The sequence below is a fragment of the Pseudomonas fluorescens group sp. genome, from assembly GCF_020093335.1.
GTDB lineage: Bacteria > Pseudomonadota > Gammaproteobacteria > Pseudomonadales > Pseudomonadaceae > Aquipseudomonas > Aquipseudomonas petroselini.
Window position 1 is genome coordinate 1 of the sequence record NZ_JAIOKW010000022.1, and the last position, 56085, is coordinate 56085.

Here is a 56085-nt window from a genome sequence, read left to right on the forward strand (position 1 = left end):
CAATGACCAGAGTGGAGAGGTGAGTGACAGCATGGGCTCCCACACGTGCTTTAAGCACTTCGGGCATTCAGCTTGTCACTCACCGCTCTCACCTTCAGTTTAAGTCTGGTTCAAGACACAAGCGGGCTTGCTCGCGAAGAGGCCATCAGCAACGCCGAATAACCTACAAGCTCAACGGCCGGTTCGACGCCTTGATAAATTCTTTCTTCAACGCCTCAAACGTATGCACCGCCGGAAACTGCGGGAATTCACGAATCACATTCTCCGGTGCATGGAACAGGATCCCCCGATCGGCTTCGCCCAGCATGGTGGTGTCGTTGTAGGAGTCGCCGGCGGCGATCACGCGGTAGTACAGCGTCTTGAAGGCCAGTACCGATTGACGCTTGGGGTCTTTCTGGCGCAACTGGTAGCTCACCACGCGGTCATTTTCGTCGGTGATGAGACGGTGGCAGAGCAAGGTCGGGAAGCCCAGCTGGCGCATCAGCGGCTGGGAGAATTCGTAGAAGGTGTCTGACAGGATCACCACCTGGAAGCGCTCGCGCAGCCAGTTGACGAACTCGATGGCGCCGTCCAGCGGCTTGAGGGTGGCGATCACTTCCTGGATGTCGGCGAGCTTGAGGCCGTGTTCATCGAGGATGCGCAGGCGTTGCTTCATCAATACGTCGTAGTCGGGAATGTCCCGGGTAGTAGCCCGCAGGGATTCAATACCGGTTTTTTCGGCGAAGGCGATCCAGATTTCCGGAACCAGCACCCCTTCCAGGTCGAGACAGGCAATTTCCACAAGACACTCCATTTTGATGTTGTTGATTGAGCGAGCAAAAGGACTGCCGAACTCTAGCGATTCAAGCTCGTCGCCGCAACGCAGAGCGTATTTTGATACCATCGCTTCCCTATAGAGCGCTCAGCGCCACTGACCTGTAGGAACCGTCCTGATGAACCAAACCTTCGACGTCGCTGAACTCGCCGCGACTTACGCCAACAAATCCGCCCAGGACATTCTCAAACTGGCGTTCAGCCAGTTCGGTGATGACCTGTGGATTTCCTTCAGCGGCGCCGAGGACGTGGTGCTGGTCGACATGGCCTGGAAGCTGAACAAGAACGTCAAGGTGTTCAGCCTCGACACCGGCCGCCTGCACCCGGAAACCTACCGGTTTATCGAGCAGGTGCGCGACTTCTACAAGATCGACATCGAGCTGATTTCGCCGGACCAGAGCAAGCTGGAACCCTTTGTCAAAGAGAAAGGCCTGTTCAGCTTCTACAAGGACGGCCATGGCGAATGCTGCGGCGTGCGCAAGATCGAGCCGCTGCGCCGTAAACTCGCAGGCGTGAATGCCTGGGCCACCGGCCAGCGTCGCGACCAGAGCCCCGGCACCCGCAGCCAGGTGGCAGCGCTTGAAATCGACACGGCCTTCTCCACGCCGGAACGTACCCTGTACAAATTCAACCCACTGGCGCAGATGACCAGTGAGGAAGTCTGGGGTTACATCCGCATGTTGGAGTTGCCGTACAACAGCCTGCATGAGCGCGGTTTTATCAGCATCGGCTGTGAGCCCTGCACCCGTCCGGTGTTGCCGAACCAGCATGAGCGTGAAGGCCGCTGGTGGTGGGAGGAAGCCACGCAGAAGGAATGCGGGCTGCACGCGGGGAATATCATCAGCAAGGCGTAAGCACTGGCGCGGCAAGAAAATGTGGGAGGGGGCTTGCCCCCTCCCACATCTTGTTTGTGTTTGCCACCAAAGATGTACACACAGATGTAACCATCGGTGCCATTTATGTGTGCAATCCACCTAAACCCGCACCGTTATGTAACACCTTCCCCCACGCATTTTTTGCGCTCATCAATGTTCCTTTTCGATAGAAAAATAAATAGCTGTTCAAGCGGTCAATTTATATCGCTTTCAATTCAGTAAGTTATTTTCACTGACTGCAAAAACGAAATGACCCGCAGTTTTCATAGATCGAAAACTGGCACGCATGTGGCTTAAGGTGAAATGCGCTTTGTATACAATAAATACAAAACCTACATACACTTTGCCATCCGCGGCCCGGCTGCCGATGTGCTGGAGCCTGCCGGAATGCGTACAAGCCTCTCAAACACTATCGCACTGGATCTGCCCTCCTCTTCCCTGAACCCCGAAGCCATGGTTCCCGGTCCGTTGGTACTGAGCCCGCGCCTGCACAACAAGGACCTGGCGCCGACCAAGGTCGAAGGCCGGCGATGGGGGCGTTACAGCATCTTCGCGCTGTGGACCAATGATGTGCACAACATCGCCAACTACTCGTTCGCCATCGGCTTGTATGCGTTGGGCCTGGGCGGCTGGCAGATCTTGCTGTCACTGGGGATCGGGGCGGCGCTGGTGTACTTCTTCATGAACCTGTCGGGCTACATGGGGCAGAAGACCGGCGTGCCGTTTCCGGTGATCAGCCGTATCAGCTTCGGCATCCATGGCGCGCAGATACCGGCGCTGATCCGCGCAGTGATTGCGATCGCCTGGTTCGGTATCCAGACCTACCTGGCTTCGGTGGTGTTGCGCGTGTTGCTGAGCGCCATTCACCCGGGCTTCGCCGATTACGACCACAACTCGATCCTGGGCTTATCAACCCTGGGCTGGGTGTGTTTTGTGGCGATCTGGTTTGTTCAATTGGTGATCCTGGCCTACGGCATGGAAATGGTGCGCCGCTATGAAGGCTTCGCCGGGCCGGTGATCCTGCTGACCGTGGCCGCGCTGGCCGGCTGGATGTACTTCCAGGCCGGCGGCCATATTGCCTGGTCGGTCCGCGAGCAGCTGACCGGTGGTGAGATGTGGCGCAATATCTTCGCCGGTGGCGCGCTGTGGCTGGCGATCTACGGCACGTTGATCCTCAACTTCTGCGACTTCGCGCGCTCCTCCCCGTGCCGCAAGACCATCAAAGTCGGCAATTTCTGGGGCCTGCCGGTGAATATCCTGGTGTTCGCCGCAATTACCGTGTTGCTGTGCGGTGGCCAATTCCAACTCAATGGCCGGGTGATCGAAAGCCCCACCGAAATCATCGCCGCCATCCCCAATACGTTCTTCCTTGTGCTGGGCTGCCTGGCCTTCCTGATTGTCACCGTGGCAGTGAACATCATGGCCAACTTCGTCGCGCCGGCCTTCGTGCTGAGCAACCTGGCGCCCAAGTACCTGAACTTCCGGCGTGCCGGGCTGATCAGCGCCACCGTGGCGGTGCTGATCCTGCCGTGGAATCTCTATAACAGCCCGCTGGTGATCGTGTATTTCCTCTCCGGCCTGGGCGCACTGCTGGGGCCGTTGTACGGGGTGATCATGGTCGATTACTGGCTGATCCGTAAAAGCCAGGTCGACGTACCGCAGCTGTATAGCGAAGACCCGAACGGCGTTTATTACTACAGCCGTGGCGTCAATCTGCGGGCGGTGGCGGCGTTCATTCCCGCAGCCGTGATCGCCATTCTCCTGGCCCTGCTGCCCGGTTTCGCCAGCGTCTCACCGTTTTCCTGGATGTTTGGCGCCGGTATTGCAGGGCTGCTGTACTTGCTGATTGCCAAGCGCCAGCCGTTCTACGCCGATGTCAGCGGCGAAAGCATTGCAGTCGATAACGTCAGTCATTAATAAGGACCTTCCATGCGCATCCTCGTGGTCAACGTCAACACCACCGACTCCATTACTGAAACCATCGCCCAGCAGGCACGGGCGGTGGCTGCGCCGGGCACCGAGATTGTCGGGCTCACGCCTTACTTCGGCGCGGAGTCAGTGGAGGGCAATTTTGAAAGCTACCTGGCGGCCATTGCGGTGATGGACCGGGTCATGGCTTACGACCAACCGTTCGACGCGGTGATCCAGGCCGGCTACGGTGAACATGGCCGCGAAGGCCTGCAGGAGTTGTTGAACGTGCCGGTGGTCGACATCACCGAAGCGGCCGCCAGCACGGCAATGTTCCTGGGGCACGCCTATTCGGTGGTGACCACCCTGGACCGCACCGTGCCACTGATCGAAGACCGCTTGAGATTGGCCGGCCTGTACCAACGCTGCGCCTCGGTGCGTGCCAGTGGGATGGCCGTGCTGGCGCTGGAACAAGACCCACTGGCCGCGATGGAAGCCATCGTGCGCCAGGCGGAACTGGCCATCAGCGAAGACAAGGCCGAGGTGATCTGCCTGGGCTGCGGCGGCATGGCCGGGCTGGATGAGCAGATTCGCCAGCGCACCGGCGTCCCGGTGGTGGACGGTGTAACCGCAGCGGTGACCATTGCCGAATCGTTGGTGCGGTTGGGGTTGTCGACGTCGAAGATCAGGACTTACGCGACGCCAAGGGCAAAGAAAGTGGTTGGCTGGCCGGGTAAGTTCGGTCGCTGAAGGTCAACTGTGGGAAGGGGCTGGCTCCCTCCCACATTTAGATCGCGCTGAACCTTTGGCCCAGCTTCGCTTCGGCAAACTGCTCGATGATGAAATCCACAAACGCCCGGGTCTTGCCGGGCAGCAGTTTGTGTTCGGCGTAATAAATGGAGATGTTGCCGTCGTCGACGTACCAGTCGGGCAACACCCGCACCACCGCGCCACTGTCGAGGAACGGCACCGCCATGGGCATGCTCACCAACGCGATGCCCAGACCCTGGGCGCTGGCACAGCAGGCGGCTTCGGAGTCACTCATGGTCATGCTCGGTTTGAGCACCAGCGGCCGGTGTTCACGCTCGATACTGGTCAATTGCCAGGAACGTATGCGGCCGGTTTGGGGAGAGCGAATCAGAATACCCGCGCACCGTGCCAGATCTTCGGGGGTCAGTACCGGCGCGCGCTGCACCAGGTAGTCCTTTGAGGCAACCAACACCCGATGCGCCGGCGTCAACTTACGCGCCACCACGCCCTGAGGCAGCTCGAAGCCACCGCCAATGGCCGCGTCAAAGCCCTGGCCGATCAGGTCGACCTGGCGGTTATCGAAATGCCAGTCCGGGCTGATATCCGGAAAGCGCTGCATGAACGCCCCCAACAGTGGCACCACATACCGATTACCGAACACCGTGCCCATGCTGACCTTGAGCGTACCCACCGGCCGCCCTTCGGCGCTGGCCAGGTTGGCGACGGCGTTCTGGATGGTGGTAAGGCTGCCGCTGACTTCGTCGAGAAACAGTTTGCCGGCTTCGGTAAGGGCCAGTCGTCGGGTGCTGCGCTGGAACAGGCGCACACCCAGGCGCGCTTCCAGCTTGGCGACACTTTTGCCGACGGCTGCCGGTGTGAGACTCAGGTGCCGGGCGGCCTCGGCAAAGCTGCCACCTTCGGCGCTGCGCACGAAGCATTCGATACTGCCAAAGCTTTCCATGTCACCCACTCTCAACTTTTGGTTTACACAGACTATAGCAATCACGGTCTACCGGTAGGCACTGCCCAGGTCGATACTCGGCTCCATCAGCAAGGCATCCCGCCTTGAACAGTTAGGAGATCGACATGACCACACAGAACCTCAGCGGCAAAGTCGCCTTGATTCAAGGCGGTTCGCGCGGCATCGGTGCCGCCATCGTCAAGCGCCTCGCAGCACAAGGCGCAGCGGTTGCCTTTACCTATGTGAGCTCCGCCGCCAAGGCCGACGCATTGCAGAACAGCGTGATCAGCGAAGGCGGCAAAGCCTTGGCGATTCAGGCCGACAGCGCTGATGCGGCCGCGATTCGCAATGCGGTCAACGCCACCGTTGAAGCCTTTGGACGCATCGATATCTTGGTCAACAACGCAGGGGTGCTGGCCATCGCCCCGCTGGAAGATTTCAAGCTGGAAGACTTTGACCAGACCTTGGCGATCAACGTACGCAGTGTGTTTATCGCGACCCAGGAAGCGGCCAAGCACATGGGTGAAGGTGGCCGCGTGATCAACATCGGCAGCACCAACGCCGAACGCATGCCGTTTGGCGGCGGCGGCCCGTATGCGATGAGCAAGGCAGCGCTGGTCGGGTTGACCAAGGGGTTGGCGCGGGATTTGGGGCCTCGCGGAATCACCATCAATAACGTGCAGCCTGGGCCGGTGGATACCGACATGAACCCGGCGAACAGTGATTTTGCCGAGAGCCTGATCGGGTTGATGGCCGTGGGTCGGTATGGACACGTGGAAGAGATTGCCAGCTTCGTGGCTTACCTGGCTGGGCCGGAAGCCGGTTACATCACCGGTGCAAGCCTGACCATTGATGGTGGCTTCAGCGCCTAGGCTTTCCGCAACACTGCAAAATCAAAGGTGGGAGGGGGCTTGCCCCCTCCCACCTTTTTGAGCGTGTTTTATTCAGGGGAAAGGTGGCAGGCCGTAAGCCGCCAAATCAAAATCCGCGAGCTTGCGGATGATCTGGTCAGCGTGCTGGTACTTGCTGTCGGCCATGGCCTCATCCGGCACGGCGATGGCGGTCATGTGGGCTGCTTTCGCGGCGGTGACCCCAAACGGGGAGTCTTCGAACACCAGGCAATCCTCGGGTGCAACGCCCAGGCGGCGGGCGGCGGTGAGGAAGATGTCCGGCGCAGGTTTGGCAGCACCGACTTCCGGGTCGTCGGCGGTGACGATGGTCCCGAACAGTCCAAACCATTCACGGTGCAACGTGGTCTTGTGGCCAAACGAATTGCGCGACGAACTGGTACCCACGGCGATCGGAATATTGTGCGCCTTCAAGTGCCGCACCAATGCTTCGGCGCCGGGCATGCCCAAGGCCTTGGGGAAGCGCTCGCTCATCAGTGGTTCACGGATCTCCAGGAACTCGGCCGGTGTAATCGGCAGATCCAGCGCCTTCACGACGTAGTCCGCCAGGTCCTGGGCGCCGCGCCCGATGATGTGCTGCTTGATACCCCAGTCATAGGTACGGCCGTAGCGTTCGGCGATGATCTGCGTGACTTCGGTGTAGATGCCTTCGGTATCCAGCAACAACCCGTCCATATCGAAAATCACGGCCTTGATCGGACCGACTGCGGTACGCGGTGCATTCATCGCAACAGAACCTTGGGGGGAGACTAAAAGGATTCAGCACAATAACGGCCACGCTTGCACGCAAGCAACCCTTTAGACTATGGACCTCCCCTTTTGAAGTGTGCGTAATGCTCTACCGTCTAGCTGCCGACAGCCTGGTGCTGTTTCACCTCACGTTCATCCTGTTTGTGCTGTTTGGAGGCCTGCTTGCCCTCAAGTGGCGGCCTGTCGTCTGGCTGCACCTGCCCGCTGTGGCCTGGGGGATTGCCGTTGAAGTGTTCCACCTGCCCTGCCCGCTCACTCGATGGGAAAACCTGTTTCGCCATCTTGCCGGGCAAGACGGCTATGGCGGCGGGTTTATCGAGCACTACCTCCTGACCCTGATCTACCCCGCAGGGCTGACCCCGCAGATCCAGTTGGGCTTGGGCGCATTGGTGCTGGCGATCAACATTCTGGTGTATGGGCGGTTGATCCGGCGTTACGGACAGGCTTGAGACAGCTTCACTGGTGAAGAATCAGAGTCCCTCAGTCCCTTCACAGACGCCCCCATGTCCGAAGCCTTCGAAGTCCCCAGCCCCCACGAAAAACACATCGAACACACCACCGAACATGCACACGGCCGTGGCGACAATTTCGCCAGCCGCATCGCCGTGATGACCGCCCTGATGGCCACCCTCGGCGCGATGCTCAGCTACCAGGCCGGCTCTACCGAAAGCGAGGCGGCGATGGACAAAAACAACGCCGCCATCATCAAGACCGAAGCCGCCAACCAGTGGAATTACTACCAGGCCAAATCCAGCCGGCAGAATCTTGCGGAACTGGCCACCCATATTCCCGGTGTGGACGCGGCGCATTACAAGGATGAGATCGAGCGTTACAAGAGCCAGAAGGAAGACGTGCGCAAGCAGGCCGAAAAACTTGAAGCCACGTCGAAGGAATGGGATGAGAAGTCGGAGCAGGCGTTGCACCAGCATCATCGCTGGGCCCAGGCGATGACGGCGATCCAGATCGCAATTTCATTGGCGGCGATTACGTTGTTGACCCGGCGGGAATGGTTGAAGCGGATGTCGTATGCGGCGGCGGGTGTGGCGGTGGTGTTGGGTAGTTTGGCCTGGCTGCATATCTGACCCCATCAGTTACGGGCAACCGATGTACCCGTGGCGAGGGAGCAAGCCCCCTCGCCACAGTCTATGCAGGGTGTGGCATCGAATCAGGCCTGATCCACCGCACGGCTGTGGTGGAAGTACAGATAAGCCAGCCCAATAGGCGCAATGAAAACCGCCATGGTCCAGCAGATCGCCATGGTGAACACCTTGACGGTCAGCATCAGAATCGCGTTCACGAAGAACACGTTGTTGCCAAAAATGTAATCCATGATGCTTTCGTAAACGAAACGCGCGTAGGGGTAGAGCACGCTGTTGACGACGCAATAGGCCAACGCGCCGAGTGTGAACACACCGGTTTTCGAATGGGTCAGCGCGGTGTAGATCAGTACGGGGAAAATCAGCCCGAACAGAAAATTGCGAATGTAGTACTGGGCAGAAAGCCCGCCGAATGTCTTGCGAAGTACCGGGTGCATTTAGATCCCTCTGAATGGCGTATTGGAAAGGCGGCGACCTTAGCAAGTCCTGGAATTCACCACCAGCGTTTATGAGCCCTTTGCCATTACTTTCCATTCTGGGATTGCGGGTATTGGAGTGGCTATACCGCCAAGATTTCGGGTGATGTGATCAAGCTGAAAACCGCGCAGTAAATCCCACGGGATTTAACCTGAGCAAGCGACGTATCATGGGCTGAACACTCGAGGACGGCCCATGAACCTTAGCATTCTGTATGCCCTCGCGGCCGCCGCCCTGTTCGGCGCCAGCATCCCGCTCGCCAAAAGTTTCGGGCTGGGTCTCTCGCCCGTACTGCTCGCCGGCCTGCTCTATCTGGGCAGCGGCATCGGTCTCGCCGGCGTGCGCCTTATCCGCGATCGCGGCTGGAAACCCACCGGTCTGACCCCATCCGAATGGCCCTGGCTGATCGGCGCCATCACCTTTGGCGGCATCCTCGGGCCCGTGGCCTTGATGTTCGGCCTGACCCTCACCGCCGGCGCAACCGCCTCGCTGATGCTTAACCTTGAATCGGTGTTGACCGCCGTTATCGCCTGGGTGGTGTTTAGAGAAAACGCAGACCGCCGCCTAATCCTCGGGATGATCGCGATAGTCATGGGCGGTTTAGTGTTGTCATGGTCCGACGGCGGCGGCGCCACCCACGACTGGACCGGCCCGTTTGCAGTGGCCGTGGCATGCTTGTGCTGGGGGATTGATAACAACCTGACGCGCAAGGTTTCAGCGTCGGACGCGTTGTTTATCGCAGGGGCCAAAGGGCTGATTGCCGGGGTGGTGAATTGCAGCCTGGCGCTTTATCTAGGCGCGCAGATACCGGCTGTGGCGCAGTTGGCGCCTATCTTGTTGGTGGGGTTTCTGGGGTATGGCATCAGCCTGGTCATGTTTGTGCTGGCGCTGCGTGGGCTGGGCAGTGCGCGCACCGGTGCCTACTTCTCCACGGCGCCGTTCCTGGGCGCCGTAGTAGCCCTGCTGGCGTTCGGGGAGTCGGTGACCGTCGCGTTCTGGATTGCGTCGGCGCTGATGGCCGTGGGGGTTTGGCTGCACCTGACGGAGCGGCATGCCCATGAACATCTGCATGAGGCGACGGAGCACGGGCACCGACATGTGCATGATGAACACCATCAGCATGAGCATCACTTTGAATGGGATCCGGCGGAGCCGCATAGTCATGTGCATGTGCATAGCGCGATGAGGCATAGCCATGCGCATTTTCCGGATGTGCATCATCGGCATAGGCATTGAGGGCGACAGAGAGTCGCCCGTATTGGCAACTGGATACATATGGCTCCCTCAGCGAGCCTCCAACTGCGGATTTTCGATAAAAAAAGCCGCTTCACTGAAGCGGCTTTTCTTTACTTGGAGATGTTTGCTAATACTGCTGCTTTCGCGTCTTTACCGTCGACGGTAGTCACACCAGCCAGCCAGCTATCCAGAGTCTCAGGATGAGCGGCCAGCCATTTTTTTGCTGCACTCAAAGCGGGCTCCTTTTTGTCGAGGGCGTTCATGATGCTGCTCTCCATGTCGACCGTGAATTTCAGATTGCTGTACAACTTGCCAACGTTACCGCAGCGCTCGGCATAGCCTTTGGATGTGATGGTTTTGACCGTTGCTGCGCCGAAATCGGGACCGAAGGAATCATCACCACCCGTTAGATACACGATGTCCATGTTCACGTTCATTGGGTGAGGCGCCCACGCCAGGAACACAATGGGCTTCTTGCGTTGAATCGAGCGACCTACCTCTTGGATCATGCCTGCTTCACCAGACTCGACCAGTTTGAAATCCTTCAAACCATACGAGTTGTCCTTGATGATCTTCTGCACCAACGTGTTTCCGCCGCTACCAGGCTGGATGCCGTAAATGCGGCCTCCGAGCTGAACTTTAAATTTCTCGATGTCCTTGAAATCCTTCAACCCCTCATCGGCCAGAAATTTTGGAACTGCGAGTGTGTATTTTGCACCTGTGAGGTTAGGGGCCGGGAGAACGGACAAAGCGTCCTTTAGGGGGGTAATCAGAGGATCCTGAGATGGCGACCAGTAGTTAATGAACGTATCCAGCTTGCCATCGCTAAGAGACTTCAGAACGATTGGAAGTGAAAGCATGCTGTCGTCAAATTTATAGCCCAGGCCTTCGGCAACCACCTGAGTCAATGCGTTTGTCGATATACCATCGAGCCATCCCACGTTCGCCGTCTTGATGACTTGGCAACTGCTGGGTTCTTGAGCTATAACCAACACGCTTTGAGATGCCAAGGTTAATGCGATCACGGTTTTGTAAAACTTGTTCATCCGACTCCCCTCTAGAGTTGTACTAACTCTGTTTGACGTATCTGGATGGCAGACTCAAATTTGCACGTGGCTGACGCTTATGAATTGCGCCTTTCCCGCTTCGATTATCGGCCAATCGCCAGTACGGCATAACCGCGTTTCTATTATGAGGAGCATGCGGTTTTCTTATGGATCAGTAGGGAGGGGGTCCACCTGGATATGCACTTAATAGCGGCAGCACGCTGCCGCTATTACGCAAATTTGAACCGTAAGTAAAATGCCTAGGCCACAGGTTGGTCGAGCGCGCTGCGGCCCATAGTCTGGTCACCAACGTACTTTTGATCGAATGCTGGCCGAGTGAAAATCCTCCGGAGCATAGGCTCGAAGTGCTCCAAAGGGCGAGTCGGGTAATCGGGGTCAAAGGACGATTGGTCCCATTCCTCACAGAAGCGCACACAGCTCTCGTAGTAAGGGTGATCCTTGTACAGATCCCGCTCATTCCGATCACCGCCGAAGAAGTGAACGTAGTAGTAGTTCTGGAAAAGGCCGTGATAATTGATGACCCAGGTCACCTCTGGACGAACATAAGGGCGAAGGATGGATGCTGCATACTGGGAGTGGTTGTAGGGGGCGAGCTCGTCGCCTAGGTCATGGATCAGCGCTGCAACCACCATTTCCTCATCTGCACCAGCGTCCTCAGCTCTACATGCGGTCTGAAGCGAATGAGCGAGCCTGCTCACCTTATAACCGCTTAGAGAGTGTTCCAGATCCCGCAGGCATTTGAGGAGCCGGTCAGGAAGCTCCTTTGCGAAATCAGTTTCCAGCTGGGTCAGCATTTCATATTCGGCTTTGGTGCCGTCTTTCATCTGGGTAAAAGCTACGGTTTCCATCATCAGTCCTCAGGCTTTCGAATCTTATTGAGCTTTCAAGCTTCTTTTCATGGCTTTGTAGATGCCTTTGGGGCCATCCATATCCATGTAGCAACCTTGCAGATGACGGCGACCTTCATTGGTATCAAAGCTCGTCCGGCCATGGAGGACACGTGTGTTATTGAACATTTGCAGCTCGCCCTTCTCCAGCTTGAAACGTCGCTCAAATGCCGGATCCACAAAGAGCTCGCCCATGCGACGACGTGCACGGTGGAATACGGCCATGTCGTGTTCATTCAGCAACGGTAGATAGTCGAGGCGTGGGCTATAGCTGACACCTGTCATTCGGCCCAGCGCGTCGGTCATGATGATTGGCCGCCGCTCAATCAGCTCAACGTCGTTATCGACGTGGCGGTAACGCACAGGCACGTTGGCCAGCAGTTCGAAGCCTTCGGGATCTTCCAATTTAAGCTGCTCTGCGACCGCGAGACTGTCAACGAGTGTAGAGAGCCCCCCCGATGTTTCGTTGATCAGGCAGTGCAAAAGCTGGATGCCAGGCATCGGATCGCGATAAGGGTTATCGGTATGAGGATCGAGGTGAATTGAGCGATAAGCCAGGTCATTGGAGTTCGGCCGGGAGTACACCTCGAAGTACTTGCCGAAATTGGTTTCGCGCACCTGGCCAAAGATTCTGCCTACATCCAGAACTGACTCGGCTTCGGTAGGCACGTTCTGGATAACGACAACCCCATAGGTCAAAAACTTGCTGAATGCCTCCAATCGATAATCGAAGTCGGTCAGTCGGTTGAAGTCGATGTAGATGAGTTGGGTGTCAATGTTGCTCTTCCAACTGATGGGCGTTGGCAGGCCATCCAACGGATCGAAGTCGGCACGAAACTCCGTGAGGTCATACAGCCCCGCATAACCATCACTGAATGACAGCCATGCCTGATCTACGCCTTTGGCTTCTGCTTCAACCAGAGTGATGCCGTCAGGAAGGTTATGCGGGTTAAACAGTCTTTGCTGAGTAGTGACATCAAGACTGACAGCGTCCTGGCAGCGCTCCCGCAACCACAGAGGCGCTAGCACAATGGTTTCCCCTGGCAACTGTGCGATCACGGATGCCGGTTGTTGCTTGATTTCAAAAGTGACCTGTACCATGAGAACCTCCAAATAGGTGGTCTCAGTATCCTTACGTGCTCAGGGGATAAACACCCGCAATCCCCTTATTAGAGGTATGCATAAACGTTATGGAGCCGAGCGAACAGGACCTCCCGCCACTTAAATCTTTGGTCGCCTTTGAGGCCACAATCCGCTTGGGTTCGATGACGGCCGCAGCTGTTGAATTGGGCACTACTCAACCGGCGATTTCTCAGCGGATTCGCACCTTGGAGGAGTCGCTTGGGTGTGTACTCTTCGAACGTAACGGTAAGCTGTTGCGACCCACCTATGAGGGTCAGCAGATTTATTCAGGCCTAGCATCCCCGGTGAGTGAAATTAAGGCCGCGGTCAAGCGCATGCGTCGCCATTTCAACAAGCAGAAACCTACCCTCTCGATCGCTGCGAATTTTGGATTCTGCTATTTCTGGCTTATGCCAAAATTGCCTGCGCTCCAGGGCCAGTTCCCCCAGATCCAATTCAAGATTCGCCCAGTAAACCTTGACGATGATCCAATGCTTCAAGATGCCGATATCGCCATTCAGTTTGGATCCCTCGACGGTGACTTCCGATTTGAAAAGCTACTGATCCCCGAGACGGTATTCCCAGTATGCAGTCCAGACCTGGCTGAAAAACTGGGGCTAATGGAAGGTACGAAAATAAGCAGTATCGAGGATCTACCGCTGCTTCATAAGGACAGCGATGACTCCCGATGGCTGGATTGGCATCACTGGTGCCTGCACGCGAAGATCACTCCGCCAGAGGAAGCGCCAGTTTTTTGCTTCAATAACTATCCGTTGCTGCTGACCGCTGCGCAGGAGGGTCAAGGTATCGCCTTGGGCTGGGCTGGGCTGATCGAAGAGCAGATCAAGGCGGGCAAATTGATCGCTCTCGGGCCTTCAGTAGACCGGCCTCACCGGGGTTACATTGTGAGATCGAACTATCACGAGACACTTCTGGTGAGGGATGTCCTTCAGTGGCTGATTGCGGCAAGCTGACCTAGAAGCCTGCGCCGTTGAATGTCCGCCAAATCCGTTTCCGCTGCTGAAAATCGTGCTGGCGAGGTATTAGATTAACTCGATGCCGATCCCGCCAGGGACCAGACTCGTCTATCTGGCGAGCATTCTCGCCTAAATGGGTGTCCGGTTTCATTGGACCACTACAATTGCCTAGGACTACTGGTCAGAGAGGCGTTCGTATGGCTCAAGCGCCAAACCCTACACGTGCTGACCGAGAGCTCGAGCGCGTTAATCAATAGCCATGTATGTCTCCTGCCTTGGCCTGATTGGATAGTTTCAGCCAATCAATGACTTCCTTACCGAGGCTCCTCATGTCACTTACTCGCACCGCTCGCATTTTCCTGTATTTCCTGTTGCTCAGCACTGTCTGGCCCAGCCACGCCAGAGACCTGGCCGAGGGACTTACCGAACAGTCACCTTCCGCGGCGCTTGAAAATAAAGACCACCGTTACCCGCAATGGACCGGCATCGGCTCACTGAAAAACGCCTTAGGCCAGACCTGCAATGCCGTTCTGCTCGACACTCGTGATCACCGGGGCAAGGCCGTCGGCCCGGCTTATGTGCTGACCAGCGGGCACTGCGTGTTCTTCAGCTACGGTACAGCGCGCCTGCGTCAGGCGATCACCGCCGATGTCACCTTCAATTACTTTCATGACACGCCCGAACGGCATGTCACCTACGCCGTCAAGACAGCACACTGGAGCAGCATGGCGGGTACCGATTTGGCCGTGCTCGAACTGGATACGTCACTGGCCGTGCTGGTGACCAACGCAATCATGCCACTCAAGCTGGCATCTCAGCGTCAGGCGACAGATCGAGAAGTGATCAACGTGGGAGCGCCGACCGGTTTTCTGAAAAAGGGACTACGCATGAGTGCCTGCGTGGAGTCGACCATCAACAATTTTGCCGAACATCCCGGCGTGTTCCCCAGCGCCTTGCGCAACCGCTGCAATGGTCTGCGCCCAGGCAGCTCCGGCAGCCCAATGCTGGACCGGAACACCAATGAAATCACCAGCATCATCAGCAAGGTCGCGTCTGCCATTCAGAGGGACATTCTCAACAGCTGCCAGAACAACTCGGCGTGCGAAGCCGCGAAATTCAACTACAGCTATCCCGCCAACGACTTGTACTACTGCTTTGTAGACGGTGTTTTCCGTAACGACACCCTGAACTGCCAGCTCAAGGCCGTTGAAATCACGCTGGACGAGCCGTGGAACCTGAAACCCTATGTGCATTTACAACGTGACGCCGCCGACCAAGTTATCCGTCCGACGTGGAACCTGAGGTTCTCGATCCAGGAACCGTTCTACCGATTCAAGGCCGTGAATGACATCAGCGATTGCGCACGCACGCATGGCTACCAGATCGCTGTCGCCTCTGACGAGGCCTACATCAACCTGCCCATCGGCCCAGTGCTGGGGTCGCATGTGCTGTGCATACTCGGCGTGCAAAAGGCCGAGCAACCGCTGACCGTAGCGCTGCTGCGCAATGTATTCACCCATTCGGTATTCCTGACCAACCCAGCCCCGGCACCGCAGCTCAAACACCGCTACCACATCACCTGGGAAAACCAGCACAGCAGTTTCAGCCGGCATTACTACTACAGCGTGAACTCGGCGATCAGCACCCCCTGCGGCGATATTGACGACGAACGCTACACCCTGTCCCTGGACGGCATTTTCCTCGAAATGGCAGAGCTGCCGATCACGTTATGCAGCTATGCACGCAACAACACCGGGCAACCATCGGCCATTCGCACAGACGTGATCGAAGGCGCAACGGTTCGCTCGCAGCGTCATGCCAGGTGAGGCAGCACGCTATTTTCAGCTACTTTTGATGACTCGAGTCCTGTCACGAACGGGGGGACGGACGGGGGTACGCTGCGAAATCGCGGGCAAAAAAAATCCCGCAGAGTGGTTAACTCGCGGGATTTTTTCAAGAATGTGGCGGTGAAGGAGAGATTCGAACTCTCGATACAATTTCTTGTATACACACTTTCCAGGCGTGCTCCTTAAGCCACTCGGACACTTCACCGTATCTCGTCAAACCAGTTCAGTCTGTCGAGGCGCGCTAATGTAGTCGAAAGCCTTTCTGATGGCAAAGGTTTTTTTCAGAATATTCATGCGGTTAGCAGGTTGTGCCGCTCAATGCCCGGCAAGGGGCGGTGATTGTGCCATTCTCAGGCATGGGCGGTGTGTGTCTGGGACGGCGATTGCGCCCTGCCCCCGGCATTTGGGCGCCCTGCGCAGGGGAAAACCCTGACTGGCCAGTCAGTCACAGCGCTTTACCGGGGCGGGCGTGGTGGGTAACGTCTGCTGCATACTTCTATAACAAGTCCTACAAGGAACCGCGTCATGAGTGAGTTGATTGCCTACCACCTCGAAGACGGTATCGCGACCCTGACCTTGAGCAACGGCAAGGTGAATGCCATTTCTCCGGCGGTGGTCAGTGCGTTTAATGAAGCGCTGGACCAGGCCGAGAAGGACCGGGCGGTGGTGGTGATCACCGGCACGCCGGGAATTCTGTCGGGTGGTTATGATTTGAAGGTGATGACCGCCGGCCCTAAAGAGGCGATCGGCCTGGTGACGTCGGGTTCGACGTTGGCGCGTCGTTTGTTGTCGCACCCGTTCCCGGTGATTGTGGCGTGCCCTGGGCATGCGGTGGCCAAGGGCGCCTTTTTGCTGCTGTCGGCGGATTATCGGATTGGGGTGGAAGGCCCGTTCAGCATTGGCCTGAACGAGGTGGCGATCGGCATGACCATGCACCACGCCGGTATCGAGTTGGCGCGGGATCGTCTGCGTAAGTCAGCCTTCCACCGCTCGGTGATCAATGCCGAGATGTTTGACCCGCAGGGCGCGTTGCAAGCGGGCTTCCTCGACAAGGTGGTGGCACCGGAGGAGTTGCATGCCGCCGCGCTGGAAGCCGCGCGTCAGTTGAAGAAGCTCAATATGAACGCCCACAAACACACCAAGTTGAAGGTGCGTAAAGAACTGTTGGAAGCCTTGGATGACGCCATTATTCAGGACCAGGGGCATATTCTGAGTTAAGCCCTACGCCTGATACGTCAAAGCCCGGCCTAGAGTCGGGCTTTTTCTTACACACACTTTCGCAACACCTTCAGCCCCTCTAGCGTGCCCGTGTCAGCAGATGTTGAAACATGCTCTTAAACATCGCCTATCTCCTACCTCTACCGGGGTAATTGCCGAATACAGTGCACAACCGTACACTGCGCCACCTTTTGTCCCGATGGACCGTGTCGATGTTTTTTCTGTTGCGTATGTTGTTGATGGGCCTGCACTTTATGCTCGCTGGCGTGCTGGGTGTGCTGGTCGGCTTGTGCCGGCCGTTCAACCCGGACAACAGCCGCTTGTGTGCTCGCCTCTACGCGCTGCCGGCCATGTGGATCCTGCGGCTGAAGGTAAAGGCCGATGTGGACTCGCTGCGCAACAAGCCTGGCACCTGCGTGATCATCGCCAACCATCAGTCCAACTACGATCTGTTTGTGTTCGGCAACGTGGTGCCCCACCGCACGGTGTGTATCGCCAAGAAAAGCCTGAAATGGGTGCCGCTGTTCGGCCAGTTGTTCTGGCTGGCGGGCAATGTGCTGATCGACCGGGGCAATGCGCACAAGGCACGCCGCGCGATGCTCACCACCACCCGTACCTTGCAGCACGAAGACACGTCGATCTGGGTGTTTCCGGAAGGCACGCGCAACCTGGGCAAAGGTTTGCTGCCGTTCAAGAAGGGCGCGTTCCATATGGCGATTGCGGCCGGGGTGCCCATCGTGCAGGTGTGCGTCAGCAATTACGTCACGCACATGCAACTCAATCGCTGGAACAGTGGTGATGTGATCATACGTTCGTTGCCGCCAATTCCTACAATTGGCCTGACTTCGGATGACATCCCGGCGTTGATGCAGGCTTGCCATGCGCAGATGGCGGCGTGTATTGAGGCGATGGATCGCGAAGTGCGGGCTGGTTGAAGACTGCCAGGGGGCGCTTCGCACCCCAGCGCGAGCAAGCTCGCTCACTACAAAAGCTTGCAGAAACGACGGCTACGACGGAACGCCATTCAGGCTAAGCTGCCCAACACGTGTCCTCCCAATAAGAAGTGATCAGCACCATGGGTAGAGTTGTTGCGGCCGCCGTCTACAGCGCCGGTAAGAAAGTCACTGATATCACCCTTGATGAAGGCGCGGCCTGGGCCGCCAAACCCGGCCACTTTGTGTGGATCGGCCTGGAAGAACCCGACGCGCAGGAACTGGCCAACCTGCAACGTCAGTTCAACCTGCATGAACTGGCCATCGAAGACGCCCTGGAAAAACACAGCCGCCCCAAGCTGGAAACCTTTGGCGACGCGCTGTTTATCGTCACCTATTCACCGGTGCGCGAGAACGGCAAGCTGGAGTTTATCGAGACCCATATCTTTGCCGGCAACGGCTACATCATCACCGCACGCAACGGTCATTCCGCGTCCTACGGCTTTGTGCGCCAGCGCTGTGAGGCGCGGCCGCTGTTGCTGGAGCATGGGGAAGATTTCGTACTCTATGCGCTGCTGGATTTCGTCACCGAAAACTACCAACCGGTGAGCGAAGCGATCCATGCCGAGATCGATGAGCTGGAGCGCAATGTGCTGTGCAGTTCGCTGAGTGAACGCGACATCCAGAAGATCCATGGCCTGCGCCGCGATGTGCTGCGACTCAAGCGCTATGTGGCGCCGATGGTGGAGATCAGCCAGGAGCTGCAGAAACTCAACTTCCCGTTTATCGACAAGAACATGCGCCCGTATTTCCGCGATGTGCAGATCCACGTGACGCGGCAGATGGAAGACCTCACCACCCTGCGCGATATTGCCAGCCAGACCATCGAAATCGGCGTGTTACTCGAGGCTTCACGCCAGAGCGTGGTGCAGCGCAAGTTCGCCGCGTGGGCGGCGATCCTGGCGTTCCCCACCGCGGTGGCGGGGATTTATGGGATGAACTTCCAGAACATGCCCGAGCTGCAATGGCACTATGGCTATTTTGCGGTGCTCGGGTTGATTGCGACCGGTTGCACCGGCTTGTGGGCGAGTTTCAAGCGTTCGGGCTGGCTTTAAACCTGAGCCTCGGGTTTATGCGCCACAAAGCGCATCATCCATTCCGCCACGGTTGCACCGTGGTGGTCACGCTCCAGGCTGGCGACGCCGTTGGTGTAGACCTTTTCGCCCAAGGTTGTCTGAAGAATCTCCAGCAACTCGCGGGAATAGTCGTGGATAAATTCCGGGTGGCCCTGGAAGCACAGCACCTGATCGCCGATGTGATACGCCGCGAACGGGCAAAAAGCGCTCGACGCAATGACCGTGGCATTTTCCGGCAGTGTGGTGACCTGGTCCTGATGGCTGATCAATAGCGTCAGCTCTTCCACTTCCGGGCTCATCCACGGCGCCTTGGCATCGAGCTTGTAGTCGTGGATGCCAATGCCCCAACCCTGGCTCGCGCGTTCAGCCTTGCCGCCCAACAGCAGCGCCAGCAATTGGTGACCGAAGCAGATACCGAGCAGCTTGTCGCCGCGCTCGTAACGTTCGAGCAGATAGGTCTTGAGGGTCTGGATCCACGGGTCAGTGCCGAAGGAATCGGCCTTGCTGCCGGTCACCAGGTACGCGTCGAACACTTCGTCGTCGGACGGGTATTCACCGTTCACCACGTTATAGACGACAAACTCGGCGGGGATCGGCTGCTTGGAGAACAGGCGCTTGAACATCTGCCCGTACCCTTGGTATTGATCGATCAAGCCTGGACGCAGGATATCGGTTTCCAGGATACAGACGCGTAGCGACATAAAAAATACCTGACACGGTGATGGGAATATTGCACACCCCAGAGCCTGCCTTGAAATACCCCTTCAAGGCAAGCCCCCGCTCGATCACCGGAACACTTCACCGCGTGCCGCTTTATCTAACAACAATGTCGGCGGTGCGAACCGTTCGCCATATTGCTCGGCCAGGTAACGAGCGCGGGCGACAAAGTCGTTCAACCCATATTGGTTGATGAACTGCAGAGCGCCGCCGCTCCAGGCCGCGAAACCGATGCCGAAAATAGACCCCACGTTCGCGTCTGCCGTGGACATCAACACCCCCTCCTCCACACAGCGCACGGTCTCGATGGCCTGGATAAACAGCAGGCGGTCGCGCACATCCTGTGGCGAGATGCGTTGGTCGGGCCGTTCAAAGCGGCTTTTCAACTCTGGCCACAGGTACTTTTGCCCACCGCTGGGGTATTCATAGAAACCGCCCCCCGCCGCCTTGCCTACGCGCTTGTATTCGTTGACCAACAGATCGATCACTGCCGTCGCCGGGTGTGTCGGCACGGCCTTGCCTTCTGCCTGCAGATCCTTGGACGTCTGCTGTCGGATATGGCTCATCAGGCTGAGGGAGACTTCATCCGACACCGCCAACGGCCCCACCGGCATGCCGGCCTTGCGGGCTTCGGTCTCGATCATCGGCGCGGCCACGCCTTCGCCGAGCATGGCGATGCCTTCATTGGTGAAGGTGCCGAACACCCGCGAGGTGAAGAAGCCACGACTGTCGTTGACCACGATCGGAGTTTTCTTGATTTGCAGTACGAAATCGAACCCTCGCGCCAGGGTTTCGTCGCTGGTGTGGGTACCCTTGATGATTTCCACCAAGGGCATCTTGTCCACCGGGCTGAAGAAGTGCAGGCCGATGAACTTGGCCTGATCCGGCACCGCCGTGGCCAAACCGCTGATCGGCAAGGTGGACGTGTTGGAGGCGATCACGGCCTCGGCGCCGACCACGCTTTGCGCAGCAGCCGAGACCTTGGCCTTGAGTTCGCGGTCTTCGAACACCGCCTCGATGATCAGGTCGCAACCCGCCAAGTCTGCATCGGAGGCCGTAGGATGAATACGCGCCAAGGTGGCTTCACGCTGTTGCGCCGTCAACTGACCACGGCTGACCTTCTTGTCCAGCAACGCCACCGAATGTGCCTTGCCCTTCTCGGCGGCGGCCAGGTTGACGTCCTTGAGTACCACGTCGATGCCTGCGCTGGCGCTGACGTAAGCGATCCCCGCCCCCATCATCCCCGCACCCAGCACGCCGACTTTACGTGTGACATAGGGTGCAAACCCTTGCGGCCGTGAACGGCCGGCGTTGATCTCGTTGAGCTGGAACCAGAAAGTGCCGATCATGTTTTTCGCCACCTGCCCGGTCACCAACTCGGTGAAATAACGGGTTTCGATCAGGTGTGCGGTGTCGAAGTCCACTTGGGCGCCTTCGACGGCAGCGCAGAGGATTTTCTCCGGGGCGGGGAAACAGCCCTGGGTTTTACTGCGCAAAATCGATGGCGCGATCGCCAGCATCTGGGCAACTTTCGGGCTCGACGGCGTACCGCCGGGGATCTGGTAGGCTTTGTTGTCCCACGGCTGTTTGGCGTCCGGATTGGCCAGGATCCAGGCGCGTGACTTGGCCAGCAACGCTTCGCGGTCCGCCGCCAGCTCATTGACCAGACCGGCTTGCAGTGCCTGTTGCGGCCGCACTTTCTTGCCTTCGAGCAAATACGGCAAGGCCTTTTCCAGCCCCAGCGAACGCACCATGCGCACCACCCCACCGCCACCCGGCAGCAGGCCCAGGGTGACTTCCGGCAGGCCAAGCTGCACTGATTTGTCGTCCAGCGCGACACGGTAATGGCAGGCCAGGCAAATCTCCCAGCCGCCTCCCAGCGCCGCGCCATTGATGGCGGCCACCACGGGCTTGCCGAGGGTTTCCAGGCGCCGCAGTTGTGCCTTCAACACCAACACGCTGTCGTAAAATGCCGTGGCGTGAGCCGTGTCGACCTTGATCAGTTCATTCAGGTCGCCACCCGCAAAAAATGTCTTCTTGGCCGAGGTGATGACCACCCCGGCAAGGCCGTCTTTTTCCGCCTCCAGGCGTTCGATCGTGGCCGCCATGGCCTCGCGGTACACGCTGTTCATGGTGTTGGCGCTCTGGCCGGGCATGTCGAGGGTCAGCACGACGATACCGTCCTGGCCTTTTTCGTAACGAATGGCTTGGGTCATGACAGATTCCTTGGGCTCAGAGGCGTTCGATAATGGTGGCGATGCCCATGCCACCGCCGACACACAAGGTGGCCAGGCCGTAGCGCTGCTGGCGCACTTCCAGTTCGTCGAGCAGGGTGCCGAGGATCGCGCAGCCGGTGGCGCCCAGCGGATGGCCCATGGCGATAGAGCCGCCATTCACGTTGACCCGTGCCGCGTCGATGCGCATGTCCTTGATGAACTTGAGCACCACCGAGGCAAACGCTTCGTTGACCTCGAACAGGTCGATGTCTTCAACGCGCAACCCAGCCTTGGCCAGGGCCTTGCGCGTGGCAGGCGCGGGGCCGGTGAGCATGATGGTCGGGTCAGTGCTGGTGACCGCCGTGGCGACAATACGCGCCCGGGGCTGCAGGCCAAGTTCGCGGCCCTTGGCCTCGGAGCCGATCAACATCAACGCGGCGCCATCGACGATGCCGGAGCTGTTGCCCGGCGTGTGTACGTGGTTGATGCGCTCCACATGGCTGTAGACCCGCAGCGCAGTGGCATCGAAGCCCATCTGCCCGATCATTTCGAAGCTGGGCTTGAGCTTGCCAAGGCCTTCGAGGGTGGAGTCGCCGCGAATAAACTCATCATGGTCGAGCAGCACAATGCCGTTCTGGTCCCGCACCGCAATCAGCGACGTGTTGAAGGAACCGTCTGCACGTGCCCTGGCCGCTTTCTGTTGTGAATGCAGGGCAAAGGCGTCGACGTCCTCGCGGGTGAACCCTTCGAGGGTAGCGATCAGGTCCGCGCCGATGCCCTGTGGGGTGAAGTGGCTGTGCAGATTGGTCTGCGGGTCGAGCACCCAGGCGCCTCCGTCACTGCCCATGGGCACGCGGGACATGGACTCGACGCCACCGACCACCACGAGGTCTTCGAAGCCGGAGCGCACCTTCATCGCGCCCAGGTTGACCGCTTCCAGGCCTGACGCGCAGAAGCGGTTGATCTGGACGCCTGCGACGCTGATGTCCCAGTCGGCCACCAGGGCGGCGGTCTTGGCGATGTCGGCACCCTGGTCGCCCACCGGGGTCACGCACCCGAGCACGATGTCGTCCACTTGTTGGGTGTCGAGGTCGCTGCGTCGGGCCAGGGCGGTGAGCAAACCGGCTACCAGGTTAACCGGCTTGACGCTGTGCAAGGCGCCGTCCGACTTGCCTTTGCCACGGGGCGTACGTATCGCATCAAAGATCAAAGCTTGGGTCATGACGTCCTCGAACCGCTGTGCAGGTGTGCCTCTACCTTAGGCCCGATTGACACGGTTTCAATGACGGATGCGCTCATTGGTTTTGACCCACTCGCTCGGACGAACGGTAGCCTCCTAAGGTAATTACCTGATTAATCGTTTTAGCTGTCTAGCCAAGGCATTGGCGCCAAGATGGCGTTATGCCTCATGCCTTTTTAAGCTGAAATGCTGATTAGCTGATATGAAATGGGTCTAAGCCAAGAAGAACGAGGGCTCTAAGGTTGAATCAGTAAGAAGTTGCTGCCGGGTTTTGCTGGAGCAGCTGTAAGAAAAGTGACACGTCATCTCGCCATACTGAAATAAAACCGGCACGTATTTGACGCTCAGGAATAACAACAAAAGGCAGTCAGCCATGTTTAAACATTCGAAAGTACGTCAGGCGGGACTCATTCTGTTCGCCACCACACTGATTTTGATCTTGCCCAACTTAACCAAGGTTATTGGGTGACCCCTCCACGGCCCCATTCCGTGCAATCACAGCACAGGGTTTGCAGTTTTTGGCAGCGCCTGCCGGGACATTGCGCATAGCGGTCCTGCAGGGGCTGTCTTTTTACGCGCCGATTTCCGGTATCGTGAGCCCAATCGCCACGTTGATTCGAGCCTGCATCTTGAAAGCCATCCTTGCCCTCCTCGCCTTGCTGATCGGCCTTCCCGCTTCAGCCGCGCAATTGACCGTCGAACTCGACCACACCCGCAAGACCTGGCAGACCGCCGACCTGCTCAAGCACCCGCAAGCGCAAACGGTGCAGATCGTTGATGACGTGTCCTACAAGCGCACCATGACCTATCGTGCAGTGCCGCTGGCGGTGCTCCTACCGGGTTTGAAACCTGAGAGCCACCTGCAAGCCGTTGCCCTCGATGGATTCGCCGCCGAACTCACGGCTGCGCCGCTGCTGGAAAACCACGGTGCACGCGCCTGGCTCGCGGTGGAGGACCCCGCCCAGCCATGGCCCGCACTGGCGGATGGCAAACCGAGTGCCGGGCCGTTCTACCTGGTGTGGACCGACCCACAAGCCGGGTCTATCAGCCCGGAGCAGTGGCCGTTCCAGATCTCCGGGATAAAGCAGTTGAAGACCGTGGCGGAGCGTTTTCCGGCGTTGTTGCCCGACCCGACGCTGGCGGCCAATGACCCGATCAACCAGGGCTTTGCGCTGTTCCAGAAAAACTGCCTGGCCTGTCACCGCCTCAATGGCGCCGGTGATGCACAGGTGGGGCCGGACCTGAATGTCCCTTATAACCCCACCGAGTATTTTGGCGGTGATTTCCTCAAGCGCTATATCCGTGACCCGCAGAGCCTGCGGCATTGGCCACAGGCGAAGATGCCGGCATTCGCCGCCAGCGTGTTGCCGGACAATGAGCTGGATTTATTGGTTGAGTATCTAAAGCACATGGCCGCGCGTAAACAGCCCTTGTAGTGAGCGGGCTTGCCCCGCGCTGGGCTGCGAAGCAGCTCTGATCTAGGCGCCTCGGCAATACCTGATGCACCGCATTCTGCTTGATCAGGGCCGCTTCGCAGCCCAGCGCGGGGCAAGCCCGCTCACTACAAGCCACAAAACCTCTGGCAGACCCGCGATCACGCTATTGCTGCTGGACGGAAATCACCGGCGTCGGCGCCACGAACACCTTCGCGTGCATCTGCTCATGACCGCCGCCGCGACGCATGCCGCGCACAGGGCAGGCATCCAGGTAATCCAACCCTACCGCCAGTTTCAAATGCCGCTCCGGGCGGGCCAGCTGGTTGGTCACGTCAAAGCTGTACCAAGCGTCATCCAGCCAAGCTTCGGCCCAGGCATGGCTGGCCAGGTGCGTGCTGTCCTCGGAATACAAATACCCCGACACATACCGCGCAGGGATCCCCAGGCTGCGTGCGCAGGCCAAAAACGCGTGGGTGTGGTCCTGGCACACGCCTGCACGGCCGGCGAAGGCCTGGGCGGCGCAGGTGTCAACTTCGGTCGCGCCCGGCGTGTAGACCATCGCTTGGTTAAGTGCATGCATCAGGTCGATCAACGCCGTGCGATCGCGACGTTGATGGCAATGCTGGTCGGCAAAGCCGCGCAGCGCTTCATCGGGCTCGGTCAGGCGGGTGCAGCGCAGGAACGGGAATGCCGATTGGCTCTCGTGTTCGGCCTCGCGCAGTTCGTCGATGTCCACTTGGCCACGCGCACCGATGATGATGGCGTCGTGGGGCTCATCCAGGGTCAGCACGTGCAGGATGTTGCCGAACGGGTCCACTTGGGCACGCACCGGACGCGGGAGGTCGAGTTGCCAACTGAGCACATGCTGGCGCTCGCTGTCATGGGGCGTCAGGCGCAGGTACTGGATGCTGGCGCGCACTTGGTCTTCGTAGTGGTAAGTGGTTTCGTGGCTGATGGAGAGTCTCATGCGGCCTCCAGGTAGGAACTGTAGATGGCGTCGCCCAATTGGCGGACCAAGGGGATAAAGTCGGTCAGCCAGGCGTGCAGGCCTTCCTCAAGGATTTCATCAATGGCGGTAAAGCGCAGGCGCGCATCCATCTCGGCGGCCAGGCGCTGGGCCGGGCGGCCGTTGATGCCGGGCAGGCTGGCCAGGATCTGGTCAATCTCTTCGCTGCAGGCACGCAGTGAGCGCGGCACATCGGCGCGCAGCAGCAGCAACTCAGCGACTTGCCGGGCGCCGGGCGCATCGCGATAAATCTCAGTGTAGGCCTCGAACGACGACAAGGCCCGCAGCAAGGCACTCCATTGATAGTAGGCATGCGCAGTGCCATCGGTGACGGCTTCGGCCTGGTCACCGGCCATTTCATAGCGTGCGTCCAGCAAGCGCAGCGTGTTGTCGGCGCGTTCGATAAACGTGCCGAGGCGAATAAAGCGGAAGGCATCGTTGCGCATGATGGTGCCGTAGGTAGCGCCCCGGAACAGATGGGAACGCTCCTTGACCCACTCACAGAACCGACTCATGCCATAACGGCTCAGGCCCTGCTGGGCGATATCACGAATATCCAACCAGGTAGCGTTGATGTTTTCCCACATGTCGGCGGTAATTCGCCCACGCACCGCATGGGCGCTGGCCCGCGCGGCGCCAAGACAACTGTAGATACTGGCCGGGTTGGCCGCATCCAGAGCAAAGAAGTGCAGCAGGCGTTCAGCGTGCAATTCACCGTGACGTGCGTGGTAATCCTCCAGGGTGCCGGTGATCAACAGCGGCATGGCCAGTTCATGCAGGCCATCACCGCGCCCATCCTGGGGCATCAGCGACAGCGAATAGCTGACGTCGAGCATGCGCGCGAGGTTCTCCGCGCGTTCAAGGTAGCGCGACATCCAGTACAAATCCGAGGCAGTTCTACTCAACATGGCATCAGTCCTCGACCACCCACGTGTCTTTGGTGCCGCCACCCTGGGACGAGTTGACCACCAGCGAGCCTTCGCGCAATGCAACGCGGGTCAAGCCGCCGGGGACCACACGGGTTTCCTTGCCGGACAACACGAACGGGCGCAGGTCGATATGGCGGGGCGCAATGCCGTTTTCGACAAACGTCGGGCAGGTGGATAAACACAGGGTCGGCTGGGCGATATAGGCGTGGGGCTTGGCCTTGATACGGGCACGGAAGGCTTCGATTTCCGCTGCGGTGGACGCCGGGCCCACCAGCATGCCGTAGCCGCCGGAGCCTTGGGTTTCCTTCACGACCAGGTCGGGCAGGTTGGCCAATACGTGGGAAAGTTCGTCGGGCTTACGGCACTGGAAGGTCGGAACATTCTTCAGGATCGGTTCTTCATCCAGGTAAAAACGGATCATCTCGGTGACGAAGGGGTACACCGACTTGTCATCCGCCACCCCGGTGCCGATAGCATTGGCCAGCACCACATTGCCGGAGCGGTAGGCCGCGAGCAGGCCGGGCACGCCGAGCATGGAGTCCGGGTTGAAGGCTAAGGGGTCGAGGAAGGCGTCATCAAGGCGACGGTAGATCACGTCCACGGCCTTGGGGCCATCGGTGGTACGCATGAAGACGCGGTCATCGCGCACGAACAGGTCGGCGCCTTCCACCAGTTCCACGCCCATTTCACGGGCCAGAAAGGCATGTTCAAAGAACGCGCTGTTGAAGCGGCCCGGGGTCAATACCACCACGCTGGGGTTGTCCAGGGGGCTGGAGCTTTTCAGGGTATCCAGCAGCAGGTTGGGGTAGTGATCGATGGGCGCGATGCGTTGGGCGGCGAACAGTTCGGGGAACAGGCGCATCATCATCTTGCGGTCTTCGAGCATGTAGCTGACGCCGCTCGGTGTACGCAGGTTGTCTTCCAGCACGTAGTACGTGCCGTCGCCATCGCGTACGAGGTCGACCCCGGAGATGTGGGAATACAGGTCGCGGTGCAGGTCCAGGCCTTGCATGGCCAGTTGGTATTGCTCGTTGGCCAGGACCTGTTCGGCGGGGATGATCCCGGCCTTGATGATGCGTTGTTCGTGATACAGGTCGGCGAGAAACATATTAAGCGCCTTGACCCGCTGGATGCAGCCGCGCTCGACAATCCGCCATTCGCTGGCGGGGATGCTGCGTGGGATGGTGTCAAAGGGGATCAGGCGCTCGGTGCCCTGCTCGTCCCCGTAGAGCGTGAAGGTGATCCCGGCGCGGTGGAACAGCAAATCGGCTTCGCGCCGGCGTTGCGCCAGCAGTTCAGCAGGCGTGTCGGCCAACCAGCGGGCGAACTCGCGGTAATGAGGCCGGACCTGCCCTGCCCCATCGTACATCTCATCGTAATAAGTGCGGATCATGCCGAACTCCTTGTCACCCGGACGCAAGAACCATCGCAAGGCCCGTGCCAGCGGCATAAACACTTAAAAATCAGTGAGTTAAATAAACATAAAAATCTGACCGCACCGTCCTGGTGCGCAGAATACCCGGTGCACAGCCCCACGCTTCATCGCAATGCGGGCTTTGACTATCAACAGCATAGCCAGAGTTGATTTCACTGCCCGGCCAAGCCTGCGGATAATCACAACCATCTGCTGAACAGGATGCGTCCTACAGGTTCAGCCCACCGCTCTTCCCTTTAGGCCACCCTCTTTGGGTGGCTTTTTTTTGGTGCAGAAAAGTGGGCTACAAGTTCCGAGTAGTTTTCCTACAGCACAAACAAAATCGGCCGACCCAAAGGTCAGCCGATACGCTGTGGTTCTCATACTGCTAACTGCTACATGGGTAACCCACGCACCTCCTGTTTCACGCCCCATCCCTCGATGATCCCACCCAGCGGCTCGACCACCGCCTCAAAGTCTTGCTCGAAGTCTCCTATGCCGTCGTAGGTAGCGAACATGATTTTGCTCAGTTCCAGGTACCAGGCGCCATCGTCGCGCGCACTGACCTGGGCATTCAGGGATTCCCCGCGAAACTCACCCGCAGCCCTGCGCGCCCGTTCCTCATCCGGGAAAATGGCGTAGAACTCGATGGGGTGAAAACGCGAAAAGTCGAAGCCGCCCTCTTTCATGCGGCGCAGAACGTTGGTGCTGATGTCTTCTTGATAGGCTGTGCTCATGAAAAGTGCTCCTCAAATTGATGGATAGACTTTCCGTGCTTCCCGAAGCCCACGCCGTACTGGCGTGGGGACTACGGCAATAACATCACCGCTGGAAAACAAGCATGTAGCTGACAAGACCAGACCTTAGCGATTCATTCGCTGATCTCATTTGCAGAGTAGCGCGAAGCTATCACCTCCACCAGAGGCGCTTTAAGGGTGGACAGGGAATATTCAGGCGGCAGGAGAGATGTCGAGGATCTGGATACTGTTCTGGTCTTTGAGGATCTTGACCGTAGGCTCGGGCTTGCGGCCCTCCAGGTCGTTCAGGTCCAGTTCGGCGGCGACGGGCACCAGTTTGTTGCGAATCATGTGTGCCGCATCTTCGAGGCTGGGCTTCTGGTCACAGGTGAACTGTTCAACGGACTGCACGCCGTGATCATCAACGAAGGTAATCTGCCACTTTTGCATCGGTGCCTCCTCGATAAAACCCGTGTGTGGGCTTACCTCTATCTGGACCTTGGGGGCTTGGCAAACGTTCCACCCAAGGTCGGAGACACCCGATCAACTGCGCTTATTTTTCAGCGTGTTCTTTCAAGGCTTTCAAGGTGTTGAACGGCGCGTCCACCACAAACTTGTTGGCCAACCACGAAGGCACGCTGCCACCTGGTTCGGTGTGCACCTGGTAAGTGACTTCGGTCTGGTTGTCGCCCTTTGGCACCAGTTTCCAGAAACCGTCTACTTGAGCAACCCGTACGAAGCCTTTTTCTTCTGGCTGATAGGTCGGGACCTCCAGCAAAGTTCGGGTCACGCTGCCGTCAGCGCCCTTCGAGGTGGTGATTTTGAGAATCGAGTCACGATTGGTGACGGGGAACGGGGCATTGAACTGGGTGTAGGTGTAGCTGACGTCACCCTCGTGTTTAAGCAGTTTTTGCAATTTGCATTCGTGAATCCATTTGCAGGCACCCACTACGTCTTCCTGCAGCGCAACAATCTTGGCAACCGGCGCCTTGATCGTGGTCACACCGCGATACGCCTTGTACTTGGAGCCGGCCACTTCGCTCAGGGACACCTTGATACCGTCTTCATCCTTGGCGACTTGCCAATCCTCAGCCTGGGCAGTGGCAGCAAACAACACCGTAAAACCGCACAGCACAGCCATTCGTTTCAGCGAACCCATTGTTGTATTCCTTATTGTCGAAGTTCCGAAAAAAGTTCCGATAGTAAAGCCCATCAAGCCGCCGTCATCTGCTCCCACCAGCCGATCAAGCGAATCGCATCGGCCTGGTCGGTGCCGCAGACCTCGATATCCGCCTTGAAATCGCTGCACACCGCCGGTCGCTCCGGTTGCCCGAACAGCAGGCATAGCTGTTCGACCGACAGGTGCAGGCAGCGTTCGCCGGCCGGCTTGCCTTGTGGCATTCCCGGTAATGGCGAACTGATGGAGGGGGCGATGCAGCAAGCGCCACAGCCTTCACGGCAATTCATGACCAGCAGGTCCTCGACGACTCAATGTGGATGGCCGGGCTAGAGTACGCCCTAAAACAGCCGTTTTAAAATGGTCTAACAGGGGTTTTTCGCAGAAAACAAACGTGACTGACCAGTCTGCGACAGATGGTCGGAGGGACACGTCACGTCTGTGGGAAAAGTTTACTGCTTGAATTCGAAATCCAGCGCTGCACCTTCCACATCGCGCCGCTCTTCGTTGCGCAATTGCAGCCTCATCTCATTGCTGAGCAGGCGGCCGTTGATCTGGAATGCACTGTTGTCGGTGGGCTTCTCGCCGAACATCGGCGGCAGCAGGGGCACGCTCTTGGGCTTGGGCATGGTGCCGATGGGCTGCAAGTGCCTGACCATGTCCGAAGGCAGTGACAGGTCCAACTGTGCAGGGGGCAATTGCGTCTGGGCCACTTCACGGGAGGCCTTGGATTTGCTCGCAGCACGTTTTTTGGCAGTGGCCGCGTTCTTCTTCGCAGCGGGCGCTTTTTTGGCCGGCGCCGGTTTTTTCGCAGGGGTCTTCTGTTCAGAGCTGGCAGCAGGCTTGGTTTCGCTCACAGGGGCCGCCGCCAGCGCTGTGCTGACGTTGCACAGGCTTAACAGGCCAATTACCAGAACAGCGCGAAAAATCTGAGTCATATTGCCTACAGCATTAACGGCAGAGGGCCATATGCTCGCTTGTTGTGCACGGCATGACAAGCGTGGTGATCAGCCCACTGTCGGAGTTGTCCCTTTTTTGCGCCTCAGAGGCCGGCTGCAGTCTCCTGGCATAGCTGGCTGGCCAGCATCCCCAGGGTCATCAGCGCCCGCTCTGCCTCACGGTTCCACGGCGTACCGCAGTTAAGGCGAATGCAGTGGTTGAACTGTTCTGTGTTGCTGAAAATCAACCCTGGCGCAATGCTGATGCCCTGTTGCAGGGCACGCACGTGCAGTTCCTGGGTATTGACCCGTCCGGGCAAACTGACCCACAGGATAAAACCGCCGGTAGGGCGAGTCATCTGCGTGCCTTCGGGGAAATACTGCTGCACCGCCAGCTGGAACGCGCTGAGGTTCTTGCGGTATTCCTGACGGATGTAGCGCAGGTGCCGGTCGTAGCCGCCATTCTCAAGGTAAGCGGCAACGCCCATCTGCGTGACACTGCACGCGGAGTGGGTGCTGAACATCTGCAGGCGCTGGATTTCCTGCTGGTACTTGCCGGCGATCATCCAGCCGATGCGCACGCCGGGGGACAATGTTTTGGAAAAACTCGAGCAATAGATCACCCGGTCCAGGCGGTCATAGGCTTTCAGGGCCTTGGTGCGGCCGAGCTCGAACATCAGTTCGCCGTAGATATCGTCCTCGACAATCTGGATATCGAAATCCGAGGCCAGGCGCAGTAACTGTTTTTGCCGCTCTTCGGGCATGGTGCCGCCGAGCGGGTTGCTCAGGCGCGTGGTCAATACCAGCGCCTTGATCGACCATTGGTTCGCCGCCAGTTGCAGGGCTTCCAGGCTCATGCCGGTGGACGGGTCGCTGGGAATCTCGATGACTTTGAGGCCCAGCAGATCAGCCAGCTGCAGCAGGCCGTAATACGTCGGCGACTCAGCGGCAATCAGGTCGCCCGGGCGCGTCAACACCCGCAGTGACATCTGTAAGGCATCGACGCAACCGTGGGTGATCACCACTTCGGAAGGATCCACCACCACACCCGCATCGCGCATGCGGATCGCCACCTGACGGCGCAGCGGTTCGAAACCGGGGCTGAACATATAACTGAAGGCCCGAGGGCTCTGAAAGCGCGTGACCTTGGCCAACTGCTGGTGCAATGCCCGTACCGGCAGGTAATCCACGCTCGGCACCGCGGCGCCCAACGGGAACACCCCTTCGCGGCGGGATTCGCCCAACACTTGCTGAATGATGCTGCTGCGGGTGACCAACCCCGGCCGCTCGACCCGCGCGATGTCCGGCGTGGGGGCCGTGAGCGCGGGTGTCTGATGCACGTAATAACCGGACTGCGGACGTGCCCGGATCAGCCCCTGGTCTTCCAGGTTGGCGTAGGCCTGCAACACCGTGGCGTGGCTCACGTTGAGCTGGGAGCTCATCTTGCGCACCGAAGGCACGCGCTCCCCCGGTTGATAGACACCGCGCCGGATATCCTCAGCCAGTTGCTGGGCGATACGTTGGTAAAGCAACAGATTGGTCATGACGCAGCACTCGATTTCACGGGTATTTTATTTTTGTGTGAAACATACCGGCACAGTTTAGAAGTGTACGGGGACAGTTGCCACAATAGTCGAGCGCGGGCGGGAGTGACAGTAAAAACTGTAGGGCGGGTGACTGGGATTTCAGGCGCACATAAAAAATGTGGGAGGGGGTTTTGCCCCCTCCCACATTTTTGATCTGCGCCAGGCTTCTAGCGGGCGGCGCCCAACTGGCCTTTGGCGTCGGAAAACACAATTTCCACCCGACGGTTCTGCGCCCTGCCCCGCTCGGAGGCATTCGCTTCGACCGGGTACTGGTCGCCATAACCCTCGACCTGGATGCGTTTTTCGTCGATCCCCAGGTCTACCAGTACATCGGCCACCGACTGTGCGCGGTCGCGGGACAGTTTGAGGTTTTCCCGCTCACCGCCGGTGTTGTCGGCATACCCCTCGATGCGCACCACACGCTTGGGGTTCAGTTGCAGGAACTGTACGATTTTCAGCACAGTGCGGTTGGCCGAGTTTTTCAGCTCCGCCTCACCGGTGTCGAACAGCACGTCACCCAGGGTCATCACCAGGCCGCGATCGGTCTGGGTGGTGGCCAGGCTGGCGATCTGTTCTTCAAGCCACTTACCTTGCTGCTGCACGCTGATCAGCTTGCTTTCACGCAGCGCCAGTTGCAGGCGCTGGCGTTCCAGCTCGAGCTTGGCGCCGCGCTCTTCGTTGAGCGCCTGTTCGGTGTGCTCGCGGGCAATGGCGCTGTAGCGCTGGCTCAGGTAGGCGTAATGCACCACGTCGGCGCCGCTGCCCCAGTAGCTGGACAAGCGATCGGCGCGGGCCAGAGACTCGCCGGCACGGATCACATCCTTGGGCGCGATGCGTAACACATTGGCGTCTTCCTTGACCTTCTGGAAGTCACTGCCCGCCTGCTGCAAGGCCTGCTCGCCATTGGGGTGGCTGGCGCAACCGCCCAGCACCGCACTGCCCAACAACACGGCACAACCCAAACCACGGATCATCGGGTTCATTGGGCCTCCCCCAGTTGCAATTGCTTGCGCAGACGGGTGATGCGGGTGTTAAGCACGTTCAGTTGTTCCTGGCTCTTGCGGGTCAGCACTTGGGCTTCGGCCAGGCGCGCGTCCAGCTCGGCCTGTTCGGCCTGCATGCGTGCGTCCTTGTAGGATTGATCGGCCATGTCGGCCTTGGCCTGGGCGAATTTGTCTTCGGCCAGTTTCAGTTCGGGTGATTCATCGGCACTGGCACCCACGGCGCCGGCTTGTTCCAAGGCTTGCTGGGTGAGGCGTATTTGTTCATTCGGCGCAGGATCGGCTGCACATCCCGCCAGAGCGACAACGGCGAGGGCCGCGAAAAGAGGTCGAAGAGTCACTGAAAATCCCTACTTTGTTGGGGTGCCGACGGGTTGCTGCAATTGTGCTTTCCAGCGCTCCAGATTGCGCTGCAGCGCGGTTTCCGCCACACCGGACGCGGGCAATTCTGTCATCTTTTTAGCGAGCTGTCCGCGTAACCACGGATCATTGCAGGCCGAGTTGTGGGAAATCGCCAGGTACAGGCCCGGCTGATCGATGGGCACGTCGCGGGCGATCAGGTCATTGCTCATGCCCAGGCTCTGCGCCATGGCCATGCCGGAATAACGACTCGCCAGCACATAGTCCACTTCCCCCAGCAGCAGCTTCTGGAACGCCGGCGTCAGTGAAGGCAGGCGCTGCAGGCTCAGTTGCTGGCTGGCGAAGGTCTCGAAGTCGGCGCTCAAGCGTGCACGCTCCGACACTGCACCTTTGTGCCCGTGCAGGTCGGCCGCCGTGGTGTAGGCCAGCGCCGAATCCTTGCGCGTCCAGACCAGGTAGTCGAGCTGCACCAGCGCCGGGTGAATGTAGTCGAGGGTTTCCAGTTCGCCCAGGTTCAGCGGCGCATCGGCCAGGATATCCATGCGTCCGCTGCGCACTTCATCCAGGGCCAGGGAGCGTTTGCCGCCGTAGAGCAGGTCGATTTTCAACCCGAGGTCCTTGGCCACTTGCTGCAACACATCAGCAGTGGCGCCGATCAGGTGCGTGGGATCTTGCGGGTCGCGCCAGAGCAAAGGCGGTGCGTCCGGGCTGCCGGTGATCACCAGGCGATCGCATTTGCCAGCGGCCAGCGTCAGGCTCGGCAGCAGTGTGAGGCCCAGCAGTACGGCCCAGGGGCGCAGTTCCATGGCGAGTGTCTCCAGCAAGTCAAAAAAAAGCCCGGTCACAAGGACCGGGCTCTTTATAAGTGAAGCGACTGGATTAGACCAGCTTCTCCAACTCGGGTACGGCTTCGAACAAGTCCGCCACCAGGCCATAATCAGCCACCTGGAAGATCGGTGCTTCTTCGTCCTTGTTGATCGCAACGATCACTTTGGAGTCTTTCATACCGGCCAAGTGCTGGATCGCGCCGGAGATACCGACGGCGATGTACAGCTGTGGCGCGACGATCTTGCCGGTCTGGCCGACCTGCATGTCGTTCGGTACAAAACCTGCGTCGACGGCCGCGCGAGAAGCACCGACCGCAGCGCCCAGCTTGTCAGCCAGGGCATACAGGTGCTTGAAGTTGTCACCGTTCTGCATGCCACGGCCGCCGGAAACGACGATCTTGGCAGCGGTCAGCTCAGGACGATCCGACTTGGCCAGCTCTTCGCCAACAAAGCTGGATGTACCCGCGTCGTGGGCAGCCGCAACAGCTTCAACGGCAGCTGAACCGCCTTCAGCGGCCACCGGGTCGAAACCGGTGGCACGGACGGTGATGACTTTGACCGAAGCGTTCGATTGAACGGTAGCGATGGCGTTACCGGCGTAGATCGGGCGCTGGAAGGTGTCGGCGCTTTCGACCGAGATGATCTCGGAGATCTGGTCAACGTCCAGCTGCGCGGCAACGCGTGGCAGGATGTTTTTGCCGTTGGAGGTGGCGGCAGCCAGAATGTGGCTGTAGCCGGCGCCCAGCTCTGCAACCAGCGGGGCGACGTTTTCCGGCAGTTGATGAGCATAGGCCGCGTTGTCGGCGACCAGTACTTTGCTCACGCCAGCGATTTTTGCAGCGGCTTCAGCCACGGCGCCAACGTTTTGGCCGGCGACCAGGACGTGGATATCACCACCGATTTTGGCGGCGGCGGCGACAGTGTTCAGGGTGGCCGGGGCCACAACCTTGTTGTCGTGTTCTGCGATTACCAAGATAGTCATGGTTAGATTACCTTCGCTTCGTTTTTCAGTTTCTCGACCAGTTCAGCCACCGACTTGACCTTGATGCCCGCGCTGCGTGCAGCCGGTGCTTCAACCTTGACGGTCTTGTTGGTGGAGGCGGTGGAAACGCCCAAAGCATCCGGAGTCAGCACTTCAAGAGGCTTCTTCTTGGCTTTCATGATGTTTGGCAGGGACGCATAACGCGGCTCGTTCAAACGCAGGTCGGTGGTGACGATGGCCGGCAGTTTCAGCGAAACCGTCTGCGCGCCGCCGTCGATTTCACGGGTCACCGCTACGCTGTCGCCGTTCACTTCGACTTTCGAAGCAAAGGTGCCCTGGCCGTAACCGGTCAGTGCAGCCAGCATCTGGCCCGTCTGGTTGTTGTCGCTGTCGATGGCTTGTTTGCCAAGGATCACCAGTTGAGGCTGTTCCTTGTCGACAACCGCTTTGAGCAGCTTGGCCACGGCCAGGGAGGTCAGCTCTTCAGCGGACTCGACCAGGATAGCGCGGTCGGCGCCCAGCGCCAGGGCGGTACGCAGCTGCTCTTGAGCAGTGGTCGGGCCGATGGAAACCACGACGATTTCAGTCGCCACGCCTTTCTCTTTCAGGCGTACGGCTTCTTCCACGGCGATTTCGCAGAACGGGTTCATCGACATCTTGACGTTAGCGAGGTCGACGCCGGAATTGTCCGCCTTGACGCGAACTTTCACGTTGTAATCGACAACGCGTTTGACAGCTACAAGAACCTTCATGGATTCCTCGTTACTCTCCGGTGAAAAGAAAGTCGCCTAGGCGAACCTGGCGGTTGATGCTCATCGGCACACAAGGGCACCTCCAAAAACGTCGGCGGATGACCTTGCTCACGGGAAATGATGACCGTTCGTCAGTGGTGACTGAGAGGTCATTCTTTATCGCAGCGTGTAAACTGCGCGCCATCGTTTGGGCGCGCGTCACCTGTCGTGCTTTTGGACGTGCTCTTGAAACCTGCTGTCTGCCTACGGTAAGCGCAAAACCGACCGTATATTGACCGGAACGCCTATTCTGGTCAATACGGCAAAATAGCCAGTCATAAGCCGCGCCTCTTTGATTTACCTAGCCTGCGGGCAATTCAAACAAACGTTTGTATTGGACGCTGGCAGTGGTGTAGATATAATGCGCCACCTAGAGAGAAAGGTGGGTCATCCCCTGCCATTTGGCGCAGTGATGACGGACACGACACCGAACCTCCACCCATTAGAAAAAAAGCCTGTTGAGCCTTGAGTAGGAGATAGCCTGTGGAACGCGAATACATGGAATTCGACGTGGTCATCGTCGGCGCTGGCCCGGCGGGCCTGTCTGCCGCCTGCCGACTGAAGCAGAAGGCCGCCGAAGCCGGTAAGGAAATCAGCGTCTGCGTGGTCGAGAAAGGCTCCGAAGTCGGCGCACACATCCTGTCCGGTGCTGTGTTCGAACCACGTGCCCTGAACGAACTGTTCCCGGACTGGAAAGCACTCGGCGCCCCACTCAACACCCCCGTGGTGCGCGATGACATCTATGTACTGCGCAGCCCCGAAGCCTCCACCAAGGTTCCCGACTTTTTTGTGCCCAAGACCATGCACAACGAAGGCAACTACATTATCTCCCTGGGCAACCTGTGCCGCTGGCTCGCCCAGCAGGCCGAGAACCTCGGCGTGGAAGTCTACCCAGGCTTCGCCGCCCAGGAAGCGCTGTTCGATGAAAACGGCGTGGTCCGTGGGATCATCACCGGTGACCTCGGCGTTGACCGTGAAGGCAACCCCAAAGAAGGCGTCTACACCCCAGGCATGGAACTGCGTGGCAAGTACACGCTGTTCGCCGAAGGTTGCCGTGGCCACATCGGCAAGCAACTGATCCAGCGCTTCAACCTGGACAGCGACGCCGACGCCCAGCATTACGGCATCGGCTTGAAGGAAATCTGGGAAATCGACCCGGCCAAGCACCAGCCAGGCCTGGTGGTGCACACCGCCGGTTGGCCGCTGGACATCATGAGCGCCGAAAACACCGGCGGCTCGTTCCTGTATCACCTGGAAAACAACCAGGTGGTCGTCGGCCTGATCGTCGACCTGTCCTACAGCAACACCTTCCTCTCGCCTTTCGATGAGTTCCAGCGCCTCAAGCACCACCCGGTGTTGGCCCAGTACCTCGAAGGCGGCAAGCGCATCAGCTACGGCGCCCGTGCCATCTGCAAAGGCGGCCTGAACTCGCTACCGAAGATGGTCTTCAAGGGTGGCGCGCTGATCGGTTGCGATCTGGGCACGCTGAACTTCGCCAAGATCAAAGGCAGCCACACCGCGATGAAGTCCGGCATGCTCGCCGCCGACGCCGTGGCCGACCGCCTGTTTGCCGAGTCCGAAGGCGGTGATGAACTGACCGCTTACGTCGACAGCTTCAAGTCCAGCTGGCTCTACGAAGAACTGTTCGCCAGCCGCAACTTCGGCCCGGCGATGCACAAGTTCGGCCCGATCATCGGCGCCGGCTTCAACTGGTTCGACCAGAACATCCTGGGCGGCAAGATGCCGTTCACCCTGCACGACACCAAGCCGGACTACGCCTGCCTCAAGCTGGCCAAAGACAGCAAGAAGATCGACTACCCCAAACCCGACGGCAAGCTGAGCTTCGACAAGCTGAGCTCGGTGTTCATCTCCGGTACCAACCACGAAGAAGAGCAACCGTGCCACTTGAAGCTCAAAGACGCGAGCATCCCGATCGGCACCAACCTGCCGCTCTACGATGAACCGGCGCAGCGCTATTGCCCGGCCGGCGTGTATGAAGTGATCACGAAAGAAGATGGCGAGAAGCGCTTCCAGATCAACGCCCAGAACTGCGTGCACTGCAAGACCTGTGACATCAAGGACCCTTCGCAGAACATCACCTGGGTCACGCCGGAAGGTGCAGGTGGGCCGACTTACCCGAATATGTAAGCTGGCTTGCACATTAAGGCTCCCAAATCGGGAGCCTTTTTTATGAGTGCAAACACGGTCAAATGTAGGAGGGGGCTTGCTCCCGATAGCGGTGGGTCAGCTACAGATTTGCTGACGGATACACCGTCATCGGGAGCAAGCCCCCTCCCACATTTGGATATGTGCTTTGCCTGGAATGACTATGCAGCCCGCTCTTCGCCAGGGTTGCGCTCGAAGTAGCGCTTGTACTCTCGACTGAATTGCGACGTGCTCTGATACCCCACGTTATGCGCCGCCTGCGCCACCCCCATGCCTTCCACCAACAGCAACTGCTGGGCTTTGAGCAACCGCAGACGCTTCAGATATTGCACCGGCGACAACAGCGTGCAGCGCTTGAAGTGCTCATGAAAAGTCGACGCACTCATGTGCGCATACCCCGCCAGCGTCTCGATATTCAGCGGCTCGGCATAATGGGCATGCAGGTGATTCAACGCCGTCGCAATCCGCGAAAACTGCCCCTGCTGTTCCACCAACGCCCGCAACACATCCGCCTGTGGCCCACGCAATGCAGTGAAGAGTAATTCTCGTACCCGTGCCGGGCCCATGATCCGGCTTTCCAGCGGATCGTGCAGGCACTGCAACAACCGCTCGACACACCCGCGCATCGCATCATCGAGCACCACGGAGCTCATCGACTCCAGCGTCTGCGCCGTCGGCGGCGGCCCGGCCTGAATGCCCATGGCCATCACCAACTCGCCCAGCACCACGCGATCAATGCCCACCGTCACGCCCAGCAGCGGCGCATCCGGCGCCATGGCAAACGTCTCGCACTCGAACGGCACCGGCATCGCCTGGATCAGGTAGTGCCCGGCGCCATACTCCAGCGTACGCGGGCCCAGGTAGGCGACTTTGCTGCCTTGGGCGACAAACATCAGGCTCGGCTCATAGATCTGCGGCCCGCGTGCCACGTCGCAACTGGCACGCAATACCTGCACACCGGGCAAGTGTGTCGGCGAGAAACCGTCACGGGGCGTCAGCCCCTCAATCAGGGCAACCAGCGGGGCGTTGGCATCAAGATGGCGGGTCAACAACATGGCAAAAAACTTCGCTGAAAAGGGATGAGAGCATCATCGCAGGTCCGGCGACACAAAAACCCAAACACAGGGCACTCCCGGACGAATAGGCATGAGACTCGGAGCAATCACCATGGCCGCATCCGGGACCGGCGCGGAAAATGGCCCGCCTCACTTTCCAACGCTTTTGCGAGGTTCCACCATGTACACCGCCATCGGTTATGCCGCTCAGTCGGCCACCACTCCCCTCGCCCCCATGTCCTTCCAGCGCCGCAGCCCGCGCGTGGATGACGTGGCCATCGAGATCCTGTACTGCGGCGTGTGCCACTCCGACATCCACCAGGCGCGCAACGAATGGGGCATCGCCGTGTACCCACTGATGCCGGGCCACGAGATCGTCGGCAAGGTCACCGCCGTCGGCGCCAACGTCACCGCGCATAAAGTCGGCGACCTGGTGGGCGTGGGCTGCATGGTTGATTCGTGCCGTCACTGCGACGCGTGCAAAGCGGACCTGGAGCAATATTGCCTCGAAGGCCCGACCATGACCTACGCCACCCCGGACCGCGTAGACGGCAGCAACACCATGGGCGGTTACTCCGACAGCATCGTGGTCAGCGAACACTTCGTGGTGAAGATCCCAGCCAAGCTCGACCTGGCCAGCGCCGCGCCGATCCTGTGCGCCGGTGTCACCATGTACTCGCCGATCAAGCACTACGGCATCAAGGCCGGCGACAAGGTCGGCGTATTGGGCATGGGCGGCCTGGGCCATATGGGCATCAAGCTGGCCAAGGCGATTGGCGCAGAAGTGACCTTGTTCACCCGCTCCGCGAGCAAGGCTGAAGAAGGCCGTCGCCAGGGTGCCGATCACGTGATCGTGTCCACCGACGCCGAGCAGATGAAAGCGGCCGCCGGGCACTTTGACTTCCTGCTGGACACCATCCCGGTGCAGCACGACCTGAACCCCTACCTCGACGTGCTGCGCTTTGACGGCGTGCACATCCTGGTCGGCCTGATCGAACCGGTCGACCCACCGGTCAACGCCGCCAAGCTGATCATGGGCCGCAAAGTCCTGGCCGGTTCCTTGATCGGTGGCATTGCCGAAACCCAGGAAGTCTTGGATTTCTGCGCCGAGCACGGCATCAGCTGCGACATCGAAATGCTCGACATCCGCAACATCAACGAAGCCTACAGCCGCATGATCGCCGGCGATGTGAAGTACCGCTTTGTCATCGACATGGCGACCTTGAAGGTCTGATCAGCCTTTAGCGCCCAACTCCGCTGACAGCCGCGCTGCCACCTGTTTGATCACAGGGATCAGCTCGGCCATCTTCTCCAGCGGCATGTAGGGCACGGTACTGGCGATGCTGATGCCGGCGACGATTCGCCGGCTGGCATCGCGCACCGGTGCCGCCACGCAGCGAATCGACGGTTCGTTGTCTTCCAGATCGAACGCATAACCGCCCACCACGTATTCACGCATGCGCTGCTCGAACTGTGCCCAGGATTGCTCCGGGTGCTGTGGCCATTGCAGGTTTTTCCCACCCGCCGGCAGGCTGGTCTCATACAAACGCTGCCACTCCTCGACAGCGTCATCCAGCAGCATCGCCTTGCCCACGCCCGTACGCGCCAACGGCATGCGATGACCCACCCGTGAGCGCATTTCCGGGCCGTTGCGACCGGGGTTCTTGTGCAGGTACAGCACGTCGTCGTATTCGCGGATGGCCAGGTGGATGGTGTCGCCGGTCAGTGCCGACAGCTCATCCAGGTACGGGATGGCCAAGGTCACCAATGGCAGCTCCTCGCGCGCCTGAAAACCCAGCTCGATCAACTTCGGCCCCAGCAGGTAACCGACCTGCGGCACCACGCGCAGGTAACGTTCCTCCACCAGGCAACTGGCCAATCGGTGCGTGGTGCTGCGGGTCGTGCCGATACGCCGGGCGATCTCTTTCAGATCCCGCGCACCGGCCGCCACCGCCTGCACCACGCCCAGGCCTCGCAGCAGGGTCTGGGTGCCGGTGGGGGCGGCTTCTTTGACGGGGGTGTGGGCGTTTTCCTGCATATCGGGCCTATTAGTGTGAAAGCAGGGGCATTATGGCAAATACCGACCCTCAATACAGTGGCGATCCAAATGTGGGAGGGGGCTTGCCCCCGATGGCGGCACATCAGAAAAACATGTATCCACTGACCCACCGCTATCGGGGGCAAGCCCCCTCCCACATTTGAATCTTCATAGGGCTCGGGATCAGCGTTGCTTCATGCGGTCGATGATAACCGCCAGCAACAGGATCGAACCCCTGATCACATATTGGTAAAAGGTATCGATGTTCTTCAGGTTCATCGCGTTCTCAATGATCGCCAGGATCAACACCCCGGCAATCACATGGCGGATCATGCCGATGCCGCCGCTCAGCGATACCCCGCCCAGCACGCAGGCGGAGATCACTGTCAGCTCAAAGCCCTGGCCGATCATCGGCTGGCCGGAGGTCATGCGCGACGCGAGGATGACCCCAGCCAAAGCGCCAACCAAACCGTGTACGGCGAAGATGATGATCTTGGTGCGATCGACGTTCACCCCGGCCAGCAGCGCGGCTTCCTGGTTGCCGCCAATCGCCATGGTGTTGCGCCCATAGGTGGTGTAGTTCAGCAGCCAGCCGAAGAACACAAAGCACAGCACGGTGATGATGATCGGCACCGGCACGCCCAGCAGTTGGCCGTTGCCGAACACGAAGAAACCTTCGTCCATCATGCCGACGGCCTTGCCGCTGGAGAAGATATAGGCCAGGCCGCGCACGATCTGCATGGTCGCCAACGTGGCGATCAACGCATTGATGCGCAGCTTGGCGATGACGATGCCATTGATCAGCCCCACCACCAGCCCCATGGCCAGTGCCGCCGACACGCCGAGTGCCACGCTGTCGGTGTCGCGAATCACAATGCCCGCCACCACGCCGGCGCAGGCAATCACCGAGCCCACCGACAGATCGAAGTGCCCCGATGCCAGGCAGAACAGCATGGTGCAGGCGGCAATGCCCACCGTTGAAATCGCCAGGCCCAAGCCACGCATGTTCAGCGGTGAAAGGAAGTTGTCGATAAACAACGCACTGAGCAAAAAGATACCCAGCGCGGCGAGCAGCATCACCCAATCATCGAGAAACTTGCGCTGATTGAACCCCGGCCAGAAGCCCTTTGCAGTTTTTACCTCAGACATCATTCACCTCGAATTCATCAAGCCCGCGAACGCGGGAGAGCCAGTTGCAACAGCCGAGCCTCATCCGCTTGATCGCGGGTCAATTCACCCGTGAGGGCACCTTCGCTCATCACCACGATACGGTCGGAGATGCCCATCACTTCCATCAGGTCGCTGGACACTACGATCACCGCAATACCACTGGCCGCCAGGTTATGGATGATCTGGTAGATCTCCGATTTGGCGCCGATATCGATGCCACGGGTCGGCTCGTCCAACAGCAGCACTTTCATCGGCATCGACAGCCAGCGGCCAAGAATGGCCTTCTGCTGGTTGCCGCCGGACAGGTACATGATTTTCTGTTCGGCATTCGGCGTTTTGACTTTCATCGCCTGGATTTGCTGGTCGGCGTTGCGCTTTTCCCAGCCGTCACGCAGCAGCCAGCCGAATGTGGAATGGGCACCGCGCGCACTGATATTGATGTTCTCGGCCACGCTGGACAGCGGAATGATGCCTTCCTTCTTGCGGTCTTCCGGGCACAGCAGCACGCCGGCGGCAATGGCATCGCGAGGTGAATGCAGCGGCAGTTTTTGCCCACAAAGCTCAAGGCTTCCTGCGGTGCTGCGGGTCAAACCACTCAGCAGCCGAAACAGCTCCGTGCGCCCCGCCCCGACCAAGCCGAACAGGCCAAGAATCTCGCCTTTGTGCACCTGCAGGCTGACCGGCTCACGCAGCCCTGGGCCAAGCAAACCGTCGACCTTGAGCGCCACTTCGCCCCGCTCACGCGGCCGGTAGTCGTAGATGTCCTGGATATCGCGACCGACCATGCACGTCACCAACTGGTCATGGGTCAGCGCGCTCATGTCGTCGAACGTGCGCACGTAGCGGCCGTCCTTGAACACCGTGACGGCATTGCAGATGCGGAACACTTCTTCCATACGGTGCGACACGTAGAGCACCACTTTGCCCTCGTCGCGCAGGCGCGTGATGATTGCCATCAGGCGGTCGATCTCGCGCGCCGAGAGGCTGCTGGTGGGTTCGTCGAACGCGATCACATGGGCACCACGGGACAGCGCCTTGGCGATTTCCACCAGTTGACGCTGGCCCAGGGACAGGCGGCCGAGCTTTTCCTCCGGATCAATTTCATCCGCCAACCCCTTGAGGCAGGCCAGCGCCTGCTTACGCAACAGGCTGCGATTGACCACACCGAAACGCGACGGTAAATGCCCGAGGAACAGGTTCTCGGCCACGGTCATTTCCGGCACCAGGTGCAGTTCCTGGTGAATCACCGCCACGCCGCTGGCAATGCTGTCGGCGGCGTTTTTGAAGGCCATGGTCTGCTCGCCGATCTGCAGCGTGCCACTGCTGGGGATGTAGGCGCCGCCAAGGATTTTCAGCAGGGTCGACTTGCCTGCGCCGTTTTCGCCCATCAACGCGTGCACCTCACGCGGCCGCGCTTCAAAGCTGATCTGCGCCAGCGCTTTCACACCGGGAAATTCCTTGCCGATGCCATTGAAGCGCAAGGCCGCGCCGGTCATTTCCACAGCCCGATTTTGGTCAGTTCTTCCTGGAAGTTGGCGCGGGTAATCAAAGTCACTTCGTCCATCGCGGTGTACTTGGCGGGCTCTTTACCGGTGGTGACCCACTCGTACATCGCCAGCGCCGTGTTGTAGCCCTCGATATGCGGACTAGGCAGCATCGAGCCGAAGAAACCGCTGTCGGCTTTCTTCAATTCGCCGATCGCGTCGGTGCCATTGATGCCGATACCGATCACGTTGGCCGCTTTGAAGCCGGCGCTTTCAGTGGCACGCACGCCGCCAAGCACGGTGTTGTCATTCATGCCGCCGATGATCAGGTTTTTCGCGCCGCTGGGCAGCTTGACCAGGGCCGAGTTGGTGGCGTCCATGCTGCCGGGAACATCCAGGGTCTTGAGGGCGGCGGTCAAGATGTGGTCCTTGGGAATCCCCGCCTCTTCAAGGGATTTGATCGAACCGTCGGTGCGTTTTTTGCCGGTGTCGAGTTCGTTATAGGTGTTGATCACGGCGTAGGTGTCTTTCCAGTCCCAGCCACGTTTTTTCGCTTCGGCGGCCATGGCCGCGCCCTGCTTCTGGCCCACTTCGAACGCGGCCATGCCCAGGTAGGGCACGTCTTCCATGAAGTTGCCTTTGGCATCGACAAAGCGGTCATCCACCGCCATTACCTTGAGGCCATTGACCTTGGCTTTGGCAACGATGGCCGGGCCGAGGGACACGTCAGGCGGGCAGATCACAAAGCCTTTCGCGCCATTGGCGGCCAGGCTGTCGATGGCCGAGAGGGTCTTCTCACCATCCGGCACGGCGATCTTGATCACGGTAAAACCATGTTCCTTGCCGGCTTTTTCGGCGAAGGCCCACTCCGTCTGGAACCAGGGTTCTTCGGCCTGTTTGACCAGGAAACCGATCTTCACTTCTTCGGCGAACGCAACGCCGCTGAACGCCATCGCAAGCGCCAGGGCGCCTAGGGTCTTCTTGAACATGAACCACCTCATTCTTGTTATTGGAAAACGATTTAGTCGTGGTACATCACCGACCGCCCGCCATCGATCATCAGGCAGGTGGCATTGATAAAGGGCGCCTCGTCGGTCGCCAGGAACAGCGCAGTCATCGCCACTTCAATCGGCTGGCCGATGCGCTTGGGCGGGTGCAGGTCGAACGCGCGCTGGCGCTCGGCCTGGGGGTCGGGGAAAGCGTTCCAGTAATCGACGTTGAGCTGGGTTTCGATGTAGCCCGGCGCGATGGCATTCACGCGGATGCCCTTGGGCGCGTATTCAATGCCGAGGGCACGCGTGAGGCCGAGCAGGCCGTGCTTGGCGACGGGATAGGGAAAGCAGCCGGGAATGATGTGACTGGAATGGGTGGAGGCAATATTGATGATGTTACCGATGCCCTGCTCGATCATGTGCGGCAGCACCGTGCGGCAACCGTACCAGGCGCCGTCGAGGTCGATGGCGAAGCAGCGGCGCCAGTCCTCGTCAGTCATTTCCAGCGGGTCGCGGAACACGTTGACGCCGGCGCAGTTGACCAGCACGTCCACGCGGCCGAAGCGCTCGATGGCGAGGTTCACCAGCGACTGCCATTGCTCTTTGGAGGTGATATCGACGGCTTGCGCGTAGATATCGGCACCGCGTTCGCGCCAGTGGGCGGCGACCTGTGCGACTTTGTCGCCTTGGATATCCGCGATGACCAACTGCGCCTGTTGGGCCTGGAAGCACGCAACGATGGCCTCGCCAATGCCTTGGGCGGCGCCGGTGATGATCACCACTTTGCCTTTGAGGCGCTCGCCGTAGGTTGGCTCGGGCACGGCGGGAAGTGACAACGGTTGTGCCTGCATCGCTTCACCTGTTTTATTTTTGGTAGTGAGTGCTGATGCAGCCGACTATAAACCCATCATTTGAAATATCTCAATATATAAATTTGCATCCCATATTATGAGCAAAAGCAAAAAAAATGTGGGAGGGGGCTAGCCCCTTCCCACAGTTGATCTTCAGTGTTTGAAGACAGGGGGTTAGCCCAGTGCAAAGTCGCGCAGCGCATCACCTTCCATGCGATAGCGCACCCACTCCTCCTGCGGCTGGGCGCCGATGGATTTGTAGAAGGCAATCGCCGGCTCGTTCCAGTCCAGCACGCTCCACTCAAAGCGGCCGCAGCCGTTATCGAAGGCGATCTTCGCCAGGTGGCGCAACAGCTTCTTGCCCGCCCCGCCGCCGCGCTGTTCCGGGTTGATGTAGAGGTCTTCCAGGTACAGGCAGTTACTGCCCAGCCACGTGGAATAGCTGAAAAAGAACACCGCAAAACCAATCGGCACGTCATCGCGCGAGCAGATCAGGCCATGGGCGGTGGCGCCCTCGCTGAACAGGCTGCGCTCAATGTCCACCACACTGGCGATCACTTCGTGCCGGGCCTTCTCGTACTCGGCCAGCTCAGTGATGAACGTCAGGATCTGCGCAGCATCGCTGGGCACGGCGGGGCGAATCTGGATGGTCATGGGCGAGCCTTGGCAATTTCAAAGCACACATACTAAGGCGCTTTCATGACGAGTTGCAGCGCAATTTCGTGGTCACCGACACACAAAATCTTACAGGTGACACAAGACCGTTCGTCGCCATCAAGGCACGAACACGAAACCAGGGCTGACCAATAGTAGGTAAGGACATTAATCATATGGAGACACCCTCATGAAAAATTCCAAGTTTGCTGCCCTCGCCCTCACCGGCCTGTTGTCTGCTGCGTCTCTGAGCGCCTTTGCCGCCAGCTCGACCACCGGACCGACCGATCCAACGCCTGATGCCACCACCGAGTCGCAGAAATCCATGGGCACGGGCCTCGACACCAATGGTGGTGCGATCATCCAGCCGGGCGCCGATCCTCGCACCCAGGGCAATGACACCCAGCGCCAGGCGCCTGCCGCCGTCGGCAACGGCAAGATGGGCCCTGCGATCAATCAGCCGAACATCAACAAGGGCGATGATTCCAACGTCCCAGGTGCGCCAAAACAACCTGCACCTTGATTCATCGCCCGCAAGACGAACACCCGATCATTTCCCAGTGAAGAGGTACGCATGAACGTCGACAAAGACCTTGAAAAAGAAGTCCTCACCCGCCTGCTGCACGCTCACCCCCATGGGTTGGGCAAGGAGGTGCTGGATAACTACCGCGGAGAGAAAGTGGTCGCCAGTGCCTTGGCATTTCTGCAAGACCGCGGGTTGATCAAGGATGGGCATGTGACCACCGACGACGCCGGTGAATACGCGTTGAATTTGCCGATCAAGCTGACCGCGTCGGGTGTGGATGAGGCGCGCAAGCTGGAGTCTGAAACCAGCCAGTAGCCTTTCTAATGAGCTAAATGTGGGAGGGGGTTTGCCCCCTCCCACATTTCTCGACTGTATTTACTGCTCGAGCAGGGCGTCGACTTCGGCGGTGCCAGGGGACGTGGCCGGGCCCCAACGCGTCACGGCCAGTGCCGCCGCCGCATTCGCCCGCTGTGCCGCTTGAGCGGGTGCCAGGCCATTGGCCAACCCTGCGATAAACACACCGGCATGGGCATCCCCTGCGCCGTTGCTGTCTACCGCCCTCACCTTAAAGCCCGGTACATGTTCCGCCTGGCCCTCGCGGCTGACCCAGCAACCGTTCGGCCCATCACGCACCACCAGCAAAGCGTTTGCGGGCAGGTGACGATTGAGATCGACCAGCGCCTGCGCAACCGTACGCGCACCGGTAAACGCCAGCGCTTCCGGACCGTTGCTCGTCCAGATATCAATACGCGGCAACAACGCCACCATCAGCGCCGAATCCGGTGCCTTGACCAACGGCCCCGGGTCGAACACCACAGTGATGTCACGCGGTAGCGCCAAGAGCCAATCGAGCAATGCCTGTGCCTTGCCTTCCAGCAATAAGCTGTAGCCGCTGACGTACACATAATCGTCCGATTGCGGGAGCACGCCCGCCAAGTCCTCGGCGCTCAAATCACCTTCGGCGCCGATATGGGAAATGAACGTGCGCTCAGTGGTGGCCTCGGTCAGCGACACACACAAGCCGGTGTCTTTATCCGTGCTGGGCGCCTGGGCCATCTCCACACCCTCGGCCTGCATCGCCGCTCGCGCCAGGTCGCCGAAGCGCCCGTTGCCATGTCGCCCCAGGTAGACCACCGGCAACCCATTACGCCGCGCGGCGGCCATTACGTTAAAGCCACCGCCGGCTTCGAAACTGGCCGATTGCGCGAGCACGTCGCCGCCGGTGGCGGGCAAGGTATCAAGGGCCATGACCAGGTCGACAATGACCTGGCCGGTGTGCAGCAATCTAGACATTAGCGCTCTCGACTAAAGCCGGGCGACGGTCAGACGCACCGCCCAGTACCGCATAAATCCCGCCGGCCACCAGGAAGGTGACGATCCAGCCCAGGCCGTTGTGGCCCAGCCAGGAGTCCGACAACGGCCCGGCGAACCAGATGTTTTCGGCGGTGGTGCCGATGGTGGTGAAGCTGAAACCCAACACGATCGCCACGGCCCAGGCGCCGAACGCACGCCACTCCACGCCGCCGCGATACCAATAGGCGCTGCTGGGGCTGACGTCCAGCAGGTCCTTGGGGCTGTAGTAGTGACGGTGGATCAGGTCGACCACGAAGATACCGACCCACGCGGTAATCGGCACCGCCAGCAGCGAGATGAAGGTGATGAAGGGGCCGTAGAAGCTGTCGGCGATCAGCATGAAGTAGATCGAGCCGGCGAAGATCGCCACGATGTCGACGATTACCGCATGCACGCGCTTGACCTTCAAGCCGAGGGTCAGCGTGGTGAGGCCGGCCGAGTACACCGAGAGGTTGTTGGAGAGCAGCAGCCCGCCGAACGCGGTGATCAGGTACGGCACCGCCATCCAGGTCGGCAGCATGTCGCGGATCGCGATGATCGGGTCGGTGGCCGAGGCCAAGTCATTGTTGCCCACCGACAGCAGGCCGCCGAGGGTGATCAGCAACACCAGCGGAATGCCCGCGCCAAACGCGGCCGACGCCACCAGGCGCACCGCCTTGACGCTGCGGTGCTGGTAACGCGACATGTCGGCACCGGCGTTGGCCCAGCCAATACCCGTACCGGCGGCCATGGTGCCGACGCCGATGATCATCGCACTGAGCGGTGCCGGGGTAGCGTTGAACACTGCGCTCCAATCGATGGTGGCGCAGAGGAAACCGCCGACCAGGATGTTCAAGGCGCCGAACACGTAGGTGGCCCACTTCTGGATCACCAGCAAGGTCGCGTGGCCCAGGCCGGAAACGGACAGGGTCAGCAACACAAAGATGGCGATGAAGATCAGCGTGAGGACCGGCGCGCTTTTCGCCTCTACCGGTGAACCGAACAGGATCGAACACAACGACAGCAGCACGAAGGCGGCGGTGGTGGTGTTGACCGTTTCCCAGCCCAGCCGTGACATCAGCGACACCAACGTCGGGCCGATATTGCCGCGCACACCGAAGATGGCGCGGGACAGCGTCAGGCTCGGGGCACGGCCGCGACGGCCGGCGATGGAGATGATGCCCACCACCGCAAAAGAACCGGCGGCGCCAAGGATCGCGACGATGACGGCCTGCCAGATGGCCAGGCCACGAAACGCGACCAGGGTTGCGCCAAGCGGCAAGCCGAGGATGCTGATGTTGGCCGCGAACCACACCCAGAACAATTGCAACGGATGACCGTTGCACTCGGCCTCAGGGACCGGTTCGATGCCGCGCGTTTCCAATTGCCCGGCGCTTTGGCCGGAAGAGGTGCTGCTCATGATGGGGTGCTCCTGGTGCCTGTATTGTTGTGGTTGTGGCAGAGAATCAAAGCGAAATGTCTATTCGGTCTCCATGACTCGACGCTATCGAATGTGGGAGCGGGCTTGCTCGCTCCCACATGTTTGCCTGCGGCGCTTATCGCAATTTGAGCAACGCTTGAACCAACGGCTGCACATCCAGGCCATTGACTTGCTTGACCTGTTGGATCATCGCCTCAGGCCAGCACTGCATGCCCAGGCACGCACCGAGCATGGCGCCAAGAATCGCGGCGATGGTATCGGTGTCACCGCCAAGACTGGCCGCCAGGCACAGTGCTTCGAACGCATTCATCTCGCCCACCGCCACTTGCTGGGCCAGGGCAAACGACACCACCACCGACTCCTGGGAAGCCACGGAGGTGCCAATCAGTTCGTACAGCAGGTCGGCGAACAGGGCCTTGTCGCCGCTGCCGACGCTCAAGGTCCGTGCCCAACTGATGCGGGTGGAAATCCGCCCACCGGCGATCCAATGACCGTGGCCTTCCGCCTGCTGCGCGACGTGCGTGCCGATGTTCAGCGCTTCGCCCAGGTCCACGCCGTTGATACCGGCCGAGACCACCGCCGCCACCGCCGCAGCGCTGGAGATGCCCAATGTGGTGTTGTGGGTGACCTGGCACGCCTGGATCACCGCCTGGATAAACTGCGCCGGGTCGCTGACATCGGCGGCAATGCCCACCGGGGTGATACGCATCGCTGCGCCGTTGGTAGTGCCGTAGCGCCCGGATTCTTCCGGTGTGTGCCCGGCGAGGATCATGTCGATCGCACGTTTGGTGGAGGGGCCGAGCAAGTCCTGGGAGCCCTTGGCGCGCATCACCGCTTCCCAGTCGATCAGGCGCTGGGCGAGCACGGTGGGTTCGATTTTGCCTTGGCCTTCCACCAGCAATTCGCCGACCAGGATCGCCTGCTCGGTGTCATCGGTGATGGAGCCCGCCGGCATGTTGGGCGCGATAGGCTGGTCGGCGTCGGCATCTTCCAGGCCGGTGATGGCACCAAAACGCGCTCGGACTTGTTCGCGGCTCAGGGACTGGGTCGGCATGCCCAGGGCATCGCCCAACGCCAAGCCGTAGAAAGCGCCGAGGGCGCGATTGTGCGGGATCATTTCGAGTGTCCAAACTGAAGGTGCAGGCGAAAGTGCAGCGGGTCGAGCAAGCTTTCGACGTATTCCATGAAACGCTCGCGACGGTCGTAAGTCGTACGCGAGGCCTTGAGGAACACCGTGCCTGCGGGGCGGCCAAGCAACTCGGCGTCTTCGTCGCTGAGCGGTTCGGCGCCGATCCACTGGTCACCTTCGGCGCCAACGTAGCCGTAGGCGGCCAGGGTGATGGTCAGGGAATCGTCGATCAGGCCAACCCGAGGCAGGCTTTCCAAGCCACCGGAAGCCGGCATCAGCGAGCGCTCCAGGGACACGGCCGTACCATCAGTGGTCCGTCGCCGGCGGTCGAGCGCAATGAATTGGTCGCTGCCGAAACGGCTGAACAGGTCCGGGCGGGTCACCGCTTCCAGGCGCAGGATGTCGGTGTTCACCCGCGCGCCGGTGTCGGCCAGGGCCTGGGCCCAGCCGCTGCGTTGGTCGAGCACCATGCCGTCAAAGGTGACGATGGAGCCGACGCCGCTTTGGGTCGCGATGTAATTGCGCCGCTTGAGCTCGGCGAGGGCTTCGCGCAGGGTACCGCGGCTGACCGCGAACTCTTCGGCCAATTGGTGCTCGCCCGGCAGCAGGACACCGTCGGCCATCACCCCACCCTCGATACGGCGGATGAGCTCGTCGACGACGCGTTTTTTCTTATCAAATCGAACATGTCTAATCATGTACAAATTGATAACCGAAAGCACCCGTTGGCAGCAAGCAAATTATTTCAGGAAAAAGAAAAAACCGACTTCAGGGCTCCAGGCCGATGGGGAAAAACGCCCCGCCGCTCCAGACGCCAAGCCAGTTCTGACCGTTGATCGGACGGCTCACCGCCAGCTCCACCAACTGGTAGAACGCATTGCGATGCACCAAGGCTTCAAGGTTGGTGCGCACCCGTAGGTAAGGGGCAGGCGCCTGGGTAACGGGGTCAATCACGACCCGCAGCGGGTGTTCCAGGCCAGCCTCGATCTGGTCGTCCACGTTGGTGGTGAAACGCAGCAACTGACCTTCGCCCTGCCCTTCTACCTCCAGAGTAACGGCGACAAACGGCGCATCATCGACGGTGATGCCGACTTTTTCTACGGGAGTGACCAGAAAGTAATCATCGCCATCGCGGCGAATGATGTTGGAGAACAACTTGACCATCGGCTTACGCCCGATCGGCGTGCCCTGGTAGAACCAGGTGCCATCACGGGCGATACGCATGTCGATATTGCCGCAGAAGTCCGGGTTCCACAGGTGCACCGGCGCCGGTCCTTTGCCTTTGGGCAGTTGGGCCAACAAGTCGTTGGCCTTGGCGGAATCGGTCATGGTGCTCTCCTGGTGCTTATTGATTGCTCATCCCCAGCAGGCCTCGGGCGTACTGCGCCAGCGGACGGGCAATCAAATCTTCTGGCTTGTTATCGTGGAACGTCAGTAAACCGCCACGACTGCGAATACGTGCAGTATCAATCAAATACTGGGTGCTGGTCTCGATCAACATGATCTGGATGACACCGCTGTCCAGGCCAACGCGGTCGAGGGCTTCCTGATCGGCCCACTCATCCGCGTTACCGATGCGGTCATCGGCCTTGGCGAAGCGGCAGTACAGCAGGTAGTGAGCGCCCGCCGCGCGGGCTTCGGCCATCGCCTGTTCCAAGCCTTCCGGCTGGCGGGCACGGCGCACCATGGGGAAATATTCGACAAAACCGTTGAAGGCTTCCTCGGCCACCACGTTCGGGCGCGGATAGGCGCTGCCCGGTGGTACGAAGGCGCCCTGGGCAATAAAGATAAAGGAGTCCGGCTGCACGCGAATCGAGGCGGTGCGACGGGTATCGCTGTGGTCCAGCAAGCCGGCGTCACTCATCTGATAACGGGTGCCTTCGGCCATATCGCTGACGGTCATGCAACCACTCAGCGTCAACGACACCAGCAACAAAACCAGACTACGCATCCTAATCCTCCAGAAGCCGGTGACGGAAAACCGGCGAATGGGCGTGAGATGCAGGTTTTGCGCCATTTGGTAGCAACATATGACAAATGTGGGAGGGGCCTCCTCCCACACTGGGTAGTGTGTTGTCTTGGGGGTGGGTCAGCCGCCGATAATTTTCATAATCGTGGCGCCGCCCGAGAACGCTACTTCCTGCTTGTCACCCAAAGCCTTCATCAACAGACCTTGCAGCGCCGGCAGTGCTTGATGGCGCGGCTTGTCCAGCAGGTCGCCGACATAGTGACGGTTGCTGGACGACAGGCACCCGTGCAGCCAACCGGTGGACGACAACCGCAACCGTGAACAGGTACGGCAGAACGGCACGCTTTCGTTAGCGATCACACCAAAGAAACCCTTGCCCGGCACTTCGTAGCGCACCGCGGTGGCGTCCACGGGAGCGTTGGCTTGCAGGTATTCATACTGCTCGCCGATCAGGCTCAACAGTTGCTGCAGGCTGACAAATTGCTGCAGGAACGCGTTGGAATCCTTGGCCAGGTGGCCCATGCGCATCAGCTCGATAAAACGCAGCTCGTAGCCACGCTCCAGGCAGTAGTCGAGCAGCGGCATGACTTGGTCGAGGTTCTGGCCGCGCAACGGCACCATGTTGACCTTGATCTTGATCCCGGCGGCACGGGCCTGGTCCATGCCATCAAGTACGGTGGCCAGGTCGCCGCCACGGGCGATGCTGCGGAAGGCGTCGGGGTCCAGGGTGTCGAGGGAGACGTTGATGCGCTTGATCCCGGCCTCCACCAGCAATGGCAGCTTGCGCGCCAGCAGTTGGCCGTTGGTGGTCAAGCTGATGTCACTGAGGCCCATCTGCCCGACTGCGCCCATGAAGGCTTCCAGCTTGGGGCTGACCAACGGCTCACCGCCGGTGATGCGCAGGCGGTCGATGCCGGCCGCTTCAATAAGGTATTCCACGCCACGGGCCATGGCCTCGGCCGAGAGTTCGTCCTGGGCAGCCACCAGCCGCTTGCCATTAGGCACGCAGTAGGTACACGCGTAATTACAGGCTGAGGTCAGGCTGATCCGCAAATTGCGAAAACGCCTGCCTTGACGATCAACGATCATGGAACACTCCGGCAGAGGATGATTCGGGCGCACTAAAAGCTGACTGATAAATCAGCTTTTAGCAAGAGTCCATGCCTGAGTATATTCCTGGGGTACTACGCGTGGCAGCAAATCATTACGTGGACGGCGATTCCAGCGGTGGCTGCTCGGAACTGTGTTTGCGCTTGTTGCCCATGCGCACGCCGATGTCCATCAGGAACTGGAAGAAACCTTCCTGGTCTTCCAGCACATTGCTCCAGAACGGCGAGTGGTACAGCGCCACGGCGCCGTGCACCAACGCCCACGCGGCGCAGTAGTGGAAATACGGCGGCACGTCTTCCAGCTTGCCTTCGCTGATGCGGCCTTTGATCAGCAGCGTCAGGCGTTCGAAGTTCGAGGCGCGGATCTTGTGCAGTTCCTCGACCATCTCCGGCACCTGGTGCCCCTTGACCACCTTCTCTTCCAGGCGGTCGAACAGGCGGTAGCGCTGCGGGTCGCGCATGCGGAACTCGAAGTAGGCGCGGGACAGGGCTTCCTTGTCCTTGTCGACGTCGGCCGAATGCAGCAGTTCGTTCAAGTCGCGCTCGTAGTCGAGCATCAGCCGCAGGTAGATCTCGGCCTTGGACTTGAAGTGCTTGTAGATCGTGCCTTTGCCGATACCCACGGCATCCGCAATCATCTCGACGGTGACGCTGTCTTCACCTTGTTCGAGGAACAGCTTGAGTGCGGTGTCGAGAATTTCCTGCTCACGGCGGCGAAACTCACGGACCTTACGGGGTTCTTTGTGCATGAGTAAGAGGTCTGCAGAGGTCGATAGAGGGAGGGTTACGCAAGGCCACGGATACGTGACGATACGATTTACCCGATGCGAGGGATTATCCCGACTGAACGGTCGTTGGGCAATGTCTATGTGAACCCGGAATGCACTTTACTTTCAGCACGCCAACGTTTTCATTGATATCAGTCAGAAATAACACGCAAAAACCGCACCCGTGCACCGGCCTGATGAGAACTCAAGCGAAGCGCGCGTATTCCAAATCTGTTTAAAAAACGACCAGTCGCGACTGGACTGAATCGGATACTGATCAATACTTCAACTGTCGGCGTGACATCTCCCCCAAGTGAAGCGCTGACCTGGGTACCAACGGACCGCGTGCCCTTGTTTTACTCCTAATGGTCTTAGCCCGGATTCGCCCCCCCAGAACCCGGGTTTTTTTTGCCTGCGATTTAGTTATCTACACAATGCTGTAGTGAGCGGGCTTGCCCCGCGCTGGGCTGCGAAGCAGCCCTGACACAGACACCGCCGAGTTCCAGATAGATCGAGTCGCCTGGTTTGGGGCTGCTTCGCAGCCCAGCGCGGGCGGTGCGACGATTCGACAAGCCCGCTCACTACGGGGGGACTTGTCAGCTTCTGAACGTTGTGCGTCAGCCGGCGACGTGAGCCAGCGGGAACAGACGCTTGAAGTTTGCAGTGGTCTGTTCGGCAAAGCGCTCGTAGGACTCACCGCGCAGCATCGCCAGGTAATCCGCCACATCGCGCACATACTCCGGCAAGTTCGGCTTGCCGCGATGGGGGATCGGCGCCAGGTACGGCGAATCGGTTTCCACCAGCAGACGGTCGGCCGGCACTTGGCGTGCGACGTCGCGCAGGGCGTCGGCGTTGCGGAAGGTGACAATGCCCGACAGCGAAATGTAGAACCCCAGGTCCAGGGCCGCCTTGGCCATGTCCCAGTCTTCGGTAAAGCAGTGCAACACACCGGCCTGCGGCAGCGCGGCTTCGCGCAGCAAGGTCAGGGTGTCGGCACGGGCGCCACGGGTGTGGACGATCACCGGTTTGCCGGTCTGCTGGGCAGCTTGCAGGTGCAGGCGGAAGGACGCCTGCTGCAACTCGG

The 56085-nt window shown here is 59.5% G+C and carries 57 protein-coding genes and 1 tRNA gene (1 of these 58 only partly in view); 17 read left to right on the forward strand and 41 right to left on the reverse strand.

Annotated elements, in window-relative coordinates:
- Positions 1–163: 163 nt before the first annotated feature.
- Positions 164–781 carry a bifunctional phosphoserine phosphatase/homoserine phosphotransferase ThrH gene (thrH, locus tag K7431_RS20475; protein ID WP_015885369.1) on the reverse strand — a complete coding sequence of 206 codons (618 nt, stop codon included), beginning with the start codon at positions 779–781 and terminating at the stop codon, positions 164–166.
- A 151-nt stretch (positions 782–932) separates the two neighbouring features.
- On the opposite strand from thrH, the gene K7431_RS20480 reads away from it, so the two are divergent.
- The 3 genes from K7431_RS20480 (at position 933) to K7431_RS20490 (ending at position 4346) form a co-directional block, all read left to right on the forward strand.
- Complete coding sequence (locus tag K7431_RS20480) at positions 933–1667, forward strand: phosphoadenylyl-sulfate reductase (RefSeq protein ID WP_015885370.1); 735 nt, start codon at positions 933–935, stop codon at positions 1665–1667.
- A 408-nt stretch (positions 1668–2075) separates the two neighbouring features.
- Positions 2076–3605: an NCS1 family nucleobase:cation symporter-1 gene (locus tag K7431_RS20485; RefSeq protein WP_015885371.1), complete on the forward strand. Its 1530-nt coding sequence runs from the start codon at positions 2076–2078 to the stop codon at positions 3603–3605.
- A 12-nt stretch (positions 3606–3617) separates the two neighbouring features.
- A complete protein-coding gene (locus K7431_RS20490) occupies positions 3618–4346 on the forward strand; it encodes an aspartate/glutamate racemase family protein (RefSeq protein ID WP_015885372.1) in 729 nt (242 codons plus the stop codon).
- 37 nt (positions 4347–4383) lie between these two features.
- On the opposite strand, the gene K7431_RS20495 is transcribed toward K7431_RS20490, so the two are convergent.
- Positions 4384–5307, reverse strand: a complete 924-nt coding sequence (locus K7431_RS20495) for a LysR family transcriptional regulator (RefSeq protein WP_015885373.1) — start codon at positions 5305–5307, stop codon at positions 4384–4386.
- Between the two features lie 125 nt (positions 5308–5432).
- On the opposite strand from K7431_RS20495, the gene K7431_RS20500 reads away from it, so the two are divergent.
- A complete protein-coding gene (locus tag K7431_RS20500) occupies positions 5433–6179 on the forward strand; it encodes a 3-oxoacyl-ACP reductase family protein (RefSeq protein WP_015885374.1) in 747 nt (248 codons plus the stop codon).
- A gap of 72 nt (positions 6180–6251) precedes the next feature.
- Here the strand turns inward: K7431_RS20500 and K7431_RS20505 are convergent, their stop codons facing one another.
- Positions 6252–6941, reverse strand: coding sequence for an HAD-IA family hydrolase (locus K7431_RS20505; protein WP_015885375.1), 690 nt, complete (start codon positions 6939–6941; stop codon positions 6252–6254).
- Between the two features lie 107 nt (positions 6942–7048).
- Here K7431_RS20505 and K7431_RS20510 point away from each other — a divergent pair, with 107 nt between their 5' ends.
- Positions 7049–7414, forward strand: coding sequence for a DUF2784 domain-containing protein (locus K7431_RS20510; protein ID WP_043205755.1), 366 nt, complete (start codon positions 7049–7051; stop codon positions 7412–7414).
- Positions 7415–7468: 54 nt separating this feature from the next.
- Entirely contained in the window at positions 7469–8047 is a 579-nt protein-coding gene (locus tag K7431_RS20515; protein ID WP_015885377.1) for a DUF4337 domain-containing protein, read from the forward strand.
- A gap of 83 nt (positions 8048–8130) precedes the next feature.
- Here the strand turns inward: K7431_RS20515 and K7431_RS20520 are convergent, their stop codons facing one another.
- Positions 8131–8499 (reverse strand): hypothetical protein, encoded by a 369-nt coding sequence (locus tag K7431_RS20520; RefSeq protein WP_015885378.1) that lies wholly within the window; start codon positions 8497–8499, stop codon positions 8131–8133.
- Between the two features lie 235 nt (positions 8500–8734).
- Here K7431_RS20520 and K7431_RS20525 point away from each other — a divergent pair, with 235 nt between their 5' ends.
- Entirely contained in the window at positions 8735–9775 is a 1041-nt protein-coding gene (locus tag K7431_RS20525; protein ID WP_015885379.1) for a DMT family transporter, read from the forward strand.
- Between the two features lie 110 nt (positions 9776–9885).
- Here the strand turns inward: K7431_RS20525 and choX are convergent, their stop codons facing one another.
- The 3 genes from choX to K7431_RS20540 form a co-directional block, all read right to left on the reverse strand.
- On the reverse strand, positions 9886–10821 hold the full coding sequence (gene choX, locus K7431_RS20530) for a choline ABC transporter substrate-binding protein (RefSeq protein WP_015885380.1): 936 nt from the start codon (positions 10819–10821) through the stop codon (positions 9886–9888).
- A gap of 260 nt (positions 10822–11081) precedes the next feature.
- Positions 11082–11690 carry an HD domain-containing protein gene (locus K7431_RS20535; RefSeq protein ID WP_043206319.1) on the reverse strand — a complete coding sequence of 203 codons (609 nt, stop codon included), beginning with the start codon at positions 11688–11690 and terminating at the stop codon, positions 11082–11084.
- Positions 11691–11714: 24 nt separating this feature from the next.
- Positions 11715–12830 (reverse strand): TauD/TfdA family dioxygenase, encoded by a 1116-nt coding sequence (locus K7431_RS20540; RefSeq protein ID WP_043205756.1) that lies wholly within the window; start codon positions 12828–12830, stop codon positions 11715–11717.
- Between the two features lie 89 nt (positions 12831–12919).
- Here K7431_RS20540 and K7431_RS20545 point away from each other — a divergent pair, with 89 nt between their 5' ends.
- Together K7431_RS20545 and K7431_RS20550 are read left to right on the forward strand one after the other, a co-directional pair.
- A complete protein-coding gene (locus tag K7431_RS20545; protein WP_015885383.1) occupies positions 12920–13825 on the forward strand; it encodes a LysR substrate-binding domain-containing protein in 906 nt (301 codons plus the stop codon).
- A 332-nt stretch (positions 13826–14157) separates the two neighbouring features.
- Positions 14158–15654 (forward strand): trypsin-like serine peptidase, encoded by a 1497-nt coding sequence (locus K7431_RS20550; RefSeq protein ID WP_052308688.1) that lies wholly within the window; start codon positions 14158–14160, stop codon positions 15652–15654.
- Between the two features lie 136 nt (positions 15655–15790).
- Here the strand turns inward: K7431_RS20550 and K7431_RS20555 are convergent.
- Positions 15791–15880, reverse strand: a tRNA-Ser gene (locus K7431_RS20555).
- A gap of 320 nt (positions 15881–16200) precedes the next feature.
- Between K7431_RS20555 and K7431_RS20560 the strand changes: the two genes are divergently transcribed.
- From K7431_RS20560 to K7431_RS20570, 3 genes are all read left to right on the forward strand, one after another.
- A complete protein-coding gene (locus K7431_RS20560) occupies positions 16201–16893 on the forward strand; it encodes a crotonase/enoyl-CoA hydratase family protein (RefSeq protein ID WP_015885385.1) in 693 nt (230 codons plus the stop codon).
- Positions 16894–17105: 212 nt separating this feature from the next.
- On the forward strand, positions 17106–17828 hold the full coding sequence (locus K7431_RS20565) for a 1-acylglycerol-3-phosphate O-acyltransferase (RefSeq protein ID WP_015885386.1): 723 nt from the start codon (positions 17106–17108) through the stop codon (positions 17826–17828).
- Between the two features lie 140 nt (positions 17829–17968).
- Positions 17969–18940, forward strand: a complete 972-nt coding sequence (locus K7431_RS20570) for a magnesium and cobalt transport protein CorA (RefSeq protein ID WP_015885387.1) — start codon at positions 17969–17971, stop codon at positions 18938–18940.
- Here the strand turns inward: K7431_RS20570 and K7431_RS20575 are convergent.
- The 3 genes from K7431_RS20575 to K7431_RS20585 form a co-directional block, all read right to left on the reverse strand.
- Positions 18937–19662, reverse strand: coding sequence for an amidotransferase (locus tag K7431_RS20575; RefSeq protein WP_015885388.1), 726 nt, complete (start codon positions 19660–19662; stop codon positions 18937–18939). The two genes, K7431_RS20570 and K7431_RS20575, sit on opposite strands and share 4 nt — an antisense overlap.
- A gap of 84 nt (positions 19663–19746) precedes the next feature.
- Positions 19747–21894, reverse strand: coding sequence for a 3-hydroxyacyl-CoA dehydrogenase NAD-binding domain-containing protein (locus K7431_RS20580; protein ID WP_015885389.1), 2148 nt, complete (start codon positions 21892–21894; stop codon positions 19747–19749).
- Between the two features lie 16 nt (positions 21895–21910).
- Positions 21911–23116: an acetyl-CoA C-acetyltransferase gene (locus K7431_RS20585; protein ID WP_015885390.1), complete on the reverse strand. Its 1206-nt coding sequence runs from the start codon at positions 23114–23116 to the stop codon at positions 21911–21913.
- 647 nt (positions 23117–23763) lie between these two features.
- On the opposite strand from K7431_RS20585, the gene K7431_RS20590 reads away from it, so the two are divergent.
- Positions 23764–24570, forward strand: coding sequence for a c-type cytochrome (locus K7431_RS20590; protein WP_015885391.1), 807 nt, complete (start codon positions 23764–23766; stop codon positions 24568–24570).
- A 163-nt stretch (positions 24571–24733) separates the two neighbouring features.
- On the opposite strand, the gene K7431_RS20595 is transcribed toward K7431_RS20590, so the two are convergent.
- The 14 genes from K7431_RS20595 to K7431_RS20660 form a co-directional block, all read right to left on the reverse strand.
- Positions 24734–25537 (reverse strand): transglutaminase family protein, encoded by an 804-nt coding sequence (locus tag K7431_RS20595; protein ID WP_015885392.1) that lies wholly within the window; start codon positions 25535–25537, stop codon positions 24734–24736.
- A complete protein-coding gene (locus tag K7431_RS20600; protein ID WP_015885393.1) occupies positions 25534–26484 on the reverse strand; it encodes an alpha-E domain-containing protein in 951 nt (316 codons plus the stop codon). Before K7431_RS20600 ends, K7431_RS20595 begins: the two co-directional genes overlap by 4 nt.
- Before the next feature lie 4 nt (positions 26485–26488).
- Positions 26489–27898: a circularly permuted type 2 ATP-grasp protein gene (locus K7431_RS20605; RefSeq protein WP_015885394.1), complete on the reverse strand. Its 1410-nt coding sequence runs from the start codon at positions 27896–27898 to the stop codon at positions 26489–26491.
- Between the two features lie 416 nt (positions 27899–28314).
- Positions 28315–28656, reverse strand: coding sequence for a ribonuclease E inhibitor RraB (locus K7431_RS20610; RefSeq protein WP_015885395.1), 342 nt, complete (start codon positions 28654–28656; stop codon positions 28315–28317).
- Positions 28657–28869: 213 nt separating this feature from the next.
- Positions 28870–29106 (reverse strand): hypothetical protein, encoded by a 237-nt coding sequence (locus K7431_RS20615; protein ID WP_015885396.1) that lies wholly within the window; start codon positions 29104–29106, stop codon positions 28870–28872.
- A 103-nt stretch (positions 29107–29209) separates the two neighbouring features.
- Complete coding sequence (locus tag K7431_RS20620; RefSeq protein WP_015885397.1) at positions 29210–29815, reverse strand: START domain-containing protein; 606 nt, start codon at positions 29813–29815, stop codon at positions 29210–29212.
- Positions 29816–29868: 53 nt separating this feature from the next.
- Positions 29869–30123 carry a YkgJ family cysteine cluster protein gene (locus K7431_RS20625; protein ID WP_015885398.1) on the reverse strand — a complete coding sequence of 85 codons (255 nt, stop codon included), beginning with the start codon at positions 30121–30123 and terminating at the stop codon, positions 29869–29871.
- Between the two features lie 162 nt (positions 30124–30285).
- Positions 30286–30771 (reverse strand): hypothetical protein, encoded by a 486-nt coding sequence (locus K7431_RS20630; protein WP_015885399.1) that lies wholly within the window; start codon positions 30769–30771, stop codon positions 30286–30288.
- A 104-nt stretch (positions 30772–30875) separates the two neighbouring features.
- Positions 30876–32315 carry an aminotransferase-like domain-containing protein gene (locus K7431_RS20635; RefSeq protein ID WP_015885400.1) on the reverse strand — a complete coding sequence of 480 codons (1440 nt, stop codon included), beginning with the start codon at positions 32313–32315 and terminating at the stop codon, positions 30876–30878.
- A gap of 209 nt (positions 32316–32524) precedes the next feature.
- Positions 32525–33340 (reverse strand): OmpA family protein, encoded by an 816-nt coding sequence (locus K7431_RS20640; RefSeq protein WP_015885401.1) that lies wholly within the window; start codon positions 33338–33340, stop codon positions 32525–32527.
- Positions 33337–33699 (reverse strand): DUF4398 domain-containing protein, encoded by a 363-nt coding sequence (locus K7431_RS20645; protein ID WP_015885402.1) that lies wholly within the window; start codon positions 33697–33699, stop codon positions 33337–33339. The genes K7431_RS20640 and K7431_RS20645 overlap by 4 nt, the downstream gene beginning before the upstream one ends.
- A 9-nt stretch (positions 33700–33708) precedes the next feature.
- Positions 33709–34524 carry a substrate-binding periplasmic protein gene (locus K7431_RS20650; RefSeq protein WP_015885403.1) on the reverse strand — a complete coding sequence of 272 codons (816 nt, stop codon included), beginning with the start codon at positions 34522–34524 and terminating at the stop codon, positions 33709–33711.
- A 73-nt stretch (positions 34525–34597) separates the two neighbouring features.
- On the reverse strand, positions 34598–35527 hold the full coding sequence (locus K7431_RS20655; protein ID WP_015885404.1) for an electron transfer flavoprotein subunit alpha/FixB family protein: 930 nt from the start codon (positions 35525–35527) through the stop codon (positions 34598–34600).
- A gap of 2 nt (positions 35528–35529) precedes the next feature.
- Entirely contained in the window at positions 35530–36279 is a 750-nt protein-coding gene (locus tag K7431_RS20660; protein ID WP_015885405.1) for an electron transfer flavoprotein subunit beta/FixA family protein, read from the reverse strand.
- A 522-nt stretch (positions 36280–36801) separates the two neighbouring features.
- Here K7431_RS20660 and K7431_RS20665 point away from each other — a divergent pair.
- A complete protein-coding gene (locus K7431_RS20665; RefSeq protein WP_015885406.1) occupies positions 36802–38466 on the forward strand; it encodes an electron transfer flavoprotein-ubiquinone oxidoreductase in 1665 nt (554 codons plus the stop codon).
- A gap of 179 nt (positions 38467–38645) precedes the next feature.
- Here the strand turns inward: K7431_RS20665 and K7431_RS20670 are convergent, their stop codons facing one another.
- Entirely contained in the window at positions 38646–39539 is an 894-nt protein-coding gene (locus K7431_RS20670; protein ID WP_015885407.1) for an AraC family transcriptional regulator, read from the reverse strand.
- A 181-nt stretch (positions 39540–39720) separates the two neighbouring features.
- Between K7431_RS20670 and K7431_RS20675 the strand changes: the two genes are divergently transcribed.
- Positions 39721–40773, forward strand: coding sequence for an NAD(P)-dependent alcohol dehydrogenase (locus K7431_RS20675; protein ID WP_015885408.1), 1053 nt, complete (start codon positions 39721–39723; stop codon positions 40771–40773).
- Here K7431_RS20675 and K7431_RS20680 read toward each other — a convergent pair whose 3' ends face one another.
- From K7431_RS20680 to K7431_RS20705, 6 genes are all read right to left on the reverse strand, one after another.
- The gene (locus tag K7431_RS20680; RefSeq protein ID WP_015885409.1) at positions 40774–41577 is read right to left on the reverse strand and encodes an IclR family transcriptional regulator; all 804 of its coding nucleotides are present in this window, start codon (positions 41575–41577) and stop codon (positions 40774–40776) included.
- A 183-nt stretch (positions 41578–41760) separates the two neighbouring features.
- Positions 41761–42726, reverse strand: coding sequence for an L-arabinose ABC transporter permease AraH (gene araH / locus K7431_RS20685; protein ID WP_043206320.1), 966 nt, complete (start codon positions 42724–42726; stop codon positions 41761–41763).
- Between the two features lie 17 nt (positions 42727–42743).
- The gene (gene araG / locus K7431_RS20690; protein WP_043205759.1) at positions 42744–44243 is read right to left on the reverse strand and encodes an L-arabinose ABC transporter ATP-binding protein AraG; all 1500 of its coding nucleotides are present in this window, start codon (positions 44241–44243) and stop codon (positions 42744–42746) included.
- Positions 44240–45220: a substrate-binding domain-containing protein gene (locus K7431_RS20695; RefSeq protein WP_043205762.1), complete on the reverse strand. Its 981-nt coding sequence runs from the start codon at positions 45218–45220 to the stop codon at positions 44240–44242. Before K7431_RS20695 ends, araG begins: the two co-directional genes overlap by 4 nt.
- 32 nt (positions 45221–45252) lie before the next feature.
- Positions 45253–46074: an SDR family oxidoreductase gene (locus K7431_RS20700; protein ID WP_043205764.1), complete on the reverse strand. Its 822-nt coding sequence runs from the start codon at positions 46072–46074 to the stop codon at positions 45253–45255.
- A 174-nt stretch (positions 46075–46248) separates the two neighbouring features.
- A complete protein-coding gene (locus tag K7431_RS20705) occupies positions 46249–46728 on the reverse strand; it encodes a GNAT family N-acetyltransferase (protein ID WP_015885414.1) in 480 nt (159 codons plus the stop codon).
- 190 nt (positions 46729–46918) lie between these two features.
- Here K7431_RS20705 and K7431_RS20710 point away from each other — a divergent pair, with 190 nt between their 5' ends.
- Both K7431_RS20710 and K7431_RS20715 read left to right on the forward strand, forming a co-directional pair.
- Complete coding sequence (locus K7431_RS20710; protein WP_015885416.1) at positions 46919–47251, forward strand: hypothetical protein; 333 nt, start codon at positions 46919–46921, stop codon at positions 47249–47251.
- 51 nt (positions 47252–47302) lie between these two features.
- Positions 47303–47569, forward strand: coding sequence for a hypothetical protein (locus K7431_RS20715; RefSeq protein ID WP_015885417.1), 267 nt, complete (start codon positions 47303–47305; stop codon positions 47567–47569).
- A gap of 60 nt (positions 47570–47629) precedes the next feature.
- On the opposite strand, the gene K7431_RS20720 is transcribed toward K7431_RS20715, so the two are convergent.
- The 9 genes from K7431_RS20720 to K7431_RS20760 form a co-directional block, all read right to left on the reverse strand.
- Positions 47630–48547 carry a PfkB family carbohydrate kinase gene (locus K7431_RS20720; RefSeq protein ID WP_015885418.1) on the reverse strand — a complete coding sequence of 306 codons (918 nt, stop codon included), beginning with the start codon at positions 48545–48547 and terminating at the stop codon, positions 47630–47632.
- The gene (locus K7431_RS20725; protein ID WP_015885419.1) at positions 48540–50006 is read right to left on the reverse strand and encodes a purine-cytosine permease family protein; all 1467 of its coding nucleotides are present in this window, start codon (positions 50004–50006) and stop codon (positions 48540–48542) included. The genes K7431_RS20720 and K7431_RS20725 overlap by 8 nt, the downstream gene beginning before the upstream one ends.
- 136 nt (positions 50007–50142) lie before the next feature.
- On the reverse strand, positions 50143–51144 hold the full coding sequence (locus tag K7431_RS20730) for an ADP-ribosylglycohydrolase family protein (RefSeq protein ID WP_015885420.1): 1002 nt from the start codon (positions 51142–51144) through the stop codon (positions 50143–50145).
- Complete coding sequence (locus tag K7431_RS20735; protein WP_046035657.1) at positions 51141–51854, reverse strand: GntR family transcriptional regulator; 714 nt, start codon at positions 51852–51854, stop codon at positions 51141–51143. The genes K7431_RS20730 and K7431_RS20735 overlap by 4 nt, the downstream gene beginning before the upstream one ends.
- Positions 51855–51924: 70 nt before the next feature.
- The gene (locus tag K7431_RS20740) at positions 51925–52485 is read right to left on the reverse strand and encodes a DUF1285 domain-containing protein (RefSeq protein ID WP_015885422.1); all 561 of its coding nucleotides are present in this window, start codon (positions 52483–52485) and stop codon (positions 51925–51927) included.
- Positions 52486–52501: 16 nt separating this feature from the next.
- Positions 52502–53107: a DUF4823 domain-containing protein gene (locus K7431_RS20745; protein WP_015885423.1), complete on the reverse strand. Its 606-nt coding sequence runs from the start codon at positions 53105–53107 to the stop codon at positions 52502–52504.
- A 138-nt stretch (positions 53108–53245) separates the two neighbouring features.
- Positions 53246–54214 carry a GTP 3',8-cyclase MoaA gene (locus tag K7431_RS20750; RefSeq protein ID WP_015885424.1) on the reverse strand — a complete coding sequence of 323 codons (969 nt, stop codon included), beginning with the start codon at positions 54212–54214 and terminating at the stop codon, positions 53246–53248.
- 115 nt (positions 54215–54329) lie between these two features.
- On the reverse strand, positions 54330–54983 hold the full coding sequence (locus K7431_RS20755) for a TetR/AcrR family transcriptional regulator (RefSeq protein ID WP_015885425.1): 654 nt from the start codon (positions 54981–54983) through the stop codon (positions 54330–54332).
- 635 nt (positions 54984–55618) lie between these two features.
- Positions 55619–56085 carry the 3' portion of a TatD family hydrolase gene (locus K7431_RS20760; RefSeq protein WP_015885426.1) on the reverse strand. It continues 319 nt past the right edge of the window, so the window shows 467 of its 786 coding nt (coding positions 320–786); its start codon lies off the right edge, out of view; its stop codon occupies positions 55619–55621.

Excerpts from the sequence above, each read along its gene's own strand:
- K7431_RS20480 (WP_015885370.1), top strand. The coding sequence starts at position 933 with ATGAACCAAACCTTCGACGTCGCTGAACTCGCCGCGACTTACGCCAAC.
- K7431_RS20485 (WP_015885371.1), top strand. The coding sequence starts at position 2,076 with ATGCGTACAAGCCTCTCAAACACTATCGCACTGGATCTGCCCTCCTCT.
- K7431_RS20490 (WP_015885372.1), top strand. The coding sequence starts at position 3,618 with ATGCGCATCCTCGTGGTCAACGTCAACACCACCGACTCCATTACTGAA.
- K7431_RS20495 (WP_015885373.1), bottom strand. The coding sequence starts at position 5,307 with ATGGAAAGCTTTGGCAGTATCGAATGCTTCGTGCGCAGCGCCGAAGGT.
- K7431_RS20500 (WP_015885374.1), top strand. The coding sequence starts at position 5,433 with ATGACCACACAGAACCTCAGCGGCAAAGTCGCCTTGATTCAAGGCGGT.
- K7431_RS20505 (WP_015885375.1), bottom strand. The coding sequence starts at position 6,941 with ATGAATGCACCGCGTACCGCAGTCGGTCCGATCAAGGCCGTGATTTTC.
- K7431_RS20510 (WP_043205755.1), top strand. The coding sequence starts at position 7,049 with ATGCTCTACCGTCTAGCTGCCGACAGCCTGGTGCTGTTTCACCTCACG.
- K7431_RS20515 (WP_015885377.1), top strand. The coding sequence starts at position 7,469 with ATGTCCGAAGCCTTCGAAGTCCCCAGCCCCCACGAAAAACACATCGAA.
- K7431_RS20520 (WP_015885378.1), bottom strand. The coding sequence starts at position 8,499 with ATGCACCCGGTACTTCGCAAGACATTCGGCGGGCTTTCTGCCCAGTAC.
- K7431_RS20525 (WP_015885379.1), top strand. The coding sequence starts at position 8,735 with ATGAACCTTAGCATTCTGTATGCCCTCGCGGCCGCCGCCCTGTTCGGC.
- choX (WP_015885380.1), bottom strand. The coding sequence starts at position 10,821 with ATGAACAAGTTTTACAAAACCGTGATCGCATTAACCTTGGCATCTCAA.
- K7431_RS20535 (WP_043206319.1), bottom strand. The coding sequence starts at position 11,690 with ATGGAAACCGTAGCTTTTACCCAGATGAAAGACGGCACCAAAGCCGAA.
- K7431_RS20540 (WP_043205756.1), bottom strand. The coding sequence starts at position 12,830 with ATGGTACAGGTCACTTTTGAAATCAAGCAACAACCGGCATCCGTGATC.
- K7431_RS20545 (WP_015885383.1), top strand. The coding sequence starts at position 12,920 with ATGGAGCCGAGCGAACAGGACCTCCCGCCACTTAAATCTTTGGTCGCC.
- K7431_RS20550 (WP_052308688.1), top strand. The coding sequence starts at position 14,158 with ATGTCACTTACTCGCACCGCTCGCATTTTCCTGTATTTCCTGTTGCTC.
- K7431_RS20560 (WP_015885385.1), top strand. The coding sequence starts at position 16,201 with ATGAGTGAGTTGATTGCCTACCACCTCGAAGACGGTATCGCGACCCTG.
- K7431_RS20565 (WP_015885386.1), top strand. The coding sequence starts at position 17,106 with ATGTTTTTTCTGTTGCGTATGTTGTTGATGGGCCTGCACTTTATGCTC.
- K7431_RS20570 (WP_015885387.1), top strand. The coding sequence starts at position 17,969 with ATGGGTAGAGTTGTTGCGGCCGCCGTCTACAGCGCCGGTAAGAAAGTC.
- K7431_RS20575 (WP_015885388.1), bottom strand. The coding sequence starts at position 19,662 with ATGTCGCTACGCGTCTGTATCCTGGAAACCGATATCCTGCGTCCAGGC.
- K7431_RS20580 (WP_015885389.1), bottom strand. The coding sequence starts at position 21,894 with ATGACCCAAGCCATTCGTTACGAAAAAGGCCAGGACGGTATCGTCGTG.
- K7431_RS20585 (WP_015885390.1), bottom strand. The coding sequence starts at position 23,116 with ATGACCCAAGCTTTGATCTTTGATGCGATACGTACGCCCCGTGGCAAA.
- K7431_RS20595 (WP_015885392.1), bottom strand. The coding sequence starts at position 25,537 with ATGAGACTCTCCATCAGCCACGAAACCACTTACCACTACGAAGACCAA.
- K7431_RS20600 (WP_015885393.1), bottom strand. The coding sequence starts at position 26,484 with ATGTTGAGTAGAACTGCCTCGGATTTGTACTGGATGTCGCGCTACCTT.
- K7431_RS20605 (WP_015885394.1), bottom strand. The coding sequence starts at position 27,898 with ATGATCCGCACTTATTACGATGAGATGTACGATGGGGCAGGGCAGGTC.
- K7431_RS20610 (WP_015885395.1), bottom strand. The coding sequence starts at position 28,656 with ATGAGCACAGCCTATCAAGAAGACATCAGCACCAACGTTCTGCGCCGC.
- K7431_RS20615 (WP_015885396.1), bottom strand. The coding sequence starts at position 29,106 with ATGCAAAAGTGGCAGATTACCTTCGTTGATGATCACGGCGTGCAGTCC.
- K7431_RS20620 (WP_015885397.1), bottom strand. The coding sequence starts at position 29,815 with ATGGGTTCGCTGAAACGAATGGCTGTGCTGTGCGGTTTTACGGTGTTG.
- K7431_RS20625 (WP_015885398.1), bottom strand. The coding sequence starts at position 30,123 with ATGAATTGCCGTGAAGGCTGTGGCGCTTGCTGCATCGCCCCCTCCATC.
- K7431_RS20630 (WP_015885399.1), bottom strand. The coding sequence starts at position 30,771 with ATGACTCAGATTTTTCGCGCTGTTCTGGTAATTGGCCTGTTAAGCCTG.
- K7431_RS20635 (WP_015885400.1), bottom strand. The coding sequence starts at position 32,315 with ATGACCAATCTGTTGCTTTACCAACGTATCGCCCAGCAACTGGCTGAG.
- K7431_RS20640 (WP_015885401.1), bottom strand. The coding sequence starts at position 33,340 with ATGAACCCGATGATCCGTGGTTTGGGTTGTGCCGTGTTGTTGGGCAGT.
- K7431_RS20650 (WP_015885403.1), bottom strand. The coding sequence starts at position 34,524 with ATGGAACTGCGCCCCTGGGCCGTACTGCTGGGCCTCACACTGCTGCCG.
- K7431_RS20655 (WP_015885404.1), bottom strand. The coding sequence starts at position 35,527 with ATGACTATCTTGGTAATCGCAGAACACGACAACAAGGTTGTGGCCCCG.
- K7431_RS20660 (WP_015885405.1), bottom strand. The coding sequence starts at position 36,279 with ATGAAGGTTCTTGTAGCTGTCAAACGCGTTGTCGATTACAACGTGAAA.
- K7431_RS20670 (WP_015885407.1), bottom strand. The coding sequence starts at position 39,539 with ATGTTGTTGACCCGCCATCTTGATGCCAACGCCCCGCTGGTTGCCCTG.
- K7431_RS20675 (WP_015885408.1), top strand. The coding sequence starts at position 39,721 with ATGTACACCGCCATCGGTTATGCCGCTCAGTCGGCCACCACTCCCCTC.
- K7431_RS20680 (WP_015885409.1), bottom strand. The coding sequence starts at position 41,577 with ATGCAGGAAAACGCCCACACCCCCGTCAAAGAAGCCGCCCCCACCGGC.
- araH (WP_043206320.1), bottom strand. The coding sequence starts at position 42,726 with ATGTCTGAGGTAAAAACTGCAAAGGGCTTCTGGCCGGGGTTCAATCAG.
- araG (WP_043205759.1), bottom strand. The coding sequence starts at position 44,243 with ATGACCGGCGCGGCCTTGCGCTTCAATGGCATCGGCAAGGAATTTCCC.
- K7431_RS20695 (WP_043205762.1), bottom strand. The coding sequence starts at position 45,220 with ATGTTCAAGAAGACCCTAGGCGCCCTGGCGCTTGCGATGGCGTTCAGC.
- K7431_RS20700 (WP_043205764.1), bottom strand. The coding sequence starts at position 46,074 with ATGCAGGCACAACCGTTGTCACTTCCCGCCGTGCCCGAGCCAACCTAC.
- K7431_RS20705 (WP_015885414.1), bottom strand. The coding sequence starts at position 46,728 with ATGACCATCCAGATTCGCCCCGCCGTGCCCAGCGATGCTGCGCAGATC.
- K7431_RS20710 (WP_015885416.1), top strand. The coding sequence starts at position 46,919 with ATGAAAAATTCCAAGTTTGCTGCCCTCGCCCTCACCGGCCTGTTGTCT.
- K7431_RS20715 (WP_015885417.1), top strand. The coding sequence starts at position 47,303 with ATGAACGTCGACAAAGACCTTGAAAAAGAAGTCCTCACCCGCCTGCTG.
- K7431_RS20720 (WP_015885418.1), bottom strand. The coding sequence starts at position 48,547 with ATGTCTAGATTGCTGCACACCGGCCAGGTCATTGTCGACCTGGTCATG.
- K7431_RS20725 (WP_015885419.1), bottom strand. The coding sequence starts at position 50,006 with ATGAGCAGCACCTCTTCCGGCCAAAGCGCCGGGCAATTGGAAACGCGC.
- K7431_RS20730 (WP_015885420.1), bottom strand. The coding sequence starts at position 51,144 with ATGATCCCGCACAATCGCGCCCTCGGCGCTTTCTACGGCTTGGCGTTG.
- K7431_RS20735 (WP_046035657.1), bottom strand. The coding sequence starts at position 51,854 with ATGATTAGACATGTTCGATTTGATAAGAAAAAACGCGTCGTCGACGAG.
- K7431_RS20740 (WP_015885422.1), bottom strand. The coding sequence starts at position 52,485 with ATGACCGATTCCGCCAAGGCCAACGACTTGTTGGCCCAACTGCCCAAA.
- K7431_RS20745 (WP_015885423.1), bottom strand. The coding sequence starts at position 53,107 with ATGCGTAGTCTGGTTTTGTTGCTGGTGTCGTTGACGCTGAGTGGTTGC.
- K7431_RS20750 (WP_015885424.1), bottom strand. The coding sequence starts at position 54,214 with ATGATCGTTGATCGTCAAGGCAGGCGTTTTCGCAATTTGCGGATCAGC.
- K7431_RS20755 (WP_015885425.1), bottom strand. The coding sequence starts at position 54,983 with ATGCACAAAGAACCCCGTAAGGTCCGTGAGTTTCGCCGCCGTGAGCAG.